Annotated in this window: 57 protein-coding genes, 2 tRNA genes and 1 other RNA gene; 21 read left to right on the top strand and 39 right to left on the bottom strand. The window is 74.5% G+C overall.

Annotated elements, in window-relative coordinates; translation table 11 throughout:
* Nucleotides 1-57: 57 nt before the first annotated feature.
* Complete coding sequence (locus BLT72_RS01360) at nucleotides 58-2,448, bottom strand: sodium-translocating pyrophosphatase (RefSeq protein WP_091409099.1); 2,391 nt, start codon at nucleotides 2,446-2,448, stop codon at nucleotides 58-60.
* A 145-nt stretch (nucleotides 2,449-2,593) separates the two neighbouring features.
* Between BLT72_RS01360 and BLT72_RS01355 the strand changes: the two genes are divergently transcribed.
* Genes BLT72_RS01355 through BLT72_RS01345 form a run of 3 tightly spaced genes read left to right on the top strand, consistent with a single transcriptional unit; the run spans nucleotide 2,594 to nucleotide 5,590 of the window.
* Complete coding sequence (locus BLT72_RS01355) at nucleotides 2,594-4,942, top strand: DEAD/DEAH box helicase (RefSeq protein ID WP_091409095.1); 2,349 nt, start codon at nucleotides 2,594-2,596, stop codon at nucleotides 4,940-4,942.
* A 37-nt stretch (nucleotides 4,943-4,979) separates the two neighbouring features.
* On the top strand, nucleotides 4,980-5,339 hold the full coding sequence (locus BLT72_RS01350; protein WP_091409092.1) for a hypothetical protein: 360 nt from the start codon (nucleotides 4,980-4,982) through the stop codon (nucleotides 5,337-5,339).
* Complete coding sequence (locus BLT72_RS01345; RefSeq protein ID WP_091409090.1) at nucleotides 5,336-5,590, top strand: DUF6191 domain-containing protein; 255 nt, start codon at nucleotides 5,336-5,338, stop codon at nucleotides 5,588-5,590. The genes BLT72_RS01350 and BLT72_RS01345 overlap by 4 nt, the downstream gene beginning before the upstream one ends.
* A gap of 11 nt (nucleotides 5,591-5,601) precedes the next feature.
* Here the strand turns inward: BLT72_RS01345 and BLT72_RS01340 are convergent, their stop codons facing one another.
* From BLT72_RS01340 to BLT72_RS01305, 8 genes are all read right to left on the bottom strand, one after another.
* The gene (locus BLT72_RS01340; protein WP_197677155.1) at nucleotides 5,602-5,979 is read right to left on the bottom strand and encodes an Rv3654c family TadE-like protein; all 378 of its coding nucleotides are present in this window, start codon (nucleotides 5,977-5,979) and stop codon (nucleotides 5,602-5,604) included.
* Entirely contained in the window at nucleotides 5,976-6,350 is a 375-nt protein-coding gene (locus tag BLT72_RS01335; protein WP_091409083.1) for a TadE family type IV pilus minor pilin, read from the bottom strand. The genes BLT72_RS01340 and BLT72_RS01335 overlap by 4 nt, the downstream gene beginning before the upstream one ends.
* 11 nt (nucleotides 6,351-6,361) lie before the next feature.
* The gene (locus BLT72_RS01330; RefSeq protein ID WP_091409080.1) at nucleotides 6,362-6,625 is read right to left on the bottom strand and encodes a DUF4244 domain-containing protein; all 264 of its coding nucleotides are present in this window, start codon (nucleotides 6,623-6,625) and stop codon (nucleotides 6,362-6,364) included.
* A 150-nt stretch (nucleotides 6,626-6,775) separates the two neighbouring features.
* Nucleotides 6,776-7,561: a type II secretion system F family protein gene (locus tag BLT72_RS01325; RefSeq protein ID WP_091409077.1), complete on the bottom strand. Its 786-nt coding sequence runs from the start codon at nucleotides 7,559-7,561 to the stop codon at nucleotides 6,776-6,778.
* A 3-nt stretch (nucleotides 7,562-7,564) separates the two neighbouring features.
* A complete protein-coding gene (locus BLT72_RS01320; protein ID WP_091409073.1) occupies nucleotides 7,565-8,389 on the bottom strand; it encodes a type II secretion system F family protein in 825 nt (274 codons plus the stop codon).
* The gene (locus BLT72_RS01315; RefSeq protein WP_091416404.1) at nucleotides 8,386-9,537 is read right to left on the bottom strand and encodes a TadA family conjugal transfer-associated ATPase; all 1,152 of its coding nucleotides are present in this window, start codon (nucleotides 9,535-9,537) and stop codon (nucleotides 8,386-8,388) included. Before BLT72_RS01315 ends, BLT72_RS01320 begins: the two co-directional genes overlap by 4 nt.
* Nucleotides 9,534-10,607, bottom strand: coding sequence for a septum site-determining protein Ssd (gene ssd, locus BLT72_RS01310; protein WP_091409068.1), 1,074 nt, complete (start codon nucleotides 10,605-10,607; stop codon nucleotides 9,534-9,536). The genes BLT72_RS01315 and ssd overlap by 4 nt, the downstream gene beginning before the upstream one ends.
* 505 nt (nucleotides 10,608-11,112) lie before the next feature.
* Complete coding sequence (locus BLT72_RS01305; RefSeq protein ID WP_091409065.1) at nucleotides 11,113-11,808, bottom strand: hypothetical protein; 696 nt, start codon at nucleotides 11,806-11,808, stop codon at nucleotides 11,113-11,115.
* A 16-nt stretch (nucleotides 11,809-11,824) separates the two neighbouring features.
* Between BLT72_RS01305 and BLT72_RS01300 the strand changes: the two genes are divergently transcribed.
* From BLT72_RS01300 to acs, 4 genes are all read left to right on the top strand, one after another.
* Nucleotides 11,825-12,577: a class I SAM-dependent methyltransferase gene (locus tag BLT72_RS01300; RefSeq protein ID WP_091409062.1), complete on the top strand. Its 753-nt coding sequence runs from the start codon at nucleotides 11,825-11,827 to the stop codon at nucleotides 12,575-12,577.
* Nucleotides 12,578-12,675: 98 nt separating this feature from the next.
* Entirely contained in the window at nucleotides 12,676-13,047 is a 372-nt protein-coding gene (locus BLT72_RS01295) for a DUF485 domain-containing protein (protein WP_091409059.1), read from the top strand.
* The gene (locus BLT72_RS01290) at nucleotides 13,044-14,681 is read left to right on the top strand and encodes a solute symporter family protein (RefSeq protein ID WP_091409056.1); all 1,638 of its coding nucleotides are present in this window, start codon (nucleotides 13,044-13,046) and stop codon (nucleotides 14,679-14,681) included. The genes BLT72_RS01295 and BLT72_RS01290 overlap by 4 nt, the downstream gene beginning before the upstream one ends.
* 145 nt (nucleotides 14,682-14,826) lie before the next feature.
* On the top strand, nucleotides 14,827-16,761 hold the full coding sequence (acs, locus tag BLT72_RS01285) for an acetate--CoA ligase (RefSeq protein ID WP_197677289.1): 1,935 nt from the start codon (nucleotides 14,827-14,829) through the stop codon (nucleotides 16,759-16,761).
* Nucleotides 16,762-16,806: 45 nt separating this feature from the next.
* Here acs and nhaA read toward each other — a convergent pair whose 3' ends face one another.
* Nucleotides 16,807-18,129 carry a Na+/H+ antiporter NhaA gene (gene nhaA, locus BLT72_RS01280; protein ID WP_091409051.1) on the bottom strand — a complete coding sequence of 441 codons (1,323 nt, stop codon included), beginning with the start codon at nucleotides 18,127-18,129 and terminating at the stop codon, nucleotides 16,807-16,809.
* A gap of 176 nt (nucleotides 18,130-18,305) precedes the next feature.
* On the opposite strand from nhaA, the gene BLT72_RS01275 reads away from it, so the two are divergent.
* Entirely contained in the window at nucleotides 18,306-18,749 is a 444-nt protein-coding gene (locus BLT72_RS01275; protein ID WP_091409048.1) for a phage holin family protein, read from the top strand.
* Nucleotides 18,750-18,803: 54 nt separating this feature from the next.
* Here BLT72_RS01275 and BLT72_RS01270 read toward each other — a convergent pair whose 3' ends face one another.
* Genes BLT72_RS01270 through nth form a run of 7 tightly spaced genes read right to left on the bottom strand, consistent with a single transcriptional unit; the run spans nucleotide 18,804 to nucleotide 25,709 of the window.
* On the bottom strand, nucleotides 18,804-19,025 hold the full coding sequence (locus tag BLT72_RS01270; protein WP_091409046.1) for a hypothetical protein: 222 nt from the start codon (nucleotides 19,023-19,025) through the stop codon (nucleotides 18,804-18,806).
* The gene (locus BLT72_RS01265; protein WP_091409043.1) at nucleotides 19,022-21,160 is read right to left on the bottom strand and encodes a GMC oxidoreductase; all 2,139 of its coding nucleotides are present in this window, start codon (nucleotides 21,158-21,160) and stop codon (nucleotides 19,022-19,024) included. Before BLT72_RS01265 ends, BLT72_RS01270 begins: the two co-directional genes overlap by 4 nt.
* Before the next feature lie 12 nt (nucleotides 21,161-21,172).
* Nucleotides 21,173-22,915 (bottom strand): glycoside hydrolase family 13 protein, encoded by a 1,743-nt coding sequence (locus BLT72_RS01260; protein WP_231930262.1) that lies wholly within the window; start codon nucleotides 22,913-22,915, stop codon nucleotides 21,173-21,175.
* Nucleotides 22,912-23,628 (bottom strand): HD domain-containing protein, encoded by a 717-nt coding sequence (locus tag BLT72_RS01255; RefSeq protein WP_197677154.1) that lies wholly within the window; start codon nucleotides 23,626-23,628, stop codon nucleotides 22,912-22,914. The genes BLT72_RS01260 and BLT72_RS01255 overlap by 4 nt, the downstream gene beginning before the upstream one ends.
* Nucleotides 23,618-24,316 carry an NUDIX hydrolase gene (locus BLT72_RS01250; RefSeq protein WP_091409041.1) on the bottom strand — a complete coding sequence of 233 codons (699 nt, stop codon included), beginning with the start codon at nucleotides 24,314-24,316 and terminating at the stop codon, nucleotides 23,618-23,620. The genes BLT72_RS01255 and BLT72_RS01250 overlap by 11 nt, the downstream gene beginning before the upstream one ends.
* Nucleotides 24,313-24,948, bottom strand: a complete 636-nt coding sequence (locus BLT72_RS01245) for a TlpA family protein disulfide reductase (RefSeq protein WP_091409038.1) — start codon at nucleotides 24,946-24,948, stop codon at nucleotides 24,313-24,315. Before BLT72_RS01245 ends, BLT72_RS01250 begins: the two co-directional genes overlap by 4 nt.
* Nucleotides 24,945-25,709 (bottom strand): endonuclease III, encoded by a 765-nt coding sequence (gene nth / locus BLT72_RS01240; RefSeq protein ID WP_091409035.1) that lies wholly within the window; start codon nucleotides 25,707-25,709, stop codon nucleotides 24,945-24,947. The genes BLT72_RS01245 and nth overlap by 4 nt, the downstream gene beginning before the upstream one ends.
* Before the next feature lie 153 nt (nucleotides 25,710-25,862).
* Between nth and BLT72_RS01235 the strand changes: the two genes are divergently transcribed.
* The gene (locus BLT72_RS01235) at nucleotides 25,863-26,540 is read left to right on the top strand and encodes a Crp/Fnr family transcriptional regulator (protein ID WP_091409032.1); all 678 of its coding nucleotides are present in this window, start codon (nucleotides 25,863-25,865) and stop codon (nucleotides 26,538-26,540) included.
* Nucleotides 26,541-26,615: 75 nt separating this feature from the next.
* Here BLT72_RS01235 and BLT72_RS01230 read toward each other — a convergent pair whose 3' ends face one another.
* The 6 genes from BLT72_RS01230 to sp36 all read right to left on the bottom strand — a co-directional run bounded on the left by BLT72_RS01230 (nucleotide 26,616) and on the right by sp36 (nucleotide 31,215).
* Complete coding sequence (locus BLT72_RS01230; protein WP_091409029.1) at nucleotides 26,616-28,091, bottom strand: S1C family serine protease; 1,476 nt, start codon at nucleotides 28,089-28,091, stop codon at nucleotides 26,616-26,618.
* 70 nt (nucleotides 28,092-28,161) lie between these two features.
* Nucleotides 28,162-29,031 (bottom strand): rhodanese-like domain-containing protein, encoded by an 870-nt coding sequence (locus BLT72_RS01225; protein ID WP_197677153.1) that lies wholly within the window; start codon nucleotides 29,029-29,031, stop codon nucleotides 28,162-28,164.
* Between the two features lie 44 nt (nucleotides 29,032-29,075).
* The gene (locus tag BLT72_RS01220) at nucleotides 29,076-29,879 is read right to left on the bottom strand and encodes an MBL fold metallo-hydrolase (RefSeq protein ID WP_342587385.1); all 804 of its coding nucleotides are present in this window, start codon (nucleotides 29,877-29,879) and stop codon (nucleotides 29,076-29,078) included.
* Entirely contained in the window at nucleotides 29,876-30,556 is a 681-nt protein-coding gene (locus BLT72_RS01215; RefSeq protein ID WP_091409023.1) for an NUDIX hydrolase, read from the bottom strand. The genes BLT72_RS01220 and BLT72_RS01215 overlap by 4 nt, the downstream gene beginning before the upstream one ends.
* A gap of 9 nt (nucleotides 30,557-30,565) precedes the next feature.
* Nucleotides 30,566-31,051 carry a RidA family protein gene (locus BLT72_RS01210; protein WP_091409020.1) on the bottom strand — a complete coding sequence of 162 codons (486 nt, stop codon included), beginning with the start codon at nucleotides 31,049-31,051 and terminating at the stop codon, nucleotides 30,566-30,568.
* Entirely contained in the window at nucleotides 31,048-31,215 is a 168-nt protein-coding gene (gene sp36, locus BLT72_RS01205; RefSeq protein WP_091409015.1) for a Sp36 family protein, read from the bottom strand. The genes BLT72_RS01210 and sp36 overlap by 4 nt, the downstream gene beginning before the upstream one ends.
* Nucleotides 31,216-31,399: 184 nt before the next feature.
* Between sp36 and npdG the strand changes: the two genes are divergently transcribed.
* The 3 genes from npdG to bagB are packed head-to-tail and all read left to right on the top strand — an operon-like array spanning nucleotide 31,400 to nucleotide 34,193.
* Nucleotides 31,400-32,041 (top strand): NADPH-dependent F420 reductase, encoded by a 642-nt coding sequence (npdG, locus tag BLT72_RS01200; RefSeq protein WP_091409013.1) that lies wholly within the window; start codon nucleotides 31,400-31,402, stop codon nucleotides 32,039-32,041.
* The gene (gene bagA / locus BLT72_RS22635) at nucleotides 32,038-33,033 is read left to right on the top strand and encodes an ATPase BagA (protein WP_091409009.1); all 996 of its coding nucleotides are present in this window, start codon (nucleotides 32,038-32,040) and stop codon (nucleotides 33,031-33,033) included. The genes npdG and bagA overlap by 4 nt, the downstream gene beginning before the upstream one ends.
* On the top strand, nucleotides 33,033-34,193 hold the full coding sequence (bagB, locus tag BLT72_RS22630) for an ArsA family ATPase (protein ID WP_091409005.1): 1,161 nt from the start codon (nucleotides 33,033-33,035) through the stop codon (nucleotides 34,191-34,193). Before bagA ends, bagB begins: the two co-directional genes overlap by 1 nt.
* A gap of 36 nt (nucleotides 34,194-34,229) precedes the next feature.
* On the opposite strand, the gene BLT72_RS01185 is transcribed toward bagB, so the two are convergent.
* Complete coding sequence (locus BLT72_RS01185; RefSeq protein WP_172826160.1) at nucleotides 34,230-34,466, bottom strand: WhiB family transcriptional regulator; 237 nt, start codon at nucleotides 34,464-34,466, stop codon at nucleotides 34,230-34,232.
* Between the two features lie 281 nt (nucleotides 34,467-34,747).
* Here BLT72_RS01185 and BLT72_RS01180 point away from each other — a divergent pair, with 281 nt between their 5' ends.
* Nucleotides 34,748-37,246 (top strand): transglycosylase domain-containing protein, encoded by a 2,499-nt coding sequence (locus BLT72_RS01180; RefSeq protein WP_091408996.1) that lies wholly within the window; start codon nucleotides 34,748-34,750, stop codon nucleotides 37,244-37,246.
* 77 nt (nucleotides 37,247-37,323) lie between these two features.
* On the opposite strand, the gene BLT72_RS01175 is transcribed toward BLT72_RS01180, so the two are convergent.
* A complete protein-coding gene (locus BLT72_RS01175) occupies nucleotides 37,324-37,797 on the bottom strand; it encodes a GatB/YqeY domain-containing protein (protein WP_091408990.1) in 474 nt (157 codons plus the stop codon).
* A 42-nt stretch (nucleotides 37,798-37,839) separates the two neighbouring features.
* Between BLT72_RS01175 and BLT72_RS01170 the strand changes: the two genes are divergently transcribed.
* Complete coding sequence (locus BLT72_RS01170) at nucleotides 37,840-38,793, top strand: metallophosphoesterase (protein ID WP_091408987.1); 954 nt, start codon at nucleotides 37,840-37,842, stop codon at nucleotides 38,791-38,793.
* A 22-nt stretch (nucleotides 38,794-38,815) separates the two neighbouring features.
* A tRNA-Pro gene (locus BLT72_RS01165) sits at nucleotides 38,816-38,892 on the top strand.
* A 95-nt stretch (nucleotides 38,893-38,987) separates the two neighbouring features.
* Here BLT72_RS01165 and BLT72_RS01160 read toward each other — a convergent pair.
* Both BLT72_RS01160 and BLT72_RS01155 read right to left on the bottom strand, forming a co-directional pair.
* On the bottom strand, nucleotides 38,988-39,596 hold the full coding sequence (locus BLT72_RS01160; RefSeq protein WP_091408984.1) for a hypothetical protein: 609 nt from the start codon (nucleotides 39,594-39,596) through the stop codon (nucleotides 38,988-38,990).
* A gap of 270 nt (nucleotides 39,597-39,866) precedes the next feature.
* Nucleotides 39,867-41,135 (bottom strand): aspartate kinase, encoded by a 1,269-nt coding sequence (locus BLT72_RS01155; RefSeq protein ID WP_091408980.1) that lies wholly within the window; start codon nucleotides 41,133-41,135, stop codon nucleotides 39,867-39,869.
* Between the two features lie 167 nt (nucleotides 41,136-41,302).
* On the opposite strand from BLT72_RS01155, the gene BLT72_RS01150 reads away from it, so the two are divergent.
* From BLT72_RS01150 to BLT72_RS01140, 3 genes are all read left to right on the top strand, one after another.
* Entirely contained in the window at nucleotides 41,303-41,839 is a 537-nt protein-coding gene (locus BLT72_RS01150; protein WP_091408977.1) for a DUF1707 SHOCT-like domain-containing protein, read from the top strand.
* A gap of 328 nt (nucleotides 41,840-42,167) precedes the next feature.
* Nucleotides 42,168-43,166 (top strand): Gfo/Idh/MocA family protein, encoded by a 999-nt coding sequence (locus BLT72_RS01145; RefSeq protein WP_197677152.1) that lies wholly within the window; start codon nucleotides 42,168-42,170, stop codon nucleotides 43,164-43,166.
* The gene (locus BLT72_RS01140) at nucleotides 43,163-43,714 is read left to right on the top strand and encodes a hypothetical protein (RefSeq protein WP_091408970.1); all 552 of its coding nucleotides are present in this window, start codon (nucleotides 43,163-43,165) and stop codon (nucleotides 43,712-43,714) included. Before BLT72_RS01145 ends, BLT72_RS01140 begins: the two co-directional genes overlap by 4 nt.
* Nucleotides 43,715-43,732: 18 nt before the next feature.
* On the opposite strand, the gene recR is transcribed toward BLT72_RS01140, so the two are convergent.
* The 4 genes from recR to BLT72_RS01120 form a co-directional block, all read right to left on the bottom strand.
* Entirely contained in the window at nucleotides 43,733-44,332 is a 600-nt protein-coding gene (recR, locus tag BLT72_RS01135) for a recombination mediator RecR (protein WP_091408966.1), read from the bottom strand.
* Nucleotides 44,333-44,392: 60 nt separating this feature from the next.
* Nucleotides 44,393-44,710, bottom strand: a complete 318-nt coding sequence (locus BLT72_RS01130) for a YbaB/EbfC family nucleoid-associated protein (RefSeq protein WP_091408962.1) — start codon at nucleotides 44,708-44,710, stop codon at nucleotides 44,393-44,395.
* 78 nt (nucleotides 44,711-44,788) lie between these two features.
* The gene (locus BLT72_RS01125) at nucleotides 44,789-47,011 is read right to left on the bottom strand and encodes a DNA polymerase III subunit gamma and tau (RefSeq protein WP_425349231.1); all 2,223 of its coding nucleotides are present in this window, start codon (nucleotides 47,009-47,011) and stop codon (nucleotides 44,789-44,791) included.
* Nucleotides 47,012-47,077: 66 nt separating this feature from the next.
* Entirely contained in the window at nucleotides 47,078-47,296 is a 219-nt protein-coding gene (locus BLT72_RS01120) for a hypothetical protein (RefSeq protein WP_091408957.1), read from the bottom strand.
* A 149-nt stretch (nucleotides 47,297-47,445) separates the two neighbouring features.
* Here BLT72_RS01120 and BLT72_RS01115 point away from each other — a divergent pair, with 149 nt between their 5' ends.
* Nucleotides 47,446-48,273 (top strand): DUF72 domain-containing protein, encoded by an 828-nt coding sequence (locus tag BLT72_RS01115; RefSeq protein ID WP_091408953.1) that lies wholly within the window; start codon nucleotides 47,446-47,448, stop codon nucleotides 48,271-48,273.
* Between the two features lie 115 nt (nucleotides 48,274-48,388).
* A complete protein-coding gene (locus BLT72_RS01110) occupies nucleotides 48,389-49,012 on the top strand; it encodes an HAD family hydrolase (protein ID WP_091408950.1) in 624 nt (207 codons plus the stop codon).
* A 37-nt stretch (nucleotides 49,013-49,049) separates the two neighbouring features.
* Here the strand turns inward: BLT72_RS01110 and ffs are convergent.
* Nucleotides 49,050-49,146, bottom strand: an RNA gene (ffs, locus tag BLT72_RS01105) — signal recognition particle sRNA small type.
* A gap of 106 nt (nucleotides 49,147-49,252) precedes the next feature.
* On the opposite strand from ffs, the gene BLT72_RS01100 reads away from it, so the two are divergent.
* A tRNA-Ser gene (locus tag BLT72_RS01100) sits at nucleotides 49,253-49,342 on the top strand.
* A gap of 85 nt (nucleotides 49,343-49,427) precedes the next feature.
* Here the strand turns inward: BLT72_RS01100 and BLT72_RS01095 are convergent.
* The 7 genes from BLT72_RS01095 to BLT72_RS01065 all read right to left on the bottom strand — a co-directional run bounded on the left by BLT72_RS01095 (nucleotide 49,428) and on the right by BLT72_RS01065 (nucleotide 54,931).
* Nucleotides 49,428-50,657 carry a tyrosine-type recombinase/integrase gene (locus BLT72_RS01095; RefSeq protein WP_091408946.1) on the bottom strand — a complete coding sequence of 410 codons (1,230 nt, stop codon included), beginning with the start codon at nucleotides 50,655-50,657 and terminating at the stop codon, nucleotides 49,428-49,430.
* A gap of 2 nt (nucleotides 50,658-50,659) precedes the next feature.
* Nucleotides 50,660-50,881: an excisionase family DNA-binding protein gene (locus BLT72_RS01090; RefSeq protein WP_091408942.1), complete on the bottom strand. Its 222-nt coding sequence runs from the start codon at nucleotides 50,879-50,881 to the stop codon at nucleotides 50,660-50,662.
* A gap of 194 nt (nucleotides 50,882-51,075) precedes the next feature.
* A complete protein-coding gene (locus BLT72_RS01085; protein ID WP_091408939.1) occupies nucleotides 51,076-52,593 on the bottom strand; it encodes a replication initiator in 1,518 nt (505 codons plus the stop codon).
* Complete coding sequence (locus tag BLT72_RS01080) at nucleotides 52,590-54,032, bottom strand: FtsK/SpoIIIE domain-containing protein (RefSeq protein WP_091408936.1); 1,443 nt, start codon at nucleotides 54,030-54,032, stop codon at nucleotides 52,590-52,592. The genes BLT72_RS01085 and BLT72_RS01080 overlap by 4 nt, the downstream gene beginning before the upstream one ends.
* The gene (locus BLT72_RS01075) at nucleotides 54,032-54,229 is read right to left on the bottom strand and encodes a hypothetical protein (RefSeq protein ID WP_091408934.1); all 198 of its coding nucleotides are present in this window, start codon (nucleotides 54,227-54,229) and stop codon (nucleotides 54,032-54,034) included. Before BLT72_RS01075 ends, BLT72_RS01080 begins: the two co-directional genes overlap by 1 nt.
* Entirely contained in the window at nucleotides 54,226-54,465 is a 240-nt protein-coding gene (locus BLT72_RS01070; RefSeq protein WP_157720219.1) for a hypothetical protein, read from the bottom strand. Before BLT72_RS01070 ends, BLT72_RS01075 begins: the two co-directional genes overlap by 4 nt.
* Before the next feature lie 58 nt (nucleotides 54,466-54,523).
* The gene (locus BLT72_RS01065) at nucleotides 54,524-54,931 is read right to left on the bottom strand and encodes a hypothetical protein (RefSeq protein ID WP_091416395.1); all 408 of its coding nucleotides are present in this window, start codon (nucleotides 54,929-54,931) and stop codon (nucleotides 54,524-54,526) included.
* Nucleotides 54,932-54,968 lie beyond the last annotated feature (37 nt).

The raw sequence follows: 54,968 nt of genomic DNA, 5'->3' as shown, positions 1-54,968 counted from the left end.
GACGCGGTTCGGGGCCGGTGGAGGGTGGACCTGTGGACGGCGGAGGCCGCCGACTCGTCAGGCGGTGTGCTCGGTGCGGGGCTGGACCGTGAGGTCGTCCCCGGCCCCGTGCTGGCCGAGGGTCCCGGCAGGCCCGCTGGGACCGGCCGGGGCGTCCGGGGACTCGGCCATCGCCATGCCGCGACGGCTGCTGACCACGACCGCGGCGACGATGATGGCCAGCGCGGCCAGCGCGATGGCGAACCGCCAGGCGCTCGGGGTCTCGCTGAAGGGCGACATGGCCACCACGGCCGGCGCGATCAGCACCGCGACCAGGTTCATCACCTTGATCAGCGGGTTGATGGCCGGGCCGGCGGTGTCCTTGAACGGGTCGCCGACGGTGTCACCGATGACGGTGGCCTCGTGGGCCGGTGAGCCCTTGCCGCCGTGGTTGCCGTCCTCGACGAGCTTCTTGGCGTTGTCCCAGGCGCCGCCGGAGTTGGCGAGGAAGACCGCCATCAGGGTGCCGGAGGCGATGGCCCCGCCCAGGTACCCGGCCAGGGCCGGGGCGCCGAGACCGAAGCCGACGGCGATCGGGGCGAAGATCGCCAGCAGGCCGGGCGTCGCGAGCTCGCGCAGCGAGTCCTTGGTGACGATGTCGACGACCTTGCCGTACTCCGGCTTGCCCGTGCCCTCCATGATGCCGGGGATCTCCCGGAACTGACGGCGCACCTCGTAGACGACGGCGCCGGCGGCGCGGCCGACCGCGGTGATGGCCAGGCCCGAGAACAGGAAGACCACCGCCGCGCCGAGGATCAGGCCGACGAGGGTCTGCGGGGCGAAGACGACCGCCTCGGCGGCGAAGTCGGCGTACCGGTCCGCCAGCACGTCGCGGATGGCGTCGGTGTAGGAGCCGAACAGCGCGGTCGCGGCCAGCACGGCCGTGGAGATCGCGATCCCCTTGGTGATCGCCTTGGTGGTGTTGCCGACGGCGTCGAGCTCGGTGAGGATCTGCGCGCCCTCGCCGTCGACGTCGCCCGACATCTCGGCGATGCCCTGGGCGTTGTCGGAGACGGGCCCGAAGGTGTCCATGGCGACGATGACGCCGACGGTGGTCAGCAGGCCGCAGCCGGCCAGGGCGATGGCGAACAGCGCCACGACGCCCGAGCCGCCGAGCAGGAACGCGCCGTAGACGGCCGCGGCGATGACGAGGGCGGTGTAGACGGCCGACTCGAGGCCGACCGAGATGCCCGCCAGCACGACGGTGGCCGCACCCGTGAGGGACGTCCGGCCGATGTCCTTGACCGGGCGGTCCTCGGTGCCGGTGTAGTACCCGGTCAGCGCCAGGATGACGACGGCCAGCACGATGCCGATGACGACGGCGCCGATGGCGACCACGCGCGGGTCGTCGACCGGGCCCGTGAACTCCTGCGCACCCGGCACGCCGAGGCCCGCGAAGGAGGACGGCAGGTAGGCGAACGAGGCGATCGCGCAGAGCACCGCCGAGATGCCGGCGGAGAGGTAGAACGACCGGTTGATGGTCTTGAGGCCGTTCTCCCCCGTGCGCGGCTTGGTGAGGTAGATGCCGATGAGCGCGGTGACCACGCCGATCGCCGGGACGATCAGCGGGAAGACCAGCCCGGCCTCGCCGAAGGCGGCCTTGCCGAGGATCAGCGAGGCGACCAGGGTGACGGCGTAGGACTCGAAGAGGTCGGCGGCCATGCCGGCGCAGTCACCGACGTTGTCGCCCACGTTGTCCGCGATGGTCGCGGCGTTGCGGGGGTCGTCCTCGGGGATGCCCTGCTCGACCTTGCCGACCAGGTCGGCGCCGACGTCGGCGGCCTTGGTGAAGATGCCGCCGCCGACCCGCATGAACATGGCCAGCATGGCGGCGCCGAAGCCGAAGCCCTCGAGGATGACCGGGGCGTCGCTGCGGAACGAGAAGACGACGAGCGAGGCGCCGAGCAGGCCCAGGCCGACCGTCAGCATGCCGACGTGGGCGCCGGTCCGGAAGGCGATCTTCATGGCCACGTCGCGGCCCGCGCTGCGGGCGGCGGAGGCCACCCGGACGTTCGCGCGGACGGCGAGCGACATGCCCAGGTAGCCGATGAGGGCCGAGAACACCGCGCCCGCCAGGAAGGCGATGGAACGGAAGATCCTCAGGGTCCACTCGGCGAACTCGTCGCTGCCCCGGGCGGGGAGCGCGAGGAGCAGGAAGAAGGCCGCGATGGCGAAGACCGACAAGGTGCGGAACTGACGGCCCAGGAACGCACTGGCCCCCTCCTGCACCCCGAGCGCGATCTCACGCATGCGGTCGGTGCCGTCGTCCGCGGCGAGGACCTCGCGGCGGAAGATCACGGCCATCACCAGAGCCAGCGCGGCAATCACGCCGACGATGGCGACGAGGGTCAGATTGCCTCCCGAAACCGGGATGGCGGTGACTTCCAAAGGAACTGGAAGTACGGGCATACAAAGTCCTCCTCGACCATGTGAACGCGAAACAAAGGCCTCGGATCAGCCGGGCGCAGTCTAACCACATGCCCTACTGGTCCGCTCCAGGTCCCGCGTGGCGGTGCGGGCGCGTCCCAGCACCCGGACGTGCCAGGCTGGCCGGATGAGCACGGGGACGGGGGCGGCGCGCGATCTCGCCGCGCCGGCCCAGACGGACGAGGAGGAGGACGGCGTCCGGCACGTCCGGGCGCTGCCGGCCCGGACCGGGACGCACGCGCCGTGGCCTGCCTGGCTCCCCGCGGAGCTCCGGGACGCCTTCGGCCGGACCGGCGTCGACCAGCCCTGGCAGCACCAGGTCCGGGCGGCCGAGGCCGCCTGGCAGGGCCGCCACGTCGCCCTGTCGACCGGCACCGCCTCGGGCAAGACGCTGGGCTACCTGATGCCCGTGCTCGCCGCGACGCTGACCGGTCGTCCCCCCGCCGGGCCGCTGCGGCCCGAGCCGACGGGCACCGCCGCGTGGCGGGTCAGCGGTCGTCCGCACACCGCTCTGTACCTCGCGCCCACCAAGGCGCTCGCCCACGACCAGCTGCGCGCCTGCACCGAGCTCGGCCTCAGCGGCTGGCCGATCGCCACCGTCGACGGCGACACGGGGCCCGACGCGCGGGCGTGGGCGCGCGAGCAGGCGGTCTACCTGCTGACCAACCCCGACCTGCTGCACTTCTCGCTGCTCCCCGGCCACGCCCGCTGGGCCGGGTTCCTCTCCTCCCTCCGCTTCGTCGTCGTCGACGAGGCGCACCGCTACCGCGGGGTCTTCGGCTCGCAGGTGGGGCTGGTCCTCCGCCGGCTCCGGCGGCTGGCCGCCGCGTACGGGGCCGACCCGGTGTTCGTCGTCGCCTCGGCCACCGCCGGCGACCCCGGGCGGACCGCGGCGGAGCTCCTCGGGGTGCCGCGCGCGGCCGTCACCACGGTCGACGAGGACTGCTCGTCCCGCGGACCGGTCGAGGTGGTGCTCCGGGAGCCGCTCTCCTCGACCGAGGACGACACGGCCGCCCTGCTGGCCCGCTCGGTGCAGGCCGGCGCCCAGACCATCGCCTTCGTCCCGTCCCGACGCGGCGCCGAGGTGGTGGCCCGGCGGGCCCAGCAGCAGCTCGACGCGTGGGCTCGGCCGGCCGTCGACGGCGAGCCCTCCCCCGCCCCCCGGGTCGCGGCCTACCGCGGGGGCTACCTCGCCGCGGACCGGCGCAAGCTGGAGCAGGCGCTGCAGGACGGCCGGCTGGCGGGTGTCGCCGCCACCAACGCCCTGGAGCTGGGGGTGGACATCGCCGGGATGGACGCCGTGGTGATGGCGGGGTTCCCGGGCACCCGCTCGGCGTTCTGGCAGCAGGCCGGTCGCGCCGGACGGCGGGGCCGGCCCGCCCGGGTCACGCTGGTGACCCGCGCCCACCCTCTCGACGCCTACCTCACCGAGCACCCGTCCGCGCTGCTCGACGAGCCCGTCGAGCCGACGGTGCTGCACCCCGGCAACCCCTACCTGCTGGGGCCGCAGCTGGCGGCCGCCGCCCAGGAGCTGCCGCTCACGGCCGAGGACGCGGCCTGGTTCGGGCCGCACACCGAGGCCCTCGCCGAGCGGTTGGCCGCGGGCGGGGCGCTGCGCCGGCGCCGGGACGGCTGGTACTGGACGCGGCCCGAACGGGCCTGCGACACCATCGACCTGCGCGGCTCGCGGGCGGACCAGGTGGAGATCATCGAGGTGGACACCGGCCGGGTGCTCGGGCACGTCGACCCGGTCGCGGCCGACCTGGCCGTGCACCCGGGCGCCGTCTACCTGCACGGGGGCGAGACCTTCCTGACCGAGGAGCTGGACCACGAGGGTCTCGAGGCCCTGGTCCGGGCGGCCCGGCCCGGCTACCTGACCCAGCCGCAGACCAGCACCGCCGTCGAGGTCCTCGCCGAGCACGACCGGCGCACCCTCGGACGCGGGCACCTGCACCGCGGCCAGATCGCGGTCACCAGCCAGGTCACCGGGTACCTGCGGCGGGACGAGGTGCTCGGCACCGTCTGGGACTCGACCCCGCTGGACCTGCCGGAGCGCCGGCTGGTGACCAGCGGGACCTGGCTGAGCCTGCCGCTGGACGCGGTGGCGGAGTCCGTCCCGCTCGCGCGGCTGGGAGCGGGCGCCCACGGGCTGGAGCACCTCGCCCTGGCCCTGCTGCCGATGCACGCGCCCTGCGACCGCTGGGACGTCCGCGGCTACTCGAGCGCCGCCGACGTCGCGACCGGCCTGCTCACCGTCAGCTTCTACGACCAGCAGCCCGCCGGGGCCGGCTTCACCGAGCAGGCCTTCGACGCGGGGCCGGCCTGGCTGGCGGCGGCCCTGGCGCGCGTCGAGGCGTGCCGCTGCGACGCCGGCTGCCCGGCCTGCGTGGTCGCCGCCGACTGCACCGACGCGCAGCGGGGGCTGGACAAGCCGCTCGCCGCCGACCTGCTCCGGCTGCTGCGGCCCGGCGCGTAGCCCGGCGCCCGCCGCCGCGCCCGGCCATACTGGCTGGATGGTCGCCCTCGGTGTCGTGCTCGTGGTGCTGGTGCTGGTGCTCGCGGCCGCCGTGCTGCTGGGCGGACCGGCGTCGTACGACCTCGCCGTCCTCGGGGCCACCGTCCCTGTGACGAGCACCGGCGTGTTCCTGGCCGGCGCCGCCGCCATGGCGGTGCTGGGCCTCGCCGTGGCCCTCGTGCTGCTCGGCCTGCGCCGGGGCCAGGCCCGGCGCCGCCGCATCAAGGCCCTGCGCTCCTCGGCCGTCACCACCCCCGGCGCCACCTCCACCGGTACCGCGGCCGCGGGGTCCTCCGGTGAGCGGCAGGCACAGCCGGCCGGGGCCGACGAGGCCACCCTCGACCCGTCATCCCGATGAGCTTCGGCGAGATCTTCCCGCCGGGGCTCCGACACCTCCGAGAAGAGAAGGACCGCCAGAAGATGCTCGTCTCCAAGCCCACGCCCGGCGGCGGCTCGCCGTTCGGCATCGACCTCGAGGCCGGGGTCGCCAAGATCACCGTCCGCCGCCCGGCCCCCGACCCGGAGCCGACGGACGCCGAGCTCCCCGCGGACGCCGCCGAACCGGCCGACCCCACGGGCCCCGCCGACGCGGCGGAGCAGCACCCCTAGCCGACGCCCCCTCACGGCGCCGACCCCGCGTGCGCCTCGCTGACGACGCGCGTCGGCAGTCCCGGCACACGGGTGCCCACGCCCAGTGCGACCCGCACGCTCACCACGTACTCGACCGGGTCCCCCACGGTGCTGCAGGTCAGCAGCGAAGCGCCGTTGGCCCCGGCGGTCCGCCGGGCCTGCGCGCAGGCGTCGCGACCTCCGGCGAAGGCCGCGGCTCCGCTGACCGCGGCCAGGTCGGCGGCCGCCCGCACGCGGTGCTGGGCCATCGCGTAGCCGGCGACCAGCAGGGCGACGCCGACGAGCACGACGACGACCCCCAGCACGCCGGCGACCAGGATCGAGGCGCTGCCCCGCTGGCCGGCGGCCCCGGGCACCGGGACACTCACCGCCCCAGCCCACCGGGCTCGGGCACCACGGCCGCCTCCGCCGCCAGCGGAACGGCCAGCCGCCCACCGGCGAAGGGCTGCACGGTGACCTCCACCCGCACCACCACCTGCCCCGACCGCCGGCTCACCCGCACCGCGGCCCCGTCCGGAGCCTGCGCCCGGGCGACCGCCGCCGCGACCCGGTCGCCGCGGGCCTCCTGACGGGCCACCGCCGCCGCCGTGTCCTCGCAGCGCAGCTGCTGGACCACGAGCACGATCCCCCAGCTCAGCAGCAGGAAGAGGCTGAGTGCCGCCAGGATGGCGACGGCCAGCTCGGCCGTCACCATCCCGCGCCCGCTGCGCGAACGCGTGACCTCGCCGCTGGAGACCACGGCGTCGACCGTCAGAGCCCGCGCGCGAAGGCCCGGATCACCGTCAGGATGAACTCCAGGATGGCCTTCTCCACCGGGCCGCTGGTCACCACCGCGAGCAGGACCCCGGCGATGCCGATGGCGGCGATGATGCCCACCGCCCACTCGGCGCTGACCATCCCGCGCTGGTCGCGGCGGACGGCGGGCCAGCCACCCGTCGTGGGGGCCGGCAGCACGCTCCCCACCGCCCCCTCCGCCCGCGGCACCCCGCGGCCGGTCTCGTTCGTCGTCGTCATCGTGACCTCCTGGAAGACTCGCACCTGGCGGTGCGGCAGCCCCGTTGGCTGCGGCGAGAGTCTCCGGACGGCGGCGTCCAGCGTGCGGTCTGGCGACCCCGCTGTGCACGGGCTCCGGCCGGCCCGGCCCCTTGTGGACGGTCACCCCGCTCACCCGAACGCCTGCACCACGGCCGAGACCACCGTCGGCACCACCCCGAGCAGCAGGAAGGCAGGGATGAAGCAGGTCATCAGCGGGAGCACGCTGCGGACCCCGACGCTGCGGGCGCGCTGCTGGAGGGCCGCCCGGCGCTGCTCGCGGGCGGTGGCGGCGTGGTGGCGCAGGGCGGCCACCAGCTCGGTCCCGGACTCGGCGGCGCGGGCCAGGTCCGCCGCGGCAGCGCCGAGCTGCGGGTGCCCGACGAGCCCGCTCCAGGCCGCGGCGTCGCCGACCCCCAGCTCGACGGCCCGCAGCACCGCTCCCAGCTCCTCGGCCACCGGCCCGTCGAAGGCGTCCACCACGGTGGCGCAGGCGCCCCGCAGGGGGAGCCCGGCCGCCAGCCCGTCAGCCATGAGCTCCAGGGCCTGCGGCACGTCGGCGACCAGCCGTCGCGCCCGGGCCTGGGCCGACCGCGGCTCGAGGCCGCCGAGCAGGAGGGCCGCGGCCGCGAGGACCACCGGCCAGCCGAGGAACGGCCACCAGCCGACGTCGAGCAGCCGGGAGCAGACCAGGCAGGCGCCCGCCCCGGCTCCCGCACCGAGGCCGACCCGACGAGCCGGGGACGGAGCGTCCGGCCGGCCCCGGGCGACCCGGACGACGGCTCCGCCGCCCTGCGCCGGCACCCGGGACGGCGGCGTGGCGATCCGGTGCAGGCCCGCCCGGGGCGAGCGGGCCGCCAGGAGGCACGCCACTCCGGCGAGCACCGCGGGCACCAGGGCGGGGACGACGCCGTCCACACCTCAGCCCTGCTCCGACGCGGCCCGGGCCAGCGCCTCGATCCAGAGCACCCCGGCGCAGGCGAGGGCCACGCCGAGCACGGCGCAGACCCAGCCCGCCGGGCCCGCCACCAGCCAGCCGATCGGGTCCCCGCCCAGCAGGTAGCCCATCCCCAGCCCGAGCGCGGGGAGCGCGGCCATGAGCTTGCCGGTCGCCCGGGGAGCCGCCAGCTCCCCGCCCACCACGGCCCGCAGGGCCTGGTCGGCCGACTGCCCCAGCGCCACCTGCTCGAGGGTGCTGCCGAGCGACGCCCCGCTCCGGGTCGCGACCCGCCACGCGCGCGCCAGCTCGCGCAGGCCGCCGGCCCCCGGTCGAGCGGCCTGGCGTGACCACACCGCGGTCACGTCGCCGCCGAGCAGCTGGGTCTCGTGCGCCGGCCGCAGCACCGGGCACGCCGCGGCCGCCGTCGCCAGGGCGAGGCCGGGGACCTGGCCGACGCGCAGGTTGGCGGCCAGCACCGTGCAGCCCTCCACCACCTCCCGCGCCGTCCGGTCGGCCGCCCGGCGCCGGGCCCGCAGGACACCGAGCCGGCCGGCGGTGACGGCGACCAGCCCGACCGCGCTGGCGAGGACCACGCCACGGAGCCCGGCCAGCACCGCCCCGAGCACCAGCGACCCGGCCGCCCCGCCCAGGGCCAGCACGACCACGCGCGCCGACCGGGGGCTCCCGCCCGTTCGCGGTGCCGGGTCGGCCTGGTCGACCACGTCCGCGCGGGCCCAACCGGCCGCCGGACGGGTCACCCCGAGGAGGGCGGCGGCCACCGCCAGCAGCACCGCGAGCAGCGTCATCGGTCCAGCAGCCTCTCCAGCCGCGCGCTGCCCGGCCCCAGCCGCGCCCGCCCGCCGGGTCCGAAGGTGACGGCCGGGGAGGTCCGGGTGAGCCCGGACACCTCGTCGCGGACCACCACGTGCACCTCGGCCATCCGACGGACCCCGGCCGGGTCACGCCGGATGTGCAGGACCACGTCGAGGGCCGAGGCGACCTGGGCGTGCAGCGCCGCCCGGCCCAGGCCGCCGAGCGCCCCCAGCGCCTCCAGCCGGGCAGGCACGTCCTCCGCCGAGTTGGCGTGCACCGTGCCGCAGCCTCCCTCGTGCCCGGTGTTCAGGGCCCGCAGCAGGTCGCAGATCTCCCCGCCGCGGACCTCCCCGACCACGATCCGGTCCGGCCGCATCCGCAGGGCCTGGCGGACCAGCTCGGTCAGGGTCAGGGCGCCCACCCCCTCGGCGTTGGCCGGCCGGCCCTCCAACCGGACGACGTGCGGGTGCGCCGGGTCGAGCTCGCGGGAGTCCTCGGCCACCACGACGCGCTGGTCGGCCGGCACCAGGGCCAGCAGGGCGCTGAGCAGCGTCGTCTTGCCCGACCCGGTGCCGCCGCTGACCAGGAAGGCCAGCCGGGCCTCGACCACGCGTCGGAGCAGGGCCGCGGCCCGGGGGCCCATCGCCCCGGAGGCCACGAAGTCGTCGAGCCCGAGGCCGCGCCGCGCGGGCACCCGCAGGGACAGGCAGGTGCCCGGCTGCGCCACCGTCGCCAGCACGGCGTGCAGCCGCGTGCCGTCGGGCAGCCGGGCGTCGACGAAGGGCGAGGCGTCGTCGAGGCGCCGACCGACCGACGCGGCCAGCCGCTGGGCCAGGGCCCGCACCTCGGCGTCGGACCCGAACCGCACGGCGGCGGGCTCCAGCCCGGCACCCCGGTCCAGGAGCACCTGGTCCGGACCGTTGACGAGGACGTCGGTCACGCCGGGCAGCCGGAGCAGGGGCTCCAGCGGTCCGGCCCCGACGCTGTGCCGTCGCAGCGCCTCCACCGTCTCGACCAGGACGGCGTCGGTGACGAGCCGGCCCTCGGCCCGCATCGCCTCGGCCACGTCGTGCGCGGTGTGCGGCCGGCCGAGGGCGACCAGCCGGGTGCGCAGCGGGTCCAGCTCGACCGGCGCGCTCACGCCGCCGCCACCGGTGGGACGCACCGGTCCAGCACGGCCCGGCTGCCCCGGGCCAACGGGCTGCGCGCCGAGCGGCCCGGCGGCTCACCGCGCTCGGCCGCGACGGCCGCGGCCGGGTCGTGCGGCACCACCCCGGCCGACCCCAGTCCCAGCGCCTCGGCGGCGGCGTCGGCGCCCAGCCCGCCCCGACGCCCCGTCCGGGTCAGCACGCGCAGCACGGCGCAGGCCGGGGCGAGGGCGCGGGCGGCCTCGCGGCCGGCCGCCACGCCCCGGACGTCCGCGCGCACCACCAGTAGCACCTCGTCCGCCTGGCGCAGGGCCTCCGCGGCCCCGACCGCCGGCTGCCGCGGCAGGTCGACCACCACCAGCGCATGGCTCCGCAGCAGCGAGAGCAGCACCGCCCCCACCGCCTCCGCCGTCAGCGGCGGCGGCGCCGACGGCAACCGGGCGACCGACAGCACGTCGACGCCCTCGACGACCGGCAGCTGGCCGCGCAGGTCGCCGAGAAAACCCCGGGCCCCCGCCAGCCGGGGCCACCGCCAGCCCTCCTGCTGCTCGGCCCCGAGCAGCAGGTCGACACCCCCGCCGGCCTCGTCCAGGTCCACCAGCGCCGTCGGGGTGCCGTCCCGGGCCGCGGTGAGCGCGAGGGCGGCCGCCGTCGTCGAGGTGCCCACGCCGCCACCCGCCCCGGTCAGCACCAGCAGCCGGCCCGAGCCGGGCGGTCGGCCACCGCGCCCGCCGACGGCGGCGGCGAGCGCCTCGGCGCCGCTGGGCAGCGTGAGCACCGCGGCGCCGAGCACCGCGGAGTGGCGGAGGGCGGCTGCCGGGTCCTGGTCCCGACCGACGATCAGCAGGCCCCGCCGGGGCGGCAGCCGGAGCCCGACGACGTCGGCCGCCGCGTCCGGCCCGACGACCACCAGCGGCGCCGACGCCCACGCCCCGCGGACCTCGGCCGGCTGGTCCACCAGCACGGGCTGCACGGCCAGGGTGGCCGTCACCGCGTGCACCCGGCTCAGCAGCTCGGGGTCCCCGGTCACGACGACGGGCTGGGGAGGTCCGGTCAGGTCCATGGCGTCAGTCTGGGGACCCGGCGCCCGGACCCGACGTCGTCGGCGGGACCTGTGGACGCCCTTCGGACGAGGTCCAGCCCTGTGGACGAACGGGACGGGACAGGGGCGCGGACCGCCCCGACCGGCCCCGGTCGCACCTCCTCCGCGTCATGTCCGGTCAAAGAGGGCGCGGTCCGGGAAACCCTTCACTTGCCCGAACTTCCCGTGTACAAAGGACGCAGGTAAGGACCGCGAAGCCGGTGGCGAGGAGCCCGAGGCGAGCGACCTGGTGGGTCACCAGATCGGTCGCAGGGACGCCACCCCCCGACCGGTCGAGAGCTCGAGACGGCAGTACCCACGCGGCGATCACCCATCCCTGAGGGGCAGTTGAGATCCAGGTCTTCCTGGGCCAACGCGGAGAACCTGCACGCATGGTCGCTCCGGACCGGGCTCGGCACGGCGCCCGCCCTGCGGGCGCCGTGCCACACACACTCCGCTGCGCCGCACCACCGGGCCGGACCAGGCCTCAGCCGGTGCGGGACCGCAGCGCCGAGAGCTCCGCCCCGCGGCCGAGCGCGGTGGCGCAGTGCAGCAACCAGGCCCGCACCCCCGCCACCGACCCGGTGGCGTAGCCGGCCAGGGCCTCACCGTAGGCCGGACCGGCGTCCGCGTGCCCGGCCTCGACCGGGATGGCCGCGCGCGGGTCGACGCCCGCCGAGACCAGCACCAGGTGCTCGGCGGCGCGGGCCACGACGGCGTCGGCCGTGCCGAAGGGCGCGAGGTCGGCCAGCTCGGCGTGCACCACGGCAGCCAGCACCACCGCCGACCCGGCGCCCGGTCGCGTGAGCAGCGTCGTCAACCCGGCCAGCCGCTCGGTGGTCGCCCCGTCGGCGCGGACCCGGCCCAGGTCCTCGTCGGGCACCTGCCCCTGCGCGACGAGCACGTGCGCACGGGCCAGGGCCTGCGCCGGCGCGACCCGCAGCGTCCCCGCCAGGGTCGTCAGCTCGGTCGAGAGCCGGACCGCCCCGGGCAACCAGCGGTCCGCCTGCCCGGTCAGCCCGGCGCTGGCCCGGGCGCCCAGCAGCAGCGACGCCGCGACCTGCTCGGGGCTCAGCCGGCGGAGGCCGCGGTCGCGCAGCACCGCGTCGACGGCGTCCAGCGCCGAGGCCACCGCGGAGGGCACGCCCTCGAGCTGCGCGAGGTCGGCGAGCGGGTCGGGCACGACTAGAGTCTCCCGCATGGACGACGCCCGCCGGACTCCCTATCCGGTGGCCGCGACCCGGTGGATGGTGGGCGAGCAGCGGGCCCGCGTCCTCGACCTCGGCAGCGGTCGCGGCGGCCTCGCCGCCATGCTGCACGACGCCGGCCACGAGGTGTTCGGCCTCGACCGGGCGGTGGAGGCGGTCGCCCACCTCGCGGACCGCCTGGGCACCCGGCTGCACGTGGCCGGCCAGGTGGAGTCGCTGCCCTACCTGTCCTGCCACTTCGACGTCGTGACCGCGTCCCAGACGCTGCACCGGTTCGCGCCGGGCCTCGCGCTGACCGAGATCGCCCGCGTGCTGCGCCCCGGCGGCCACCTCGCCGTGGCCTACAACACCCGGGACGACACGGTGCCGTGGGTCCGGCGGCTGACGGCGCTGATGCGCGACGCGGACCCCCGGGCCATGGGCGGCGACTTCGGCACCGAGGCGGTCGAGGCCCTGGCCGGCAGCCCCTACTTCAGCGGGCTCGAGCGCCGCAACTTCCGCAACTGGGTGCCGATCACCCGCAGCGGCCTGGTGGCGATGGCTGCGCGGCAGCCCTACGCCGCCGCGCTCACCGACGAGCGGCGCGCCCGCCTGCTGGCCGACGTGGGCGAGCTCTACGACAGCTCCGCGCGCTCACCCGAGCCCCTGCTGCTGCCGTTCCAGGCGTCCTGCTGGCGGGCCGAGGTCGACCACTCCGGGCTGGTCCTGGTCGAGGACGAGGACGCGCTCGAGATCCGCCTCTGAACCCGCCCGGCCGGCCGCCCGGAACGGTTCGCCGCGCCGCCTGCCGGCTGTCCGTGGTCGGGGCTAGGGTGCGTCCACGACTACCCGTGGAGGCTCTGATGACGGAGAGCACGACCCCCCTGCCCGAGGCCGCCGGACGCAGTCCGCGCAGCGCCCACGAGGACGCCTACGCCGCGATCGCCGCCGAGCCCGACTTCGTCGAGCTGAAGCGCCGCTACACCCGGTTCGCCTTCCCCGCCACCATCGCCTTCATGGCCTGGTACGTCACCTACGTCGTGGCCAACAACTGGGCCCGCGGGTTCATGGACACCCCGGTCGCCGGCAACATCAACGTCGCCGTGGTGTTCGGGCTGCTGCAGTTCGTGTCGACCTTCGTCATCGCCTACCTCTACTCCCGGCACGCCACCCGGTCGCTCGACCCGCTGGCCACCCGGCTCCGTGAGCGTTTCGAGCAGGAGGAGGGCCGGTGAGCGCGCCGCTGCTGGTCCCGCTCGCCGCCTCCGACAACCGGGGGCTCACCATCGGCCTGTTCCTCGTCGTGGTGGCCATCACCCTCGGGATCACGTTCTGGGCCTCGCGGCAGAACAAGACCACCGCCGACTACTACGCCGGTGGCCGCAACTTCTCCGGCTTCCAGAACGGCCTCGCGATCGGCGGCGACTACATGTCGGCCGCGTCCTTCCTCGGCATCTCCGGGTCCATCGCGCTCTACGGCTACGACGGCTTCCTGTACTCCATCGGCTTCCTGGTGGCGTGGCTGGTCGCCCTGCTGCTGGTGGCCGAGCTGCTGCGCAACTCGGGCCGCTACACGATGGCCGACCAGCTCGCGTACCGGATGCGCCAGACGCCGGTCCGCAGCGCCGCCGCGGCCTCCACGATCGTGGTGTCGATCTTCTACCTGCTGGCGCAGATGGTGGGCGCCGGCAGCCTGGTCGGGCTGCTGCTCGGGGTGAACGACCCGGCGCTGAAGAACCTCGTCATCGTGGGCGTCGGCGTGCTGATGATCATCTACGTCACCTTCGGCGGAATGAAGGGCACCACGTGGGTGCAGATCGTCAAGGCCGTGCTGCTGATGGTCGGGACGCTGCTGATCACGCTCCTCGTGCTCGCCCAGTTCCACTTCAACCTCTCCGAGCTGCTCGGGGCGGCCGCCGAGAAGTCCGGCAAGGGCGCCGCCTTCCTGCAGCCCGGGCAGCTCTACGGCAAGGACCTGACCGGCAAGTTCGACTTCCTGTCCCTCGGCCTGGCCCTCGTGCTGGGCACCGCCGGCCTGCCGCACATCCTCATCCGCTTCTACACGACGCCGACGGCCCACGCGGCCCGCAAGTCGGTGCTGTGGGCCATCGGCCTGATCGGCGCCTTCTACCTGATGACCCTGGTGCTCGGCTTCGGCGCCGCCGCCCTCGTCGACACGGGGAAGGGCAGCCAGATCGCCACCACCTCGGGCAACGCCGCCTCACCGCTGCTGGCCCAGGCCGTCGGCGGTGGCGAGGGCACGCTGGGCGGGTCGGTGCTGCTCGCGCTCATCTCCGCGGTCGCCTTCGCCACCATCCTGGCCGTCGTCGCCGGGCTAACCCTGACGTCCGCGTCCTCGGTGGCGCACGACCTCTACGCGAGCGTCCTCAAGAAGGGCCGCGCGAGCGAGCGCAGCGAGCTGGTCGTCGTCCGGATCGCCGCGTTCGCCATCGGCGCCGTGGCCATCGCGCTGGCCATCCCGGCGCAGCGGCTCAACATCGCGTTCCTGGTGGCGCTGGCCTTCGCCGTCGCCGCCTCGGCCAACCTGCCGGCACTGCTGTTCAACCTGTTCTGGCGGCGCTTCAACACCCTCGGCGCCACCTGCAGCATCTACGGCGGGCTGCTGGCCGCCGTCCTGCTCGTGGTCTTCTCCCCCGTCACCTCGGGCACCGAGACCTCGCTGATCCCCGGCCTGGACTTCGCCTGGTTCCCGCTGCGCAACCCCGGCCTGGTGTCGATCCCGTTCGGCTTCCTGTGCGGCATCGTCGGCACGCTGCTCAGCAAGGACCCGGAGGCCGAACGGCGCTACGACGAGCTCTCGGTGCGCTCGCTCACCGGGGCCGGGGCCGAGAAGGCCGTCAGCCACTGAGCCGGCGCCCCGGACCGCCGTCGCCCACCCGGTGTCGACGGCGGCCGGGGGCCGCCTCGCTAACCTGAGCACGGCCGGGCACCGCCCGGCACCGCAGAAGCCGTCGAGGAGGACCAGCGTGAGCGAAGAAGGACTGTCCAACCTGATGCACGAGGACCGTCGCTTCCCCCCGCCCCCGGAGCTGGCCGCGCACGCGAACGTCACCGCGGCCACCTACGCCGAGGCCGAGGCCGACGTCGAGGCGTTCTGGGCCCAGCAGGCCCGGCGGATCAGCTGGGAGACCGAGCCCACCCAGGTGCTCGACTGGAGCAACCCGCCCTTCGCGCAGTGGTTCGCCGACGGGCGCCTCAACGCCGCCTACAACTGCCTGGACCGGCACGTCGAGGCCGGCCTGGGCGACCGGGTGGCCTTCCACTTCGAGGGCGAGCCCGGCGACACCCGCACCATCACCTACGCCGACCTGGCCAGCGAGGTCCGCCAGGCCGCCAACGCGCTCACCGCGATCGGCGTCGAGGCCGGCGACCGGGTCGCGATCTACCTGCCGATGATCCCCGAGGCCGTCGTGGCCATGCTCGCCTGCGCCCGGATCGGCGCCCCGCACACCGTCGTGTTCGGCGGCTTCTCCGCGGACGCGCTCGCCTCGCGCATCCAGGACTGCGGGGTCGAGGTCGTGATCACCGCCGACGGCGGCTTCCGGCGGGGCAAGCCCTCACCGCTGAAGCCGGCCGTCGACGCCGCGCTCGAGTCGTGCCCGGACGTGCACCACGTGCTGGTCGTCCGGCGGACGGAGCAGGAGACCGCGATGGCCGAGGGCCGGGACCTCTGGTGGCACGAGTTCGTCGGCGGCCAGGCCACCGAGCACGCCTGCGAGTTCTTCCCCGCCGAGCACCCGCTCTACATCATGTACACCTCGGGCAGCACGGGGAAGCCGAAGGGCATCCTGCACACCACGGGTGGCTACCTCGTCGGCACCGCCTACACCCACTGGGCGACCTTCGACCTCAAGCCCGAGACCGACGTCTTCTGGACCGCCGCCGACATCGGCTGGGTCACCGGGCACTCCTACCTCGTCTACGGCCCGCTGGCGAACGGCGCCACCAGCGTCATGTACGAGGGCACCCCCGACACCCCGCACCAGGGCCGCTGGTGGGAGCTCGTCGACAAGTACGGGGTGACGATCCTCTACTGCGCCCCGACCGCGATCCGCACGTTCATGAAGTGGGGCGCGGACATCCCCGAGCGCCACGACCTGTCCTCCCTGCGGCTGCTCGGCTCGGTGGGTGAGCCGATCAACCCGGAGGCCTACGTCTGGTACCGCCACCACATCGGCCACGACCGGACCCCCGTCGTCGACACCTGGTGGCAGACCGAGACCGGGATGCACATGATCTCGCCCATGCCCGGGGTGACCGTGGGCAAGCCCGGCGCCGCCATGACCCCGGTCCCCGGCGTCAAGGTCGAGGTCGTGAACGACGAGGGCCAGCCGGTCGGCAACGGTCAGGGCGGCTACCTGACCGTCACCCACCCGTGGCCGGCCATGCTGCGGACGCTCTGGGGCGACGACGAGCGCTACGTCGACACCTACTGGTCCCGCTTCCCCGGGATGTACTTCGCCGGTGACGGGGCCAAGAAGGACGAGGACGGTGACATCTGGTTCCTGGGCCGGGTCGACGACGTGATGAACGTGTCCGGGCACCGGATGTCGACCACCGAGATCGAGTCGGCCCTGGTCAGCCACCCGAAGGTGGCCGAGGCCGCCGTCGTCGGCGCCACCGACCCGATGACCGGCCAGGCCGTCGTGGCCTTCGTCATCCTCCGCTCCGAGGCCGGTGACGGCGGCCCGGACGTGGTCCAGGAGCTGCGGGCGCACGTGGCCCGGGAGATCGGCGCGATCGCCAAGCCCCGCCAGATCATGGTCGTGGAGGAGCTGCCGAAGACCCGCTCCGGCAAGATCATGCGGCGGCTGCTGCGCGACATCGCGGAGAACCGCGAGCTCGGCGACGTCACGACGCTGACCGACTCGTCGGTGATGACCCTCATCCAGGAGAACCTGGCGGCCAGCCCCGCCAGCGAGGACTGACCGACCGGCTCACCGTCACGGGGCCCGGCCGCTGCGCCGGGCCCCTCACCCCTCGGTGGTCCGGGGCTCCTGGTAGACGTCCGGCGTGCCGTCGGCGTCGGCGTCGCGCGCCTCCGCCTCGTGCAGGCGCCGGTAGGTCCGGTTCCGCAGCCGCAGGACCACCGCGGCCAGCAGCGCGGCGAGCAGGGACCCGCAGAGCACACCGACCTTGACGTGGTCGTCGCGGGCGCTGCCCGCGCCGTAGGCCAGGTCGCCGATCAGCAGGGAGACGGTGAACCCGACCCCGGCCAGCACCGACAGCCCGAGGACGTCGACCCAGCGCAGGTCGGTGTCCAGCCGCGCCCGGGTGAAGCGGGCCATCAGCCACGTGGAGCCGAGCACGCCGACGGTCTTGCCGACCACCAGGCCGGCGACGATGCCCACCGCGACGCGGTCGTCGAGCGCGGCGACGAGGCCGTCCAGCCCGCCGACCGTCACGCCCGCGGCGAAGAACGCGAACACCGGCACGGCGAGGCCGGCCGAGACGGGACGCACGCGGTGCTCGAAGTGCTCCGCCAGCCCCGGACCGGCGTCCGGCCCGCCGGCCGCCCGGCTCCGCACCACCGGCACGGTGAAGCCGAGCAGCACCCCGGCCACCGTGGCGTGCACGCCGGAGGCGTGCACGAGCGCCCAGGTGGCCGCGGCCAGCGGCAGCAGCAGCCACCAGGAGCGGACCCGCCGCTGCACCGCCCAGCCGAACAGCCCCAGCGGGACCAGCGCCGCGAGCAGCAGCAGCGGGGCGAGGTCGCGGGTGTAGAAGACCGCGATGATCGTGATGGCCAGCAGGTCGTCGACCACGGCGAGGGTGAGCAGGAACGTGCGCAGGGCCACCGGCAGGTGGGTGCTGATGACGGCGAGGACGGCCAGCGCGAACGCGATGTCGGTCGCGGTGGGGATGGCCCAGCCCTGCAGCGCACCCCCGCCGGTGCGCAGGTTGACCAGCACGAAGACCAGCGCCGGCACAGCCATCCCGCCCACGGCGGCCACGACCGGGAGTGCCGCCCGGCGCGGGTCGCGCAGGTCGCCGGCCACGAACTCGCGCTTGAGCTCGAGCCCGGCCACGAAGAAGAAGATCGCGAGCAGCCCGTCCGCCGCCCAGGTCCCCAGGGTCAGGTCGAGGTGGAGCGCCGCCGGACCGGCACGGAGGTCGCGGAGTGCGGCGTAGCCGGCCGACCACGGCGAGTTCGCCCAGGCCAGGGCCAGCACGGTGGCGGCGAGCAGGAGGGCGCCGCCGACGGTCTCGCGACGGAGCAGTGCCGTGACCCGCGACACCTCGGTCCACGAGCCGCGGCCGAACAGGGGGCGGGGGCGGGCGTCGGGGTGGGACACGGCGGGTGCTCCTCGGGGGATGGTGGGGTCGCTGGGGTCGTTGCCGACCAGACTTCCCGGCGCACCGTGGACCACGCTACCGAAGACCACCGGTGGCCCGGCGCCACGCCGCCGGACACCGCGCGCGGCGCCCGGGTGGCCGACCACTAGGCTCACCCCTGACGAGAGGAGCACTCATGGCAGACCAGGGTGTGAGCGACCTGATCAAGGGCATCAGCGACGACGTGAAGCTGTTGGTCCGCGACGAGATCCAGCTGGCCAAGTCCGAGCTGGTCCCCGCGGCCAAGAACGCCGGCATCGGCGCGGGACTGTTCGGCGCCGCCGGCTACTTCGTCATCTCCGCGCTCTCGGTGCTCTACTTCGCGGCGGCCTTCGCACTGGCGCAGGTGGTGGACACCTGGCTGGCCTTCCTCATCGTCGGCGTGGCCCTGCTGCTCGTCGCCGCCGTCCTCGGCCTGGTCGGCTTCGTGCTGGTCAAGCGGGTCAAGGCCCCGGAGCGGACCATCGCCACCGCGAACGCGACGGTCGCCGACATCAAGGCCGCCGTGCAGCGCGGGAACGCCGCTGCGACCGCCCCGCAGATCGAGGGCACCGTCGTCAGCAGCCGCGCGATCAGCTGACCGCCCGCTCCCGCCGCCGGCCGGCGGCCGGCAGCGGGTCAGCACCGGGCGGGGTCAGAACCGCTCGGCCGAGTCCTGGTCGTCGCCCGGCACGGGGAACTCCTGGCCGGTCTCGGTCTCCGGTCCCGGGTCGTCCTCGGTCTCGACCAGGGCCGTGTGCGAGGCGCCCCGGGCCTCCTCGATGAGCTGCTCGGAGCGCTCCAGCGGCGCGGGGTCGGCGGTCTCGGGCACGGCGTCGTCGCCTGCGGGCACGGGGTCGGTGTTCTCTGCGGTCACCGGCCCAGCCTCTCACGGGCCGGCCGGCGCGCCTCGGGCCCCAGCCAGGCGTCCATCACCCGGTAGGCGTTGGCGAAGATCGTCAGCACCGGGTTCACCCCGCCGTTGGTGACGTGCAGCGAGCCGTCGACCACCCGCAGGTTGTCGTGGCCCCACACCCGTCCGTACGGGTCGGTCACCGAGCGGGCCGGGTCGGTGCCCATCCGGCAGCTGCCCGCCTGGTGCTGACCGCTGCTGGGCCCCAACTCGTCGGGCCGGCGGCCGTTCACGACGACGGTGGTGGCCCCGGCCGCACGCAGCCACTCCGCCGCCCGTTCGCCCAGGAACGCGGCGGTCCGGTGGTCCTCGGGGTGCAGCCGCCCGCTCAGCCGGGCGACGGGCAGACCGAGGCTGTCGGTGACGTGCGGGTCGAGCCGCACCCGCGACTCCGCGGAGGTGACCTCCTGCACGGGCCCGACGACGCGCTGCATCCGCGGCATCAGGTGCCGCATCCCCCGCTTCGCCGCCAGCCCGGACCGGGGCAGCAGTCCGGCCTGGCTCAGGTAGAGGAACGTGCTCGTCGGGGTGGGCACGAACTCGTTGGCGATCATCCCGCCGCCCACCAGCGGGCCGGCGTCGTCGGCGTTGTGGTGGCGGAAGTCGTTGGTCGCGATGCTGGGGCCGGGGCCCACGTAGTCGTTGACCGGGTCGTCGAACAGGCCGGTCGCCCCCGCGTAGAGGTGGCCCTGCAGGTGCCGGCCGACCTGGTCGGCGTCGTTGCCCGCGCCGTGCGGCTCGCGGTCGCTGGTGCTGGTCAGCAGGAAGCGCGCGGACTCCACCGCCCCCGCCGCGACCACCACGTCGTCCGCCGCCACCTCGGTGCGCCAGCGGCGGCCGTCGACGGCGGCCGCGAGGACGACACCGGTCACCCGCCCGGACCGGTCGAAGGTCAGGCGCTCGGCCCGGGTGCCGAGCAGCAGGTGCAGCCGGCCGGTGGCCGCGGCCCGGACCAGCGTCGTGTTGTGCGAGCCGTTCTTCGCCTCCACCGGGCAGGCGAAGCCCACGCACTGCCGGCAGCGGGCGCAGGCGGGCCGGCCGCCATAGGGCTCGGAGTTGATGGCCAGCGGCACGGCCAGGGTCTGCAACCCCAGCCGCGCGCCGGCGTCGGCGAGCCGTCGGGCCGGCGCCGTGAACGGCATCGGCGGCATCGGGAAGTCGCGCGAGCGGGGCGCGAGCGCCGAGTCCCCCGCCGTGCTGCCGCAGACCCCGATCTCCCACTCGGCCCGGCTGTAGAACGGCTCCAGCTCGGCGTGGCCCACCGGCCAGTCGGCCAGCGCACTGCCCTCGGGCACCCCGTAGGTGCTGGCCATCGTGAAGTCCTCGGGCACGAACCGCCAGGCCTGCGCCCCGTAGACGCGGGTGCCCCCGCCGACGGTGTTGGCGTTGCTGCCCCACCGGGGGTCCCAGGGTGAGACCGTCTCGGTCCGGAGCCCCAGCTGCAGGGTCCGCGGGTTGCCGTCCGAGGGCGCCAGCGTCCGGTGGTCGAGGCCGACGTCGGTGCGCGCGTTGCGCAGGTGGTCCTCGGCCAGCTCGGCGGTGTCGGGGAAGCTGCCGCGCTCGACGACCAGGACCGTCCGGCCGGCGGCCGTCAGCTCCGCCGCGGCCACCCCGCCGCCGGCCCCGGAGCCGATGACCACCGCGTCGTAGCGGGTCCGGAGCTCGGCGTGGCCGATCACGGCACGGCGGTCCGGCGGCGGCACGGCCACGTCCGGCCAGCCGCCCGGAGGGTCGGGCGTCCAGCCCAGCGCCCCCCAGGCCGCCGGTCCGGTGTTGCCCCCCGACGCCGCGTCGGCGTAGTAGGCCGCGGCGACGGTGGTGGTGAACCAGCGCACCTCGGGCTCGTCGACCAGGTCGTCGAGGACCTGCTGCTGCGTCGCCGCGTCGAGGGCGGCGAAGCCGCCGTCCCCGCGGTCCTCCGCGGCCGCGTCGAGCCGGTCCAGCACGGCCGCCACCCGTGCGGACCAGCCGTAGGACCGGACGGCCTCCGACAGCAGGAAGTCGGCCACGCCGACGGCCGAGGCGGCGGGCAGGTCGTCGGCCGGCACCACCGCGTCGACCGCGGCACGGAGCCGGTCCCGCACGTCGGGTCGCGGCACGGTCGGCTCCCCTCAGCCGATCAGGTGGAGGCGGGACTCCCACGGCGCCAGCTCCGGCGACGCCGCACCCGGGTGGGTGCTCAGCAGCAGCCGGGCCCCGGTGACGTCGGGCAGCGAGCCGGCCGGCACCGTGGCGGGCGTCGAGGAGCAGTTGGCCACCACCAGCAGCACCTGCTGCCCCAGCGTCCGGGTGAAGGCCCAGATCTGCTCGTGCTCGGGCAGCAGCAGGGCGAACCGGCCCTCGACCACCACGGGGAGCTCGTGCCGCAGCTCGATGAGCCGGCGGACGTGGTGGAAGGTGGAGTCCTGATCGGCCACCGCCGCGGCGGCGTTGACGAAGACGTAGTTCGGGTTGACCGGCAGCCACGGGATGCCCTCGGTGAACCCCGCGTGCGAGGTGTCGTCCCACTGCACCGGCGTCCGGGCGTTGTCGCGGCTGCGGACGCTGAGCGCGTGCATCACCGTCTCCGGGTCCAGGCCCTGGCTCATCGCCTCGGCGTGGTAGTTGAGGGTCTCGATGTCGCGGTAGGCGCTGATGTCGGCGAACTGGGTGTTCGTCATGCCCAGCTCCTCGCCCTGATAGACGTACGGCGTGCCCTGGTGCAGGTGCTGCACCGAGGCCAGCGTCTTGGCCGAGTTCACCCGGTGCTCCGGGCTGTCGTCGCCGAACCGCGACACCGCGCGCGGCTGGTCGTGGTTGTCCCAGTACAGCGAGTTCCAGCCGACCCCCGCCAGGCCGTCCTGCCAGGCAGCGAGGTTCTGCTTGAGCACCGGCAGCCGGAGCGGCGCGATGTCCCACTTGGTGCCGCCGGGCTGGGCGTCGAGGCCGACGTGCTCGAAGGTGAACACCATGTTGAGCTCGCCGTTCGCCGGGTCCGTCACCCGGCGGGCGAGGTCGATGGTGGAGCCGGGCATCTCGCCCACGGTGAGCAGGTGGCGCTCGTCGAGCCCGACGGCGGCGTTCATCTCCTGCAGGAACTCCTCCAACCGCGGCCCGTTGCTGAACTGGTCGAAGGCCCAGGCGAAGGGGCGGCCGGGCACGGTCGGACCGTCCCGCAGCTCCGGCCGCTTCGAGATCAGGTTGATGACGTCCATCCGGAAGCCGTCGACGCCGCGGTCCACCCAGCGGTTCATCATCGCGTAGACCGCCTGCCGGACCTCCGGGTTCTCCCAGTTGAGGTCGGGCTGCTTCGGTGAGAACAGGTGCAGGTAGTACTCCCCGCTCCGCTCGTCGTGCTGCCAGGCGGAGCCGGAGAAGAAGGACGCCCAGTTGGTGGGCTCGGCGCCGGCGGTGCCGGGCTCGGCGCCCGCCCGCGCCGGGCGCCACCAGTACCAGTCCCGCTTCGGCGACGCCGGGTCCCGGGACTCCTGGAACCACGCGTGCTCGTCGGAGGTGTGGTTGACCACCAGGTCCATGACCAGCTTGATCCCTCGCGCGTGCAGGGCGTCGATCAGGGCGTCGAGGTCGGCCAGCGAGCCGAACGTGGGGTCGATGTCCTCGTAGTCGCTGATGTCATAGCCGTTGTCGTCCTGCGGCGAGGCGTAGACCGGGGACAGCCAGACGACGTCGACCCCCAGGGCGGCCAGGTGGTCGACCTTCGCGGTGATGCCCGGGATGTCCCCGATGCCGTCACCGTTGCTGTCGGCGAAGGAGCGCGGGTAGATCTGGTAGACCACCGCCGACCGCCACCAGCCGGGTTCTCGCCGGAGGACCCGACCGGTGGGCAGGACGCGCGTCTCGTGGGGGCTGCTCACCTGCGGGAGTCTCGCACAGGGTCCTCGTCCTCCGGCTGCTCGAGGCCCAGCCTGTCGCGGAGCGACCAGAGCTCGCGGCCGAGGTTCGCCCGGGCGGCCGCCTTGAGGCTCTGGGCCTTGCCGCTGCGGAAGATCTCGCTGTCGGCCAGCGGCTCCAGCACCGCCAGCCGGCCGGCCAGGAACTCCTCCTCCGGCACCGACGCGTGCTCGGCGCGGACGGCCTCGACGTAGGCGTCGTAGCGCTCCGGCGGGGCGGCCAGGATGGCGAGGTCCGCGTCGCACAGCAGCTCCCCCTCGGGGTCGCGGCCGCCGGGGGCGTGGGTCTCGGTCAGCCGCACCAGCCGGGCGACCTGCGTCAGGTCCTCCTGCTCGAAGCCCGCCCGGCCCAGCTCGCGGACCGACAGCCGGGCCGAGGCCTCCTCGTTGGTCAGCTCGCGCTCGGGGACGTCGTAGACGGCGTCGTGGAACCAGGCCGCGAGCCGGACGACGTAGACGTCCTCGTCGCCGGCCAGCCGGTCGACGACCCGCAGCACCTGCAGCAGGTGGGCCTGGTCGTGGTAGCGCCGGTGGGGCTCGGCGTAGCGGCGGCGGAGGGCCGCTCCCAGCTCGGGCGAGGCCGGCAGCAGGGCGTCCCAGCGCTCCGTCAGCTCCGCCTCGACCGCCTCCGGGGCGAGGTCGGTCACGGCGTACGGGTCGGTCAGGTCAGTGGGCATCGGGGCCTCCGGGCTCGGGGCGGTCAGGGACGGGACGGGACGTGAGGTAGCGCGCCGGGATGGCGACCTGACGGCTGCGGTCCCAGGGGCGCTGCCAGCCGGCGAGGTCGAGGACGCCGTCGAGGAGGTGGGCGGTCAGCCCCCAGATCAGGTGGCCCTCGACCTCGAAGGCGGGACCCGTGTAACCGGAGGGGTGCCGCACGGAGGCGCGGCGGGCGGGGTCGGTGAGCACGGACACCGGGACCACCGGGACCGAGGCGACCTCGCGGGCGTCGACGGCGCCCACCCGCGTCCGGTCCCGCCACCAGCCGACGACCGCGGTCACGTCGAAGCCGCTCACGGCGACGTGGGCCGGTGGCAGCAGCCCGAGGACGTCGACGTCGCCGCGGCGGACGCCGACCTCCTCCTCCGCCTCGCGCAGGGCGGTGTCGACGAGGTCGACGTCGCCGGGGTCCGCGGCACCGCCGGGGAAGGCGATCTGACCGGCGTGCGTGCGGAGGGTGGCGGCGCGCTCCACGAACAGCACCTCCGGCCCGTCGGCACCCGCCGCCACGAGGCACAGCACGGCGGCCGCGCGACCGCCGACCCCGGGCCGCAGGGCGACGACCCGCTCGACCCGGTCCGGGCTGGCCAGCGCCGCGGCGAGCGGCCGCAGCCAGCCGGGGCGGGCGTCGGCGGAGGTGCTCACGGCGTCACCCCGAGGTGCTGCCGGGCGAGGTCGCGGATCTGGTCGGCCGAGGTGAACGGCTGGAGGTTGCGGAAGGCGATGGTGCCGTCGGCCCGCACGAAGAAGGTCTGCGGCAGCGCGACCACCTGGAGGTCGCGGCGGAGCACCAGGTCCTGGTCCTGGATCTGCGGGTAGCGCCAGGAGGCGGCGCGCGCGAACTCGAGGGCCCGGGCGGGGGCGTCGTCGGCGTGGTCGACGCCCAGCACCAGCACGTCGGACCGGTTCGTCGTGGCCACGTCGGCCAGGAAGGGCGCCTCCTCCCGGCAGGGGCCGCACCACTGCGCCCAGACGTTGATGATCATCGGCCGGCCGCGCAGGCCCGCCAGCCGGACCTCGCGCCCACCGCCCAGGCAGGGCAGCACGGCGTCGGGCAGGCCGCCCTCCACCGCCGCCACGCCGGGGTCCGACGCCGGGCAGTCGGCGATGCCGGCCGCCGCCTTCTCCGGGGCGAGGTTGCTGGAGTCGGGTGCCGGGCCGGCCGAGGCCGGGACCGAGGTGGACGGCGCAGACGAGGACCGCGTGACCGGGGGCTCGCTGGTGCAGCCGGCGGCCAGCACCAGCGCGAGCAGGGCGGCCGCCAGGGCTGGTCTCATCCGCGCGGTTCCCGGATGAGCTTGGCCGCCTTCACCGGGTCGGTCTCGCCCTCCCCGTAGGCGGGGCACCAGCGGGCGACGGGGCACGCGCCGCAGGCGGGGTTGCGGGCGTGGCAGCAGCGGCGGCCGTGCCAGATGACGTGCTGGCAGAGCGGGACCCAGTCCTTGCGCGGGAAGAGGGCGCCGATCTCCGGCTCGACCTTCTCCGGGTCGGTCTGGCGGGTCCAGCCGAAGCGGCGCGACAGCCGGCCGACGTGGGTGTCGACGGTGATCCCCGGGACCCCGAAGGCGTAGCCCAGGACGACGTTGGCCGTCTTGCGGCCCACGCCGGGCAGCGTGACGAGGTCGGCCAGCCGGCCGGGCACCTCGCCGTCGAAGCGCTCGGTCAGCGCCGCGCCCAGCTTCATCAGGCTGTCCGTCTTCGCCCGGAAGAACCCTGTCGGGGTGATCAGCGCCTCCAGCTCGGCCCGGTCGGCGGCGGCGTAGGCGGCCGCGTCCGGGTAGCGCGCGAACAGCACCGGCGTGACGGTGTTGACCCGCTTGTCGGTGCTCTGGGCGGCGAGGATGGTCGCGACGAGCAGCTCCAGCGGGGTGCGGAAGTCCAGCTCGATGTCGGCGTCGGGGTAGGTCTCGGCCAGCGTGCGCCCGATCAGCCGGGCCCGGCGCACCAGGGCGGTCCGGGAGCGGTCGACTGGGGCGGGCTCGGCCGCCGCGTCGGGCTCGCCGGCCGGGGGGCCGGCCGGGGTCCGGCGCGGGGTCATGGCACTCACCCTATGCTGTCCCGGGCCTGTGACCAGGGGCGGGAGCGCTCGACCCCGGCCAGGCGGGCGCCTCGGAGGCGCCTCACGTTCTCGTCCCGGCCACGGTAGCCTGATCGGCGTTGGATGAGACGAGCGTCACTCAGGAGGTCGTGCGTGGATCCGGAAGTCTTGAAGAGAGCACCGCTCTTCGCCGGTCTCGAGGACGAGGCGGCGACCGCGCTCTCTGCCGCCATGGGAACCATCCGCCTCACCAAGGGCGAGGTGCTGTTCCACGAAGGCGACGCCGAGGACCGGCTCTACGTGGTGATCACGGGCAAGATCAAGCTGGGCCGCAGCGGCTCCGCCGGCCGGGAGAACCTGCTGGCGATCCTCGGCCCGGGGCAGATGTTCGGCGAGCTGTCGCTCTTCGACCCGGGCCCGCGCTCGACGACGGCCACCGCGGTCACCGCCTGCGAGATCCGCACCCTCGAGCACGACGAGCTGATGGGCTGGCTCAAGGGCCGCCCGGAGGTGGCCCAGGGGCTCCTCGGCCAGCTGGCCGCCCGCCTCCGCCGGGCCAACGACGTCGTCGCCGACCTGGTGTTCTCCGACGTCCCCGGCCGCGTCGCCAAGCAGCTGCTGGAGCTGGCCAAGCGCTTCGGCGACCAGCGCGAGGACGGGGTGCACGTGCACCACGACCTCACCCAGGAGGAGCTCGCCCAGCTGGTCGGCGCCTCCCGCGAGACGGTGAACAAGGCCCTGGCCGACTTCGCCGCCCGCGGCTGGATCCGCCTCGAGCCCCGCTCCGTCACCATCCTCGACACGGAGCGCGTCGAGCGCCGAGCGAGGTGACCACCAGGCTCGAGGACTGAGCCCCAACCATCCCCGGCCGCTGCTGAGCGTCGTGCGCGGAGCGGCGCCGGAGCGCTACTGCTCGCCCAAGGTCACCTTGGCCGTCTGCGGGTCGCCGTTGCCGCGGGTGTAGGTGACCGTGACCTCGGTGCCCGGGGCGTAGAAGCGGGTGGCGGCGATCAGGCCGTCCGGGGTCGTGGTGGCGAAGTCGTCCAGCCGGGTGACGACGTCGCCCTGCTGCAGGCCCGCCTGGGCGGCGGCCCCGTCGGCGGTGACCGACTGCAGGGGGACCCCGGTGGCGGTGGAGACCGCGGAGTCCGTGCCCCCCACCGTCACCCCCAGGGCCGCGTTGACCGAGGTGCCGTCCTGGATGAGCTCGCCGGCGACCCGGGTGGCGACGTCGGCGGGGATGGCGAACCCGATGCCGATGTTGCCGGACTGGCTGCTCGAGCCGGAGCTGGAGCCGGTGCTCGCGATCGAGGAGTTGATCCCCACCACGGAGCCGTTGAGGTCGACCAGCGGACCGCCCGAGTTGCCCGGGTTGATGGCCGCGTCGGTCTGCACCGCGAGGTAGACGGCGTCGTCGTCGTCGCCGGAGCGCACGGGGCGGGCGGTGTTGGAGACGATCCCGCTGGTCACCGACTCCGACAGGCCGAGGGGGGCGCCGGCCGCGACGACGGCCTGGCCCGTCTGCAGGGAGGACGACTTGGCGAAGACCGCCGGCGTGAGGTCGTCGACGCCGTCGACCTTGATGACCGCGAGGTCGTTGGTCGGCGACGTCCCGACGACCGTCGCCTTCGCGGTGGAACCGTTGTGGAAGGTGACGGTGATGGTGCCCGCGCCGCTGCCGCTCTGCCCGGGTGCCGTCTGCCCGGACGTGCCGGCGGCCGCGGAGACGACGTGCTCGTTGGTCAGGATGTGGCCCTGGTCGTCGAGCACCACGCCGCTGCCGATGTCGCCGCTCTGCCCGGCCTGCACGGTGATCGTCACCACGGACGGCTGGATCTTGTCCGCCGCCGCGGTGATGGTGCCGTCGAGGACGGGCGTCTGGCTGGCCGGCACGGTGGTCACCGAGATGGGTGAGGCCGTCCCCACCGCCCCGCCGTCGGTCAGGTAGGCGAACGAGCCGACGCCGGCACCGGCACCGACCACGGCCGCCAGCGACGCCGCCACCACCAGTGCGCCGAGGCGGCGCCGCGGCCGGCCGGCCAGCGCCGTCCCGCCCGCGGGGGCCGGGGCCAGCGCGGCCACCCCGGCCGGGGCCGGGAAGTCGGCGGCGGCGTAGCCAGGCAGCGGCGCGGTCGGCGCCGGGCGGTCGTGGAAGACCTGGGTGGGGTGGTCGTGGCCGGGGGCGTCGTAGCCCAGCGGCTGACCCGGGCTGGCGTAGCCCGACGACGGTCCCGGGCCCGGCTGGCCGTACGGCCGCACCGGGGTCAGGGGGCTGAGCGGCACCGCGCCGTCCTGGCCGGTCACGTACTGGGGTCCCGTGCAGCCGGTGGCGGGGTGCTCGCCGAAGGGCGTCCCCGGTCCGGACTTGTCGTCTGACGTCATGCTCCGAGATTGCGTCGCGAGCCTGTGCGTCACCTGTGCGCCCCACGTGAGAGCGCTGGGAGTCCCCGGCCTAGTTGCGGTGGGCGGCGCAGAGGGCGAAGTCCGCGCAGGCGTTGCACAGCAGGGCCCAGCCCCGGCACAGCGGGGCGACGCAGTCCCGGTGCGCGTAGGTCGGCGCACCACAGGTCTCGCACGAGCCGAGCACGGCGGGGTGGTCGCTGAAGGTCACCCGGACCCGCTCCTGCAGCACGTACAGCGCGCCCTCCCAGAGCCCGTCGTCGGCGAAGGTCCGGCCGTAGGCCAGGATCCCGCCGTCCAGCCGGTACACCTCGCGGAAGCCACGGTTGCGCATCAGCGCGCTGAGCAGCTCGGCCCGGATGCCGCTGGTGCAGTAGGTGACGACCGGGCGGTCGCGCAGGCCGTCGTACGCGCCCGCGTCCAGCCGGGCCAGCACGTCGCGGGCGCTGTCGGCGTCGGGCCGCCGCGCCCCGGCGAACCGGCCCACCTCCGCCTCGTGCCGGTGCCGTCCGTCCAGCAGGACCACCTCGTCGCCGCGGGTCGCGACCAGCTCGTGCAACCCGTGCGGCCCCAGCCGCTCCCCCGCACCCACCAGCCCGCCCCGTTCGACCCGGAGCTCGTGCGGCGCACCGAAGCCCACCAGCTCGTCGCGGACCGTGACGGAGAGCCGCGGCCGGGGCTCACCCTGCCCGTGCACCAGCCGCAGGTCCAGGTCGGCGAAGGCGGGGTGCTCGCGGGTGGCCCGGGCGTAGGTCTCCAGCCGGTCGGGTGGCCCGCCGAGGTCGGCGGCCATCCCGTGCGGGGCGACCACGACGGAGCCCCAGACCCGGCACCGCGCCGCCAGCTCGCGCTGCCACAGCGCGACCGCGTGCGGGTCGGGTACGGGTCGCAACCCGTAGTAGAGCAGCAGCGTCGTGCTCACCACAGCGCCTCCCCGTGTCGCTCGCTGTTCCTGGATGGAGTCTGTCAGGCCTCCGCGACCGGCGCGCCCAGATGGCGCAGCTGCGCCCGGACCGACTGCTCCGCCGCCGGCCGGACCGCCGGGTCGACGTCGCCGTAGACCGCGTCGACGACCTGGCGGACGCCGCGGGCACCAGCCCGCAGGGCTGCCCGGACCTGCTCCAGCCGTTCCTCCCGGTGGCGGCGGTAGACGGCCAGCCGCTCCGCCGGGTCCGGCACCCGGGGTCCGTGCCCCGGCAGCAGCTCCACGACGTCGGCGTCCTCGACGAGGCGGACCAACCGGTCCAGGGTCTCGAGGTAGGCACCAAGGTCGCCGTCGGGGTCGGCGATGACCGTCGTCCCGCGGCCGAGCACCGTGTCGCCGGTCAGCAACCGCGCCACCCCGTCGTCCCCCTGCAGCAGCAGCGAGCACGAGTCCGCGGTGTGGCCGGGGCTCGTGACCACCCGCAGCCGGGCGCCCGGGGCGGCCACGACGTCGCCGTCGTCGAGCGCGCCGAGACCTCCGTCGCCCCGCCGGTGCGCCGGGTCCACCGCCCGGACCGGGCAGCCGGCCACGGCCGCCAGGGCCGGCGCCCCCGCGCTGTGGTCGGCGTGCCGGTGGGTCAGCAGGACGACGGCGACCCGCCCGCCCGCGGCCGCGAGCACCCGGTCCCGGTGCCGGGCGTCGTCGGGTCCGGGGTCCACGACGACGACGGGTCCGGCCGCTGGGTCGCCCACCAGCCAGGTGTTCGTGCCCTCGAGCGTCATCGGTCCGGGGTTCGGCGCGAGCACCCGGCGCAGGTAGGGGGCCACCACCGCCAGCGGGCTCACGAGGCTCCGCCCGTCGGCGTCGGGTAGACGAAGGACCAGCCGTCCCCGTCCCGGCGGAGCCCGGGCAGCACCGGTTCGACGACGCGGTCGCGGGCCGCTGCGGCCACGGCCGCGAGGTCGGGCAGCTCCGCCAGCTCCAGCAGCACGGACGCGGTCGGCGGCATCAGGGCGAGCTCGCCGCGGGCCGCGGCCGCCAGGGCCGACGCCGGCGTGCGCCACTCCGCGTGGCTGGTCTCCCCCGAGACGTCGCTGGCCTCCGCGCCCGCCGGCAGGGCGGCGACGTAGAAGACGGTGTCGTAGCGCCGGGGCTCGACCTCCGGCGTCACCCAGTGCGCCCACCGGCGCAGCGCGGCGGCGGGCAGCCAGACGCCGGTCTCCTCCGCCGTCTCGCGGAGCGCGCAGGCCAGCCGCGGGTCCTCGCCGACGTCCACCGCGTCGACGCCCCCACCGGGGAACACCACGAACGAGGGCGCGAACGGCATCCGCGCGTGCCGGTGCAGCAGGTACGTCTCGAGCGCCACGGCGGGGCCGGTGGCCACCTCGCGGAGCAGGACGACGCTGGCCGAGGCCCGGGCGATGACCGGGGCCGCGCCGGCCCCGGCCTCCGCGCGGGTCGCGACCGCCGGCGGGACCGAGCGGTCGAGCCGGCGGAGGACGTCCAGCGCGTGCGTCGGCACCGGGCGGGGCTACAGCGGGCGGATCGTCGGCGTGGCGGCCACCTCGACCACCAGCTCGACCTCGACCGGGGAGTCCAGCGGCAGCACGGCCACGCCGACGGCGCTCCGGGCGTGCTTGCCGGCACCGCCGAACACGTCACCGAGCAGCTGGCTGGCCCCGTTGGCCACCTGCGCCTGGCCGGTGAAGGAGGGGTCGCTGGCCACGAAGACGACCACCTTGACCACCCTGGCGACGGCGTCCAGCCCGCCCACCTCGGCCGCGACGGCGGCCAGCGCGTTCAGGGTGGCGAGCCCGGCGCACTCGGCGGCCGTCTCGGAGCTGACGTCGGCCCCCACCTTGCCCAGGGCGACCAGCTTGCCCTCGACGCTGGGCAGCTGGCCGGAGGTGTGCACGAGGTCACCCACCCGGACGGCCGGCACGTAGGCCGCCAGCGGCGCCGCGACGCCGGGCAGGGTCAGCCCCAGCTCGGCGAGCCGCGCGGTGGGGGTGCTCACGCGCCGGAGCCGGCGATCGGACGCTTGAGGTAGGCCACCAGGTTCTCCGGGTTCAGGCCGGGCACCACCTGGACCAGCTCCCAGCCGTCCTGGCCCCAGTTGTCGAGGATCTGCTTGGTCGCGTGCACCAGCAGCGGAACGGTCACGTACTCCCACTTCGTCATGCGGCTCACTCTAGTGACCGGCGCCGGGCGGACCGCTCCGCCGCTCGACCACCGCGACGGCGCCGCCGAGGGCGCCGGGCCCGGGCCGGTGGGTCGCCCGCACTACGATGACGCGCATGATCGCCGCCCCCCGTCGCCGTCCCCGCCCTGACCGCCGGCGACCCGCCGGCGCCGGGACGCCCGCGTGAGGATCGGCATCCTGGGCGGCACCGGACCCCAGGGACGGGGTCTGGCCCGGCGCTTCGCCGCGGCCGGGCACGCCGTCGTCCTCGGCAGCCGCGCGCCCGAGCGGGCCCAGGAGGCCGCCGCCGACTACGCCGACCTCGGTGACGTCACCGGCGGCAGCAACCTCGACGCGGCGGGGGCCGAGCTCGTGGTCGTCACCGTCCCCTACGACGGTCACGCCGCCCTCCTCGCCGAGCTGGCCGGGCCGTTGGCCGGCAAGGTCGTCGTCGACTGCGTGAACCCGCTGGGCTTCGACGCGCAGGGGCCCTACGCCCTCCCGGTCGAGGCCGGCTCCGCCGCGCAGGAGGCGCAGCAGCTGCTGCCCGGCTCCACCGTCGTCGCGGCCTTCCACCACGTCAGCGCGGTGCTCCTCGACGACCCGTCGGTCACCCGGGTGGAGGGCGACGTGCTCGTCCTCGGCGAGGACCGCGACGCCGTCGCGACGGTGTGCGAGCTGGCCACCGCCATCCCGGGCGCCCGCGGGATCTACGCGGGCCGGTTGCGGCTGGCGGGCCAGGTGGAGGCCTTCACCGCCAACCTGATCGCGATCAACCGCCGCTACAAGGCCCATGCGGGCCTGCAGGTCACCGACCTCCCATGAGCCGCGCTGCACGCCCGGCGGCACCGGCCGCCGCCCCGCCCCGGCACGGACTGCACATCGTGAGCGGCAAGGGCGGCACCGGGAAGACGACGGTCGCCGCGGCGCTGGCCTGCGCCCTCGCCACCGAGGGCCGGCGGGTGCTGCTGTGCGAGGTCGAGGGGCGGCACGGCATCTCCGAGCTCTTCGGGGTCCCGCCGCTGGTCGGCGACGAGGAGCGGCGGCTGCTGCGCACCCCGGCGGGCGGCGTCGTGCACGGGCTCTCGATCGACGCCGAGGACGCCCTGCTGGAGTACCTCGACACCTTCTACCACCTGGGCCTGGCCGGGAAGGCCCTCGACCGCTTCGGGGCCATCGACTTCGCCACCTCGATCGCTCCCGGGCTGCGCGACGTGCTGCTCACGGGCAAGGTCTACGAGGCGGTCCGCCGGGGCCCGACCCACCGGCCCGGCGCCTACGACGCCGTCGTCCTCGACGCCCCGCCCACGGGCCGGATCGCCCAGTTCCTCAACGTGCACGAGGCGGTCTCCGGGCTCGCGAAGATGGGCCCGATCCGCAGCCAGGCCGACTCGATCATGACCGTGCTGCGCGCCCCCACGACGGTGGTGCACCTGGTGACCCTGCTGGAGGACATGCCGGTGACCGAGACCGAGGAGGCCGTCACGGCCCTGGCACCGACGCGGATCACCATCGGCAGCGTCATCGAGAACATGGTGACGCCGACCCCGCTAGAGCCGGCCGTCCTGGAGCGGGCGGCCCGGGGCGAGGTGGAGCTGGCGGTGCCGGGCTGGACCGAGGTGCAGAACGCGACGCTGGCCGCCGAGTTCGGCGTCGAGGCGGCGCGCACGCTGCAGCACCGGGAGCGGCACGAACGGCTGACGGGGCTGGGCCTGCCGCTCGCCGCCGTCACCTTCGACCCGGCCGGCATCGACGAGGACGCCCTGGTGACCATCGCCGCGCAGCTCCGCGACCAGCTGGCGCTCGAGGCCGCCTGATGGTCCCCCGTACCCGGACCGCGGCCGCGACGGCGACCCCCGCCCCCTTCCTCGACGTCGACGCGGTCATCGCCGACCGGCGGACCGAGATCATCATCTGCTGCGGCTCCGGCGGGGTCGGCAAGACGACGACCTCGGCCGCGATCGCGCTGCGGGCGGCCGAGGCCGGCCGGCGGGTGGTCGTCCTCACCATCGACCCCGCCCGACGACTCGCGCAGTCGCTGGGGCTCGGGGAGCTCGACAACACCCCCCGCCCCGTCCGCGGTCTCGACCCCGCCGCCGGCGGCAGCCTCGACGCGATGATGCTCGACATGAAGCGGACGTTCGACGACGTCGTGCTCGACCACTCGACCCCGCAACGGGCGCAGGAGATCCTGTCCAACCCCTTCTACGTCGCCCTGTCCTCCTCCTTCGCGGGGACCCAGGAGTACATGGCCATGGAGAAGCTGGGCCAGCTGCACACCCAGTCCGGCGTGGACGGCCGCTGGGACCTGATCGTCGTGGACACCCCGCCGGCCCGCTCGGCCCTGGACTTCCTCGACGCCCCCGAGCACCTGAGCTCGCTGCTCGACGGCCGCTTCATCCGGCTGCTGCTGGCCCCGGCCCGGGGCCCGCTGCGGCTGATGAGCGTCGGCTTCACGCTGGTCTCCACCGTGATGAACAAGGTGGTCGGAGGCCAGCTCATCAAGGACCTGCAGACCTTCGTCGCGGCCTGCGAGGCCCTGTTCGGGGGGTTCCGGAACCGGGCGCAGGAGACCTACCGGCTGCTGTCCTCACGGCACACGACCTTCGTCGTCGTCGCCACCCCGCAGCGCGACGCGCTCCGCGAGGCCGCCTACTTCGTGGACCGGCTGACCGAGGAGCAGATGCCGCTGGCCGGGCTGGTCATCAACCGGACCCACGTCAGCGGCCTCGACGTCTCCGCCGAGCGGGCGCTGTCCCTGGCCGAGGACCTGCCCGAGACCGCCGAGGTCGAGGTGGAGGCGCTGCGCCGGCACGCCGACCTGATGCGCGTCGTGGAGTCGGAGCAGCAGCTGCTGCACCGCTTCTCGGGCGCGCGCCCGCAGGTGCCGCGGACCCTGGTGGAGACGCTGCCGACCGACGTCACCGACGTGGCGACGCTGCGGACCGTCGGCGACCTGCTCGCCAAGCAGGACTGACGCAGGAGCGGCCGGCCCGGCCGCCCCGCGCCCGGCTCAGCCCCGGTCGACCAGCAACCGGGCCCAGGACGTGACGTCGCCCCGCTGCCGGAGCAGCTGACGGCGCTCGCGCTCGGTCATGCCCCCCCAGACGCCCCACTCGATGCGGTTGTCCAGCGCCTCGGCCAGGCACTCGGAGCGGACGGGGCACCCCCCGCAGATGAGACGGGCGCGCTTCTGCTCCGCCGCTTCCGGGAACAGGTCGTCCTCCTGGCCCCGGCACTTGGCGCGCATGGTCCAGTCGTCGTGTTGCAGTGCAGTCACTGAGAGTCTCCCCTGTAGGTCCGACGCCACACCAGGCTTCCCCGGCCCGAGCGGTGCGACGTCGGTAGACTATGGAGCGGTCACGCGGCGTGACTAGGGGTCTGAGTTGAACCTTTGCCCGTTCGTGACCTGGACCCGCATATTTGTGTCGGTCCGTGGGTGGAGAGCCGGGCCGGGGCCGCCTGATACGACGCGCGCCAGCCGCGCTGGGAGATTCGGTGTGGCAGGAATCCTCCCGTACCCTGTCTGGCATGCCATTCAGCCCCAAGCGCGCGGGCAGCGTCGCGTACTCGCTGGTGATGTTCGTCATCGTCAGCGTGCTCGCGGGCGTCCTCGTCGCCGGACTCTTCGTCCCTCTCGCCGGCATGGCCGGGGTCAGCAGCAAGGCGGCCGCGACGGAGCTGGAGAGCCTGCCCACCGAGCTCTCGACGCCCGCGCCGCCCACCCGCTCGCGGGTGCTGATGGCGAACGGCAAGACCCTCGCCTACTTCTACGACGAGAACCGCGTCCCGGTGGAGCTCGACGAGATCGCGCCGGTCATGCGGCAGGCCCAGCTGGCCATCGAGGACCACCGCTACTACGAGCACGGCGCGCTGGACCTCAAGGGCACGCTGCGCGCCCTGGTCCGCAACTCCACCAGCGACTCGGGGACCCAGGGTGGCTCCTCGATCACCCAGCAGTACGTGAAGATGGTCCAGGTCGAGGCCTGCAACGGTGACCGCGAGTGCATCGCCGAGGCCCAGGCCAAGAGCATGGAGCGCAAGGTCCGCGAGCTCCGCTACGCGATCGCCTTGGAGAAGAAGTTCTCCAAGGACGAGATCCTCGAGCGCTACCTCAACATCGCCTACTACGGCGAGGGCGCCTACGGCGTGCAGGCCGCCGCCCGGCACTACTACTCCACCGACGCGGAGGACCTGAACCTGGCGCAGGCCGCCATGCTGGCCGGCCTGGTGCAGAACCCCGACGCGAACAACCCGGTCGACAACCGGGCCGCCGCCCTCGACCGGCGCGACGTGGTGGTCAACCGGATGCTCGAGCTGGACCTCATCTCCGCCGCGCAGGCCAAGAAGGCCAAGAAGGCCGGTTTCGACGAGGACAAGGTCAAGGCGACCCGGGCCGGCTGCGTGGGCACCAAGTACCCGTTCCTCTGCGACTACGTCCGCCGCTCGCTGCTGACCATGCCGAGCCTGGGCAAGACCGAGGACGACCGCAAGAACATGCTCAACCGGGGTGGCCTGACCATCCAGACCGCGATCGACACCAAGACCCAGGACCTGGCGCAGAAGAAGGTCTCCTCGGTCGTCGGCCCGACCGACCCGCTGATCTCCACCATGAACATGATCCAGCCGGGCACCGGCCTGATCGTGGCCATGGCGCAGAGCCGGCCGGTGATGGGCAGCGACTCGAAGGACGGCGAGACCTACTGGAACCTCGCCGCCGACCCGGCGATGGGCGGCATCCAGGGCTACCAGGCCGGCTCGACCTTCAAGACCTTCACCATGGCCGCCGCCCTGGAGAAGGGCATCCCGATCAGCAAGAAGTTCAACGCCCGCTCGCCGTTCGACTTCACCGGCAAGACGTACCAGTCTTGCGTGGGGACCGAGACGGTGCCGAAGTACCGGGTCAGCAACTCCGTCGGCCACAGCACGACCATCAACATGACCGAGGCCGCCGAGTACTCGGTGAACACCTACTTCGTCCAGCTCGAGCTGGCCGCCGGGCTGTGCAACGTCACGAAGATGGCCGAGAAGGTCGGCGTGAAGCTGGGCACCCAGGACCGCGACCTGGTCGACTTCTACCAGTCCATCCCGTCGTTCACCCTGGGCAGCGTCGAGGTCAGCCCGCTCTCGATGGCTGAGGCGTACGCCACCTTCGCCGCCCGCGGGGTGCACTGCAACCCGATCATCGTCTCGAAGGTGACGAACCGGAACGGCAAGCAGCTCGAGGTGCCCGACGCCGGGTGCGAGCAGGTCGTCGAGCCGGCCGTCGCGGACGGCGTCAACAAGATCCTCAAGTCGGTCATGGACCGCGGCACGGGCCTGCGGGCCAAGGTCTACAACGGCTACGACATGGCCGGCAAGACCGGCACCATCGACAGCAACGAGGCCGTCTGGTTCGCCGGCTACACCCCGGAGGTCGCCGGCGTGGCGATGATCTCCATCGACAACACGCGCAAGCCCTTCATCAAGAAGAAGCCGGGCTTCCGACGCACCGGCGTGAAGAACTACTCGGTCCCCTCGACCGACGTCTTCCTGCAGGGCTCGGGCAGCGGCGACGCCGGCCGGCTGATCTGGAAGCCCGTGATGGAGGACTACCTGAAGAAGGTGCCCGACACCTCCTTCAAGGCCCCGTCCCGCGAGGTCCAGGTCGGCAAGCAGGTCCGCGTCCCCAGCCTCTACGGCCTCGGCATCTCGGCCGCGACCAAGAAGCTGGAGAAGGAGGGCTTCACCGTCGAGCGCCGGCAGGTGTACAGCCGCGCGAGCGTCGGCAGCTTCCTCGGCTTCTCCCCGGGCTCGAACGCCAGCGTGCCGGAGTTCAGCACCATCTACGCGAACTACTCCGCCGGCCGCGACCCGGCCGAGGTGGCCGCCGAGCGCCGGGCCCGCGAGGAGGCCGCACAGGCCCGCGAGGACGCGGCCGAGGCCCGCGAGAAGGCGGCCGAGGCGGCCGCCAAGGCCCGCGAGGACGCACGCAAGAAGGCCGAGGCCGAGAAGAAGAAGGCCGACGCCGAGAAGAAGGGCGACGGCTGAGCCCGTCCCCGGCAGCACGGCCCGCGCGACGCCCGCCACCCCAGAGGGTGGCGGGCGTCGCCGCGTCCGGGGCCGGCTCAGCCGGCCAGCTGGCGCCGCACCTCCGCGGCCACGGCCCCGCCGTCGGCGCGGCCCTTCGTCTGCGGGGTGACGACACCCATGACCTTGCCCATCCCCCTCGGCCCGAGCTCGGCGGCACCGGTCCGCTCGACGGCCTCCCGGACGATCGCGCCGACCTCCTCCGGCGTCAGCGGCTGCGGCAGGTAGTCGGCGAGCACCCCGGCCTCGGCCTGCTCACGCTCGGCCAGCTCGACCCGTCCGGCCGTGCGGTAGGCCTCCTCGGCCTCGCGCCGCTTCTTCGCCTCCCGCACCAGGACGTCGAGCACCTGCTCGTCGCTGAGCTGCACGGCCTCCGACCCGGCCACCTCGGCCTCGGTGATCGCCGAGAGGACCATCCGGATGGTGCCGGAGCGGAGCTTGTCGCGCCCGCGGATGGCCGCGGTGAGGTCGGTGCGGAGACGTTCCTTGAGCGAGGTCGGAGCAGTTGACATGTCGGCAGTCTGTCAGGCGGCGGCGCTTGTAGCCTTCGCGTCATGACGGCAGCGCGCATCGCCTCCACGCTCGCCCGCGGCACCCTCGGGCTGGCGGGCCTCGGCGCGGGCTGCGTCGCCTACGCCGCACTGGTGGAGGCCCGGGCCTTCGCCCTGCGTCGGGTCGAGGTGCCCGTGCTGCCCGCCGGGGCGGACCCGGTGCGGGTGCTGCACGTCTCGGACCTGCACCTCACCCCCGCGACGCTCGCCCGGCAGCGCTGGGTCGCCGGGCTGGCCGCGCTGGAGCCGGACCTCGTGGTGGACACGGGTGACAACCTCGCCCACCCCGATGCGGTGCCGTTCGTGCTGAGCAGCCTGGGCCGGCTGCTGGAGGTGCCCGGCGTCCACGTCTGGGGCTCCAACGACTACTTCGCCCCGAGCTTCAAGAACCCGCTGACCTACCTGCTGCACCCCAGCCGGCCTCGCGGGGAGAGCAAGCGCGAGCTCCCCTGGCCGGAGCTGGGCGCCGCGTTCCGGGCGGCGGGCTGGGTGGACCTCACCCACACCCGCGCGACGCTGGAGGTCCGCGGCCTGCGGATCGGGTTCCGCGGCGTCGACGACGCCCACCTGGGCCGCGCGGACTACGGGCTCGTCGCCGGCCCGGTCGACCGCTCGGCGGTCGACGTCAGCCTCGGCGTCACCCACGCGCCCTACCGGGCCGTGCTGGACCCGATGGTCGCCGACGGGCACGACCTCGTCCTGGCCGGCCACACGCACGGCGGGCAGGTCTGCGTGCCCTTCCACGGCGCCCTGGTGACCAACTGCGACCTCGACACCGCCCGGGTCAAGGGGCTCTCGCAGCACACCGCCGGAGGCCGGACGAGCTGGCTCCACGTGTCCGCCGGGCTCGGCACCTCCCCCTACGCCCCGGTCCGGTTCGCCTGCCGCCCGGAGGCCACGCTGCTCACCCTGACCGCCCGCGGGACGGATGCGGCTCCGGGGTCGGCCATGGGCTAGACTCTCCGAGGCTCAAGGGCCACGGGGTGTGGCGCAGCTTGGTAGCGCGCGTCGTTCGGGACGACGAGGTCGCAGGTTCAAATCCTGTCACCCCGACCAGCTCACTGGTCATCTGCGAGGCTCTCGGACCGTCGGTCCGGGGGCCTTCCTCATGTCCGGGGCCCGCCGCCTCCGAGGAGGCGGGCCCGACGGCGTCAGGCGGGCCGGCCGGCGCGCTCAGGAGAGCCGAACCAGAGCGACTGCAGCCGCAGCACCCGGACGTCGACGCCCACCAGCCGGCCGGCGCGCAGGCTCCGCGGGTCCAGCACCGGCTCCGCCCGGGCCGAGACGGAGCGGCAGAACCACAGGGCGTGGGTGAACTGGCCGTCGTCGTGGTGGCCCAGGAGGCCGCCGATCGCGCCGGTGGCCGGATCGGCGGTCAGCGCCGCCAGCCGAGCGCCGAGCTCCTGGGCCGACCGGCCTCGGCGGGTCCGGCCGAGCAGCACCTCCACCGTGCCGGCGCCGTCCGCCCCGCCGTCGCCCACCAGCTCGACGTCGTCGTAGTTGTCGAAGACGACGTCGCCGGTGAACAGCAGCACGCTGCCGGCCCACCACAGGCCCTGCTCGACGCGGTCGCTGCTGCGGCGCGCGTCGGCGGCGCTGGCGAACCGGACGAACGAGACGAGCTCCCCGTCCGCGGTGACCCCGGCGGTGGTGCCGAGCCAGCCCGCCGCACCCGGCGCGAGGCGCTCCAGCCAGTCGTCGAGCCGGGCGAAGGTGGCGGCGGGATCGGCGACGACCCCTCGGACGACCTGGACGAACATGACAGCGCCTCCAGCCGCGGGTCGGACCCGAGCGGCTCCTCCCACATGATGAGGCAGCGACCGGGGGGCGGCAAGCACCGCGCGTCACCCCGAGCCAGGCCCCCGGCGTCACGTGGACGCCGGGAGCCTGGCCCGTCCCTGTGCGGGTGGTGCATCGCCGGCTGGTTCGCGGAGACGGTCACGCGCTGTGCGCGGACCCGGCCTCTGCAGGTGGTTCGGAGTGGGTCCCGCCGCCGGATTGGTGCTCGCCGGAGAAAAGTTCCGGGGCGGTCAGCGACCCGTGCCGGCGTAGACGACGGCCTGCTCGTCGTCGCTGTCCAGCCCGAAGGCCGTGTGCGCCGCGACGACCGCCCGGTCGACGTCGTCGCCGTCCACGACGACCGAGATGCGGATCTCGGAGGTGGAGATCATCCCGATGTTGACGCCGGCGTTCGCCAGGGCGGAGAAGAACCGGGCGGTCACCCCGGGGTGGGAGCGCATGCCGACCCCGACGACCGAGACCTTGCCGATCAGGTCGTCGTAGAGGACGTCGGCGAACCCGACGTCGCCCTTGATGGCGTCGAGCGCCGCCATGGCGGCGGGCCCGTCCGACTGGGGCAGCGTGAACGAGATGTCGGTCCGGCCGGTCGCGACGGCCGACACGTTCTGCACGATCATGTCGATGTTGATCTCGGTGGCCGCCACGGTCTCGAAGATCCGGGCCGCCTCACCCACCCGGTCGGGGACGCCGACGATGGTGATCTTGGCCTCGCTCCGGTCGTGGGCCACGCCCGAGATGATCGCCTGCTCCATGGCTGTTCCTTCCTGTCGTTCCTGGACCCAGGTCCCGTCGAGGCTCGAGAACGAGGAGCGGACGTGCACGCGCACGTCCTCCCGGCGCGCGTACTCGACGCAGCGCAGGTGCAGGATCTTGGCGCCGCAGGCGGCCATCTCCAGCATCTCCTCGTAGCTGATGTGCGGGATCCGCCGCGCGCTGGGCACGATGCGCGGGTCGGCGGTGAACACGCCGTCGACGTCGGTGTAGATCTCGCAGTAGTCGGCGCCGAGCGAGGCGGCGAGGGCCACCGCCGTGGTGTCGGAGGCGCCGCGGCCCAGCGTGGTCACGTCCTTCGTGTCCTGGGCCACCCCCTGGAAGCCGGCCACGATGACGATGTCGCCCAGCTCGAGGGCGCTGGTGATCCGGCCGGGGGTGATGTCGATGATCCGCGCGTTGCCGTGGGTGCCGGTGGTGATGATCCCGGCCTGGGAGCCCGTCAGCGACCGGGCGTGGTGGCCCTGGTCGTGGATGGCCATGGCCAGCAGGGCGGCGCTCATCCGCTCCCCGGCGGTCAGCAGCATGTCCAGCTCGCGCGGTGGAGGCAGCGGCGAGACCTGCAGGGCGAGGTCCATCAGCTCGTCGGTGGTGTCGCCCATGGCCGAGATGACCACGACGACGTCGTTCCCGGCCTGCTTGGTGGCCACGATCCGCTTCGCGACGCGCTTGATGCTGGCGGCGTCGGCGACGGAGGACCCCCCGTACTTCTGGACTACCCGACCCACGCCCGTCTCCTCCACCTCGCGTCGGCCGACAGGGCCGTCTGTGCGGTTGCGCCGACCACTGTAGTGGGCCCGACCCGGGCCCCCGGCCGCGTCCCAGCGGTCCCGCGAACCCCCGCTGCCGGGCCGGCGCCTCCCCGCGGGACCGCCCCGGTGGGATACTCGGGCGCGTGAGCGAGCCCGCCGACCCTCCCCCGCCCGAGCGGCAGCGCGCACCCCTGCCCCGCATTGGTGACGCCGAGCGCGACCGTGCCGTCGAGGCCCTGCAGGTGCACATGGCCGAGGGCCGGCTGGACCGCGAGGAGTTCGACGACCGGCTCGGCCAGGCGCTGGCCGCCCGGACTGCGGCCGACCTGGCGCCGCTGTTCCTCGACCTGCCCGAGCCGCGGCCCTCGACCGGCCTCGCCACCACCCCGGCCTACGCACCGCCCCCCTGGAGCCAGCCGGCACCGACCGCGGCGGCCACCCCCGCCGTGGTGCCCGAGCCCGGGGTCCCCGCCACCCGGCCGAAGCCCCTGGGCGCCACGCTCGTGCTGACGCTGGTCTGGCCTGCGGCCGTCCTCTTCTGCCTCGCGACCGGCTGGCAGAACTGGTGGGTGTTCATCGTGGCGGCCATGGTGGCCGGCGTGGTGAACAAGACCTGGCCCGGCGCTCCGGACGGGGACGAGCGCGACGAGCGCGACGAGCGCCAGCACGGGAACCATTGACCCGTCGCTTTCCGTGAAGGTCAATCGTTGACATAACGTTTCGGTCACGGTAATGTCCTCGGGACGGTCGAGGGGCTCACTGCTCCCGTGTGCCGGGCCGATCGGGGGAGCTCCGGGTGCAGGCCGCGTTCGACGTCACCGATGCGGGGCGACGGTCGTCCGTCACGTCGCAGGACCTCTGGCCGGTCACCGCCGGGGGTCGTGCTCCGCGCCGCGCGCGGGTCCCAGCAGGCCGTGCCCCTCGTCGGGGGAGCGCCGGAGCTGGAGCCCGCGCCGGTGGCTGCGGCCGCCGACGGGTCGTCGCCGCACCCCGTCCTACAGTGGCCGGGTGAGCAGCGCAGGAACCGTCCGCTGGGGCGTCCTCGGCCCGGGCCGCATCGCCCAGGCCCTCGTCCGGGACTTCGTCCACGTCGACGGCGCCGCGGTGGTCGCCGTGGCCAGCCGCTCGCTCGACCGGGCGCAGGCCTTCGCCGACGAGCACGGGCTGCCGCAGGCGTACGGCTCGTACGCCGAGCTGCTGGCCGCCGACGACGTCGACGTGCTCTACATCGCCACCCCGCACCCCCAGCACCTCGCGCTCGCGGCCGTCGAGGCGGGCAAGGCGGTCCTGGTCGAGAAGACCTTCACCGCCACCGTCGCCGGGGCCGAGGAGGTCGTCGCCGCCGCCCGTCGCCGCTCCGTGTTCGCCATGGAGGCGATGTGGACACGGTTCCAGCCGGCGATCGTCGCCGCCCGGGCCCTGGTCGACGACGGCGCCATCGGCGAGGTGCGCCAGGTGCAGGCCGACCTCGGGGTCGAGCGGCCCTTCGACCCCGCCGACCGGATGTTCGACCTCGCCCAGGGCGGCGGGGCGCTGCTGGACGTCGGCGTCTACGTCGTCTCGTTCGCGCAGTACTTCCTCGGCACCCCTGACCGGGTCGTGGCGCACGGGTCGCTGACCTCGACCGGCGTCGACGCCGAGGCGGGCCTGCTGCTGGGCTACGCCGACGGGCGGGTCGCCACCCTGCTCGCCACCCTCCGGCACCACACGCCCGGCGCCGCCCGGATCCAGGGCACCACCGGCTGGATCGAGGTGCCGCCGCGCTTCCACCACCCGGGCGCCGTCGTGCTGCACCGGCGCGGGGCGGAGCCGGAGGTGATCAGCCGGCCGCCCACCGGCGGCGGCTACGCCCACGAGCTCGTCGAGGTGACCGAGGCCGTCGCCGCCGGCCGGACGGAGAGCGCCGTCATGCCGCTCGACGACACCCTGGCGGTCCAGCGGGTCCTCGGCGAGGCGCTGGAGCAGCTGGGCGTCGTGCACCACGAGGACGCCGAGGTGCTGCGGTGAGCGCGGGCCCGGGGTCGGTCCCCTTCAGCCCGGAGCGGGTGGCGCCACCCGCTCCGGTCGCGCCGCCGTCCCTGGTGCTCCGCGGCGCGGCCACCGGGGCCGCAGCCGGGCTGGCGGCGATGTTCGTCTACCAGCTGCTGCGGATCGGCTGGCTGCTCGCGCAGGACCTGACCCGGGGCGCGGGCGCCACGCCGGGCACCGAGACCGCCACCCGCGTGGTGGGCGTGCTCGTCCTCGGCTCGCTGCTCAGCCTGGCACCGGCCGTCGTCGCCGGGTTGGTGCTCGGAGCGGTGACCGGCGGCCTGCTCAGCTGGAGCTGGCGGCGGCAGGGGCTCATCCGGTCCTGGCTGACGGGGAGCCTCGTCGCCTACGTCGCCGCGTTCGGGGTGAACGCCACCGTCCTGCTCCGGGACCGGCCGCAACCGCTGCGCTTCGAGCACTGGCTGACGCTGGTGGGACTGCCCTCGGCCCTCTACGTGCTGGTGCTGGGCGGCGTCGGGGCCTCGCTCTACCTCAGCGGGCGCGCCACCGAGCGCGGGGTCGGCTGACCCGCCGGGCCGAGGCCCTCAGACCTCGACGAACCGGCGTCCCTCGAAGGCCCGGCCCAGGGTGACCTCGTCGGCGTACTCGAGGTCGCCGCCCACCGGCAGGCCGCTGGCCAGCCGGCTGACGCGGACGCCCAGGGGCAGCAGGAGGCGGCTGAGGTAGGTGGCCGTCGCCTCCCCCTCGAGGTTCGGGTCGGTCGCCAGGATCACCTCGGTGACCGTCCCGTCGGCCAGCCGCAGGCACAGCTCGCGGATCTTGAGGTCGGCCGGGCCGATGCCGTCGATGGGGCTGATGGAGCCGCCGAGCACGTGGTAGGTGCCGCGGAACTCCCGGGTGCGCTCCACGGCGACGACGTCCTTGGACTCCTCGACGACGCAGATCGTCGCGGGGTCGCGGCGCGGGTCGCGGCAGACCCGGCACCGCACGTCCTCCGAGACGTTGAAGCACACCTCGCAGAACCGGACGGTGTCCTTGACCAGCCGCAGCACGTCGGAGAGCCGCCGGACGTCGTCGGGATCGGCGGCGAGGATGTGGAAAGCCAGCCGCTGGGCGCTCTTCGGCCCGATCCCGGGCAGCCGCCCGAGCTCGTCGATCAGATCCTGGACCGGACCTTCGTACACCCGTGCTCCTCGTCCCTGCGTGTCGTGCTCATCCTCGGGGGCCGGTCGGCCCCGGGAGGCTCAGAAGCCCAGGCCGCCCATGCCGCCGGTCAGCGGTCCGAGCTTGGCCGCGGCGAGCGCCTGGGACTTGCCGGTGGCGTCGCGGACCGCGGCCAGCACCAGGTCGGCCAGCGTCTCGGTGTCCTCCGGGTCGACGGCCTCCGGCTTGATGACCAGGCCGAGCAGCTCGCCGGCCCCGGAGACGGTCGCGGTCACGACGTCGCCGCCCGCGGAGCCCTCGACGGTGGCCTCGGCCAGCTCGCGCTGGGCGTCGAGCAGCTGCTGCTGCATCGCCTGCGCCTGGGCCAGCAGGCCGGACATGTCGCCTTCGGGGATCATCGTCGTGCTCCTCGTCTCGTGGGCCGGCCGCGGACACGGCGGCCTCAGCCCAGGGTTGCCCCCGATCGTCGGGCCAGCCTATGCGCGTTCGGTCTCCTCGGCGATGATCTCCGCGCCGAGGTGACGGGCCAGCAGCTCGGTGTGCGACTCCGCGGACTCCTCGAGGTCGCTGTCGTTGCGGGTGGCGGCCGCGTCGCGCTCGTCGTCGGTGCCGGTCGCGGCCGGACCCTGGCGGGTGGGGCGGATCTGCTGGCGCAGCTGCTCGCGGCTCTCCGACCGGGCCGACTCGGCGGCCGGCGGCTCGGGTTCGGGGCTGGCTGCCGGGGTCGCGGGCGCCGGCGCCGGGGCGTCCCAGGACGCGGCCGCCTGCTGGTCGACCGGGGCGGGCCGGCTGACCGGGGGCGGCGCGCTGGGACCGCCCTCCACCAGCGTCTCGATCTTGAAGTCGGCGCCGAGGACGACGACGAGCGCCTCCCGGAGGACGTCCTCGCTGCCCCCGCGCGAGAAGCTGTCCCGGGCCCCGACGTTGGCCATGGCCAGCACCATCACCCCGTTGCGGAGCTCGTGCACCTGGGCGTTCTGGCTGAGCAGGATCCAGGTGAAGCGACGCTTGCCCTTGACCTCCTCGAGGACCTCGGGCCACAGCCGGCGGACGTCGGTGACGGTGAGCTGGGTGCCACCGGCCGCGCCCGTCGTCGGGGCCGGCGGGGTGGGAGCGCCGAGGGCGGTGTCGTCGGAGTCGCCGCCCGCCGGGCCGCGCAGGTCGGTCGGGGCGGCGTCGGCGAGCGTGGCCGGCGGCTCCACGGGCTCGGGCGCCGGGCGGCCCGTCTCGGCGGAAGGGTCGGGCTCGGCGGACTGGTCGGGCTGGGTGGACTGGTGGGATGCGGCGGACTGGGCGGGCTGCCCGGTCGGGGTGGGCGCGGGCGTGGGAGCGGCGGCCGTGGTGGGCTCGGCGGGCGGCGCTGGGGCCGGGGCCGGGCTGGGAGCCGGAGCCGCGGGACGGACCGGGGCCGGGTTGGTCGGCGCGTGCTGCACGGGCGCCTCGCCCGCCGGGCCGCTGACGCCGAGCCGGCGCTCGATCCGGTCGAGCCGCGCGTGCAGCCCCCGGCCGTCGACGTCGGCGCCGGGCAGCAGCACCCGGGCGCACATCAGCTCCAGGTGCAGCCGCGGCGCCGTGGTGCCCCGCATGTCGGTCAGCCCGGCGGCGATCACCTCGGCGGCGCGGGTCAGCTCTCCCGAGCCGAGCGCTGCGGCCTGGGACGACAGCCGCTCGGCCTGGTCGGGGGCCACCTCCACGAGGCCGGAGCGCAGCGCGTCGGGCACCGCGGCGACGATGACCAGGTCGCGCAGCCGGCGGAGCAGGTCCTCGGCGAAGCGGCGCGGGTCCTGGCCCACCTCGATCACCTTGTCGACGCAGGAGAAGACGCCGCCCGCGTCCCCGGCGGCGAAGGCGTCGACGAACTCGTCGAGCAGGGAGTCGGGGGTGTAGCCCAGCAGCGCGGTGGCGTGCCGGTAGCCGACCCCCGACTGCTCGGCGCCGCCGAGCAGCTGGTCGAGGACGGAGAGGGAGTCGCGGACGGAGCCGGCCCCGGCGCGGACCACCAGCGGCAGCACCGCCGCCTCGACGGCGATCCCCTCGGCGGCGCACAGCTTGCCCAGGTAGTCGGTGAGCACCTTGGGCGGCACCAGCCGGAAGGGGTAGTGGTGGGTGCGGGAGCGGATGGTGCCGATCACCTTGTCGGGCTCGGTGGTGGCGAAGATGAACTTGACGTGCGGCGGCGGCTCCTCGACGAGCTTGAGCAGGGCGTTGAAGCCCTGCGGCGTCACCATGTGCGCCTCGTCGATGATGTAGATCTTGTAGCGGCTCTGCACCGGGGCGAAGAACGCCCGCTCGCGCAGGTCGCGGGCGTCGTCCACCCCGCCGTGGCTGGCCGCGTCGATCTCGATCACGTCGATGCTGCCGGCCGCACCGCGGGCCAGGTCCCGGCAGGACCGGCAGGTGCCGCACGGCTCGGCGCGCGGGCCCTGCTCGCAGTTCAGGCAGCGCGCCAGGATCCGCGCGGAGGTGGTCTTGCCGCAGCCGCGCGGACCGGAGAACAGGTAGGCGTGGTTGACCCGGTTGTTCGTCAGGGCCCGCTGCAGCGGTGCGGTGACGTGCTCCTGGCCGATGACGTCGGCGAAGGTGTCGGGCCGGTAGCGGCGGTACAGGGCCAGCGGGGCAGCCGTGTCCGGGCCGTCGTCCGACGGGGCCGGCCCGCCGAAGAGCGCCTCGTCCTGGCTGTGCTCGACGTCCTCGAGCAGCGCTTCCTCCACGCCGCGAAGCCTATGCCCCCGCACTGACAGCGGGCGCCGCGTGGACCGCCGGGCTCAGCCGGGGAGGCCGGGCTCCAGCGCCGGGACGGCGGGCCGGCGGTCGCGACGCCGGGCCGGGCGCAGCTGCGGCTCGACGGCCGGCGCCGCGAGGGCGGCCGCCAGCCGGTGGGCCCGGTCCCGGGTGAGCACCGGCACCGGCGTCGTCCGGACGGGTGCGGGCGCGCGACGGGCGTCGACGGCGATCATCAGGGCGACGGCTCGGCCTGCGTTCACGGTGGTTCCTACCTCAGGGGTCGCCGGTCACCCGGCTGCTGGTCCCCCGACGCGGCTGCGTCCCCCCACGCTAGGGATCCCGGGCCCCGCCGCGACAGGGTCGGACGACCCGCGTGCCCGGGACTGAGGTCCCACCCGAGAATGGCCGGGTGGACGTCCGCATCGGCATCTCGGGCTGGACCTACAAGCCCTGGCGCGGCACCTTCTACCCGCCCGGGCTGCCGCAGCGGCGCGAGCTGGCCCACGTCGCCGAACGGATGAACAGCCTCGAGATCAACGGCACCTTCTACTCCCGCCAGCGCCGGACGAGCTTCCAGGCCTGGGCGGCCGCCGTGCCCGAGGACTTCGTCTTCGCCGTCAAGGGGCCCCGGTTCATCACCCACCTGAAGAAGCTGGGCGACGTCGACGTCCCGCTCGCCAACTTCTACGCCTCGGGCGTGCTGGCCCTGGGCCGGCGGCTGGGCCCCTGCCTGTGGCAGCTGCCGCCGACGCTCGGCTTCGACGCCGGACGGATGGCGACCTTCTTCGACCTGCTCCCGCGCACCACCGGCGAGGCGGCGGCGCTGGCCGCCCGGCACGACGCCCGGGTCCCCGAGGACCAGGCGCTGACGACCACGACCGACCCGGACCACCGGATCCGGCACACCGTCGAGGTGCGCCACGAGACGTTCCGCGACCCGGCCTTCTACGCCCTGCTCCGCCGGCACGACGTCGGGCTGGTGATCGCCGACAACCCCGGGAAGTGGCCGATCATCGAGGAGCTGACGACGGACTTCACCTACGTCCGGCTGCACGGGCACGACGAGCTGTACGCGAGCGGCTACGACGACGAGGCCCTGGACGCCTGGGCCGCCCGGGCGCGCGGCTGGTTGGCGCAGGGCCAGGACGTCTTCTTCTACTGCGACAACGACATCAAGGTGCGCGCGCCCTACGACGCCATGGGGCTGCTGGCCCGGCTCCGCCCGGCAGCCGCCTGAGCAGGCGGCGCAGGCGCCCGGACGGCGGCCGATCCGCGGGTGGGCTCGCGCGCCCCCACGCCGGCGCGGGACGGGCGCGGCGGATCCGCAGGAGCCGCCGGGGAGAATTGACGGCATGGCTTCCCCTCTCCGTGCCGTCCTCGTGGACGCCGACGGCGTCCTGCAGTTCACCGCTCCCGCCTGGCGGGACGACGTCGCCCAGACCGTGGGGCACGCGGAGGTGTCGCGGCACCCGCGCCTGCTCGATGAGATCGCCAAGGCTGAGGGGCCGGGGACGATGACCGGCGAGACGGACCTGGAGCACTCCCTCACCCGCGTCCTGGACCGGCACGACGTCGACCTGGAGCCTGCCGACGTGATCGACGCGTGGCACAACATCGAGCTGCACGCCGACGTCGTGGAGGGGGTCCGGGCCCTGCGCGGCCGCGGGCTGGTGCTGGCCCTCACCACCAACCAGAACGCGCCGAGGGCGGCGTGGATGCACGAGAACCTGCCCTACGACGAGGTGTTCGACGCGCACTTCTACTCCTGCGAGATCGGCCTCGCCAAGCCCGACCCGGCCTACTTCACCCACGTCCTGGAGGCCCTCGGCCTGGCTCCCGGAGAAGCCTTGTTCCTGGACGACACGGCGGCCAACGTGGAGGCGGCGGCGGGGCTGGGGATCCACGCGGAGCTCTTCGCCCGCGACGGCGGCCGGGCGGAGCTGGACCGGATCCTCGCCGCGCACCGGCTGGCCTGAGCGCTCTGCCGCCTCCCGAAGAAGGGGCACCCGGAGACGGAAGAGCCCCCCGCGCACCCGATAGAGCCCACTTACCCTTGCTGCCGTCAAGCCCTGGGGGAGTTGGGTGAGGTGTCGCCGCGCGGGGGACCGCAGATGAGCATACGGGATCCCGCTGACCGCTCCAGTCCTGCGGGCGCCGAGCGCCGGGCCGCCGGCCGATTTGGTCCCGCCCCGGGGCGAGCAGGTAAGGTTCCGCGCGGAGGATTCGCCTAGAGGCCTATGGCGCTCGCTTGGAAAGCGGGTTGGGTGTGAAAGCCCTCACGAGTTCGAATCTCGTATCCTCCGCCAGTTCACCAGGGGAAACGCGAAGCCGGCCCACGTCGGGGCCGGCCGCCAGACGGCCCGAGAGCCGCTCCTAGTCTCAGTTCTAGTCTCACTTGCGGCCATCCGAGCCCTCCTGGCCCGCCCACAACAGCCCGCCGACCTGGTCAGCGACCGTCCGCCGGATCGGGTCGGTCACGTGCTGATACCGGGCCGCCATCGCCGTGCTCGACCAGCCCATGATCCCCATCACCGTCCGCTCCGGCACCCCCAGGACCAGCAGAACCGTCGCCGCCGTGTGCCGCGCATCATGCAGCCGGCCGTTCCGCACGCCCGCCGTCCGCAGCAGCGCCTTCCACCGGTGGTAGTCCGAGTTCGGGTTCAACGGCTCCCCCGTCACCGTCGTGAACATCCAGCCCGACTCCCGCCACAGCTGCCGCGCCCGCTCCCGGTCCACCGCCTGCTGCGCCCGCTGCTCCACCAACATCTGCGCCAACGGCCCCGGCAACCCCACCACCCGACGACCCGCCCGCGACTTCGTGTCCCCGTCCTCACCGTTCACCAGCACCCGCTCCGGGCACCAGCCCGCGAACTTCCCACAGCCGCCGCCGCAGCCGTGCTCGTAGATCGGCCGGACCCGCGACTTCCGCACCCACAACAACCCCCGCTCGAGGTCCACATCCGACCACCGCAGCCCCAGCACCTCCCCCTGGCGCAGACCCAGCGCCAAGGCGATCGCCCACCGCGCATGGTTCGGCCCCTGCGCCGCGGCCGCCAGGATCGCCCGGACCTCCTCCACGTTGTACGGCTCGACCTCCTCCACCTGCACCCGGGGCGGCTTCGCCAACGCCGCCACGTTCCGGCCCACGTGCCCCCGCCGGTGCGCCTCCCCCAGCGCCGTCCGCATCGTCCGGTGCACCTGGTGCGCCGTGGCCGGCTTCGCACCGTCGCTCACCAGCTGGCGGTACAGCCGCTCCAAGTGCTCCGGCTCCAACCGGTCCAACCGGTGCTTCCCGACCCCCGGCACCAGGTGCTTCCGCACCGCCGTCCGGTACGCCGCCAAACTCGTCGGCCTCAGAGCCGGCGCCGCGATGTGCTCCAACCAGTGCTCCAACCACGACTCCACCGTCCACCGCTGACCCGCCCTCGACACCTGCCCCCGGTCCCGGTTCTTCTCCAGCGCACGGACCTTCCCGACCACCACACCCTTCGTCTTCCCCATCACGTGCCGACGATCCGGGGACCCGTCGTCGGTGGTGCCGACCGTCACCCGGCCGTGCCAGTAGCCGTCGGCGCCCTCGTACACCGTCGACGCCCGGTTCGGGTTCCGCGACCTGGTCACGGCTACTCGACCTCCGCCGACCGGACGCCAGCCCGGAGCCGGGCGACGTGCTCCGCCAGGCACTCGGCCGGGATCCGACGCAGTCGGCCCACGTGGACCGACTCCACCTCCCCCGACAGCACCAGCCGGTACATCAGCGACCGGCCGATCCCCAGCCGGGCCGCTGCCTCCTCGACCCTCAGCAACAGCTGCTGCTCTTCACGCGGCACCTGGACGTCGACCATGACAAGTTCCTCTCGCTACAGGGATGGGGAGACTTCAGAGTTGGGGTTCGGGCTCCCCGACAGGGGATGGTCTGGTCTCCGGTCCGGTCGTCAAGGGCCCTCCGGGTCCTGTGGATTCGCTGCGCTCACCCTTGACGGCCGGACCGGAGACCAGAAGATCGGCGGCCATCGGGGACCCCGAGCAGAGTGGTCGCTCAGCCAGGGTCAGCAGGAGGCAGCGTTGCCGGACCACTGTCCACAGGTTTGGCAGCCTTCGCCGCCTCGTACTGAGCACGCCACGCAGCGCGCTCGGCCACCGACTGCAAGAGCACACGCGCATAGGTCCGGGCATCCGGGCGAGTGTCGGTCCAGACGAACCGCGGAGACCCATCCGGCAGGGTGACGGTGGCGGCGAGCCGTTCGGTCTCCGGGGCGACGACACCCGCGGCCAGGAGTGCTTCGCGGACGACGGTGGCCCGGTCGGCCTTGTGCTCGGACAGCCGTTTCCCGGACCACTGGCGGGAGACGAGGACGCGGCGTCCGCCGAGGCCGAGGTGCTCGCGGTCGTGCGCCTTCGACGAGCATCGTCCGGGCTGCAGACCAGGACCGGCGGCGTCGGGTTGGATTCCGTAGCGCAGCCAGTTGGCGCAGCGTTCGGAGCAGGGCAGGTAACGCAGCTCGGTATGCAGCCGGTCGACATGCGCCTCAAGAGCCGGGTCCGGCTCGCCGTCAGGATCGGTGTGGGTATCGGCGACCGCTTTGGTCAGGTACTTCGTGAGGTAGCGAACAGCCCGATCAGCGTCGGGCGACGGGGCGATGATGCCGGCCATGTCGACCTGACGGCCGAATCGCATCACGTGCGCCGGCCGCCCGTCCGGGTCGGCGGCGAGCCGGTCGAGGGCCTGGTCCCAGGTGGGCAGGACTTCGCCGGTGTCGACGTCGACGTAGGACTCGCCGTCCCACACCGGTGTCCGGTGGACGTAGACGGGCCGGTCGAATAGGGGCCACCACAGCTGCAGGTAGGTCGCCGCGACCACCTGCCGGATCGTGGCCCGAGGGATCGCACCGCGGATCGCGGCGTGCAGGTGGGGGACGAGCCGGCGTTGCGGTTCGACGGCGCCGAAGTACTGCACCTTGTAGCCGGCCGCACGGCGGAGGTTCTGCCAGAACCGGTCGACCAGCCGGGCGAAGTGCAACGCGTCGAGCGCCTGCCGCCGGTAGTTGTACTGCGCTGGGTCAGCCGGAACCCCGCTCGAGGTGACGGCACCGTAGGACGGCATGGTCAGAGTGAGGAACATACTGGGCCGGTACGCGCGACCGTCCGGGGTGGCGAACACTCGGCCGATGGTGCGGTCCTCCTGTGGCACCCGTGGCAGGTCCGGGGCATCCTGGCGACGACGCGTCGAGCGGACCCTCCGGTCGGTGTCGTCGTCGCCCTGGTCCTCGGCGTCGGGCTGGTCCTCGTTGAGCTGCTCGGTCGGCTGCCGCTCGGGTTCGTCGGTGCGGTGCCAGCCTTCCTGGCACTGCTGCATCCGCAGCACCCGAGCCTTGTGGGCGCAGGGCGGGCAGACCGCCTCCCGGGTCGACCCGCACGGCAGGGCGACGACGGCCTCGCTGTCGGTGGCGCGGTCGTGGACGCGGCGGAGGAGCGGTCGGATGCAGACCTTCTGCGACAGCGCGAGCTCGCGCGCCATGTCCGCGGTGATTCTCGGCCCGTCCAGCACCGACGTCATGCGGCTTCGCCCGACACCAGCTGCAGGGCCGGAGTAACCGGGGTGACCAGCTGGGCGATGTGCTGGTCGGTGACGTTGGAGAAGCGGACTCGCACCGGTTCGGCGATGCCGTCGACGGTGACGTAGCCGACCCCGGGCAGGCCGTCGGGGATCAGGTCGGCGTGCGCGCCCCGGTTGCGGGCACCGGGGCCGAGGACAAGGTTCACCTGCTCGGCCTCGTTCAACCTCAGCGCGATCCGGGTCGGGAACAGGTCCCGCATCGGCAGCACGTCCTTGCGCGGGTCCTGCACCGCCCCCACCACCACGACCCCGACCGCCCGGCCCTGCGACAGGAGGAGGCCGAGGGCGGCCTCGATGCGCTTCTTCGCGGTCCGGTCGGTCACCCAGCCCGTCAAGGCGGCGAGCTCGTCGACCACCAGCACCACCAGCGGCTCCGCCGTCGACGGCGTGTGCAGCCGGGTGACCCCTCGGAGCCGGTCCTGCCGCCGGCGCATCACCGCGACCGCGTCCTCGAGCACCTCCGCGAACGTCGACTCGTAGCCGGCCGCGGCGTCGGAGTCACCGTGCGCGAACCGGGCAAACAGCCTGCGGCCGGCGGCTAACTCCATGCCGCCCTTCGGATCGACCGCCCACACCGCCACCAAGCCCGAGCGGACGAGCGGCGCCAGGTGCAGCAGCAGAGACCAGATCACCGACCCCTTACCCGCCCCGGTCGCCCCAACGACCAGGACGTGGGAACCGACCAGCTGCAGCCGCCACGTCCGGCCGTCTTCCGCCAAGGCCAGCGGAAGACCTTCTGTGAGGGCCTGGTCGTCGACGGGCAGCGGCTCCACCACCGAGGTCAGCGGGTCGACGGTGAGCAGCCACAGCTCGACGTGATGCGGACGCTGTAGCACCGACCGGACCCGCACGGCCGAGGCGCCGAACGTCTGCGCCAGCCGGTGCGCCACATCGGCGTAGTCCTCCACCGTCTGGCCGGGCAGCATCCGCACCCGCACCCGATCCACCGACAACGTCGACGAGACCGTGAGCACCGTGGGCGTCCAGACCGTGCCGCGCCAACTCGTGGCCAGACCGGCGGTGTCCATCGCCGCCGGCCAGCACCGCCGATACACCAGCCAGCCCCGCCACCACGAGCGCAGCGGCAGCCGCAGCCACACCAACCAGCGATCCGGCCACACCGACCGAACCCCGACCAGCAGCCCGATCCCGAGCGCGAGCATCGAGAGCATCAGCAGCGGAGACACCGACCACAAAAGAGCGCTCAGGATCACCGACAGGAGGCCGGCGAGAGCAGCTGGGGTGGCCGCGGTGACGACAGCGAGCCGCCACAGCCGGCGGAGCACCCAGCCTGAGGCAGCCAGGCCGGCGCCGACCCGCACGGTGCTGGACCGCAGCTGCACCGGCTGGTCGGAGCGGGCTTGCGAGAGGCCGGCCATCAGACGCCCGTCACCGCGTCAGCTAGCCACGCCCCCACCGACGCCACGGCCGAGTAGACCGCGTCCCCGATCGGCGTTGCCCCCAGCACGAGACCGAACAGCACGCACACGATCGCCACCACGGGCCGGGCGACCTTCATTTTCACCAGCGCCGCCACGACCAGCCCGAGGATGATCGCCGCCCCGATGACGCTCATGCCGCCACGCCCGAGATTCTGGGTCGACGGGCTGCGACCGGCCGGGTCTCACCGAGCAGGGCGACCGCCAGGGCCACCAGTTGGCGGTCCCGGTGCTGTAGCCGGCCAGGCAGCTGCGCCAGCGGGGCCGGGTCGAGCCAGTACCAGCCCGGCCGCACACAGGGCCGCACCCACGGCGCCGACGCCCTCAGCAGCCGGCCCTCGGCGACCAGGGCCAGCAGTTCGACCGCCGCCATGTCAGAGGCAGAGCCGGCCGCCCACCGACGGAGCCCAGACAGCACATGCGCCGACACCTCAGGCCGCCTTACCGGCGTCGACCACACCACGACGCGGAGCGGCGAGACCGGTCGCCTTCAAGCTGTAGGCGATCTTCGGACGGGGGCCGCGGTCGTCCAGCCACGGCGTGACGGTCAGCCCTTCCAGCACCACCGGCCGGACCGGAGCCCCCTCGATCGCCGACGGCGGAACCGGCTGCACCGCCGCCGCGATCTTCACCCGGAAGGTCCGCTCCCGCGCCTCCGGGTCGAAGTCCATGACGTCGACCTGCCACAGCGGCAGACCCGAGTCCTTGTCCCGCGCCTGCACCCGCCGCTCCTTCGTCGACGCGTCGAAGTCATCCGACGGCGTCACCGCCCCCACCACTCCGAGACCGTGCGGGAACAAGTCCGCGCACGTCACCTTGATCGGTCCCTGAACAGCCACCGCGTCCTCCTCTGACTCCTGACGGGCGCCCTCCATC

The sequence above is a fragment of the Friedmanniella luteola genome, from assembly GCF_900105065.1.
GTDB classification, from domain to species: Bacteria; Actinomycetota; Actinomycetes; order Propionibacteriales; family Propionibacteriaceae; genus Microlunatus; species Microlunatus luteolus.
Note: the sequence above shows the minus strand (reverse complement) of the source record. Positions and strands in the feature narration are given on the sequence as shown.

Bases quoted from the DNA above. Each gene is read 5' to 3' on its own strand.
- BLT72_RS01320 (WP_091409073.1), bottom strand. From the start codon at position 8,389: ATGACGCTGCTCGCGGTGCTGCTGGCGGTGGCCGCCGCCCTCCTCGGG.
- BLT72_RS01085 (WP_091408939.1), bottom strand. From the start codon at position 52,593: ATGACGTCGGTGCTGGACGGGCCGAGAATCACCGCGGACATGGCGCGC.
- BLT72_RS01070 (WP_157720219.1), bottom strand. From the start codon at position 54,465: ATGGCGGCGGTCGAACTGCTGGCCCTGGTCGCCGAGGGCCGGCTGCTG.
- sp36 (WP_091409015.1), bottom strand. From the start codon at position 31,215: ATGACGAAGTGGGAGTACGTGACCGTTCCGCTGCTGGTGCACGCGACC.
- BLT72_RS01355 (WP_091409095.1), top strand. From the start codon at position 2,594: ATGAGCACGGGGACGGGGGCGGCGCGCGATCTCGCCGCGCCGGCCCAG.
- BLT72_RS01345 (WP_091409090.1), top strand. From the start codon at position 5,336: ATGAGCTTCGGCGAGATCTTCCCGCCGGGGCTCCGACACCTCCGAGAA.
- BLT72_RS01090 (WP_091408942.1), bottom strand. From the start codon at position 50,881: ATGGTCGACGTCCAGGTGCCGCGTGAAGAGCAGCAGCTGTTGCTGAGG.
- BLT72_RS01170 (WP_091408987.1), top strand. From the start codon at position 37,840: ATGACGGCAGCGCGCATCGCCTCCACGCTCGCCCGCGGCACCCTCGGG.
- BLT72_RS01350 (WP_091409092.1), top strand. From the start codon at position 4,980: ATGGTCGCCCTCGGTGTCGTGCTCGTGGTGCTGGTGCTGGTGCTCGCG.
- BLT72_RS01185 (WP_172826160.1), bottom strand. From the start codon at position 34,466: ATGCGCGCCAAGTGCCGGGGCCAGGAGGACGACCTGTTCCCGGAAGCG.
- ssd (WP_091409068.1), bottom strand. From the start codon at position 10,607: ATGGACCTGACCGGACCTCCCCAGCCCGTCGTCGTGACCGGGGACCCC.
- nth (WP_091409035.1), bottom strand. From the start codon at position 25,709: ATGACCCCGCGCCGGACCCCGGCCGGCCCCCCGGCCGGCGAGCCCGAC.
- BLT72_RS01110 (WP_091408950.1), top strand. From the start codon at position 48,389: ATGGCTTCCCCTCTCCGTGCCGTCCTCGTGGACGCCGACGGCGTCCTG.
- BLT72_RS01245 (WP_091409038.1), bottom strand. From the start codon at position 24,948: ATGAGACCAGCCCTGGCGGCCGCCCTGCTCGCGCTGGTGCTGGCCGCC.
- bagB (WP_091409005.1), top strand. From the start codon at position 33,033: ATGGTCCCCCGTACCCGGACCGCGGCCGCGACGGCGACCCCCGCCCCC.
- BLT72_RS01080 (WP_091408936.1), bottom strand. From the start codon at position 54,032: ATGGCCGGCCTCTCGCAAGCCCGCTCCGACCAGCCGGTGCAGCTGCGG.
- BLT72_RS01275 (WP_091409048.1), top strand. From the start codon at position 18,306: ATGGCAGACCAGGGTGTGAGCGACCTGATCAAGGGCATCAGCGACGAC.
- BLT72_RS01295 (WP_091409059.1), top strand. From the start codon at position 12,676: ATGACGGAGAGCACGACCCCCCTGCCCGAGGCCGCCGGACGCAGTCCG.
- BLT72_RS01330 (WP_091409080.1), bottom strand. From the start codon at position 6,625: ATGACGACGACGAACGAGACCGGCCGCGGGGTGCCGCGGGCGGAGGGG.
- BLT72_RS01180 (WP_091408996.1), top strand. From the start codon at position 34,748: ATGCCATTCAGCCCCAAGCGCGCGGGCAGCGTCGCGTACTCGCTGGTG.
- BLT72_RS01360 (WP_091409099.1), bottom strand. From the start codon at position 2,448: ATGCCCGTACTTCCAGTTCCTTTGGAAGTCACCGCCATCCCGGTTTCG.
- BLT72_RS01175 (WP_091408990.1), bottom strand. From the start codon at position 37,797: ATGTCAACTGCTCCGACCTCGCTCAAGGAACGTCTCCGCACCGACCTC.
- BLT72_RS01255 (WP_197677154.1), bottom strand. From the start codon at position 23,628: ATGCCCACTGACCTGACCGACCCGTACGCCGTGACCGACCTCGCCCCG.
- BLT72_RS01160 (WP_091408984.1), bottom strand. From the start codon at position 39,596: ATGTTCGTCCAGGTCGTCCGAGGGGTCGTCGCCGATCCCGCCGCCACC.
- BLT72_RS01300 (WP_091409062.1), top strand. From the start codon at position 11,825: ATGGACGACGCCCGCCGGACTCCCTATCCGGTGGCCGCGACCCGGTGG.
- BLT72_RS01230 (WP_091409029.1), bottom strand. From the start codon at position 28,091: ATGACGTCAGACGACAAGTCCGGACCGGGGACGCCCTTCGGCGAGCAC.
- BLT72_RS01075 (WP_091408934.1), bottom strand. From the start codon at position 54,229: ATGAGCGTCATCGGGGCGGCGATCATCCTCGGGCTGGTCGTGGCGGCG.
- BLT72_RS01130 (WP_091408962.1), bottom strand. From the start codon at position 44,710: ATGATCCCCGAAGGCGACATGTCCGGCCTGCTGGCCCAGGCGCAGGCG.
- bagA (WP_091409009.1), top strand. From the start codon at position 32,038: ATGAGCCGCGCTGCACGCCCGGCGGCACCGGCCGCCGCCCCGCCCCGG.
- acs (WP_197677289.1), top strand. From the start codon at position 14,827: ATGCACGAGGACCGTCGCTTCCCCCCGCCCCCGGAGCTGGCCGCGCAC.